We start from the raw sequence: 57671 nt of genomic DNA, 5'->3' as shown, positions 1-57671 counted from the left end.
CATTGGGCTTATCTGTGTTGATTCCTATTTGAGCGGAAATCAGGGATGCAGTAAGCACTCCTAAAGTGGTCAATAATTTTTTCATGCCTTAATGTTAGTTTTATGTATACTTATTTTTGTAATTGTTTTATTACCTGAAATAAAAAAGGGTAAATAAAATGCATGATTACAAAACGGTTTTGTTGATTATTTAAAATTGCTGAGTATGCAGATAAAATAAAATATGGACAAAAGTAGAAAAGTATAGGGCTGGTAAAAAGATAATATCTTGTCTTTTTCGGGAATAAGTTAAAATACAATAAATACATAAGTATTTGTATTGTAATGTGTTATATTAAAAAATAACTTTTGTAACAAAAGCTTTTTACAAAGTTACTTTAAGATAAATTTAATGATTAACTAAGACAAAACATTCCTGAAAACAGAATTTTGAAATTACTTCTTTGTTGCGAGGATCTTTCCAACCATTTACGGAACTAATTCAGAAGAATTATAAGTGCAATCTATTGCAAATCAATATTATTATAGCAAAAAAATAAATGGTCATTTTCCTGAAAATGACCATTTGTTATATTTCTGCATAACATAATGAAAACTACTTTTGTGATCTTTAGTAGGAAATCTTTCAAATGAAATTACAATTTATTTCATTCTGATTTTTTAAGAGGAATGCTATCTATAGCGCAAGTAGATATTCATAATATTAATCAGTAAAATAAGTAAAATATCATGTTTAATACAGTGAAATCAGATGTTTTCGCAGCAAATAAGAAATTCAACTTCATATAAATAGTATAATTATTAGTTTTTAGGTTATTATGAAAAACAACATTCTCCTTTTAATGTTTCTGGTTGCATGCAATCCGTTTGTAACAGCTCAGGTCGGTATTCTGACCTCAAACCCACAAGGCCCTTTACATGTTGATGGTGCAAAAGATAATCCTGCTACAGGAACTCCGACTACCATTCAGCAGGTAAATGATGTAATAATAACTCCGGAAGGAAGTCTAGGTGTGGGTACCATTGCTCCAGATTCCTCCTCCTCTGTGGAAGTTAACACAACCAGTAAGGGGTTTCTTCCTCCACGGATGACTAATACTCAAAGAGATGCCATCGCTTTACCGGCAACGGGATTAATGATCTATTCAACTACCAGCAAATGTCTGCAGACAAATATTGGTACCCCTGCTTCTCCCAATTGGGGATGTGTAGCGGTACAAGGCAGTACAGGTGCCCCGGTTGTACAAGTAAATTCTTATACTCCTAATACACCGGCTGGATCTGCGGCAAGTGAAACCTGTCTTGGAAGTCTCTGTGTGAGACACAATGGTAACGCAAGTGAAGGAAGTATTTTGTTAAGAAGTAATACGGGTGCATCAATTCCTAATTCAAGTATAGCAGGATTTCAGGTTGCTACCAGCGGGATTAACATGGGAGATACTGAAATTGTAAGTTTAACTACATCTTATACCCAATTCTACAGGGGAGGCGCCAGTGGTGGCGAATTTATCAACTATCAGGTATGCACAGGTACTGGTGAGAATTATAGAATTTTTTTGACAATGGTGGCACCGGTACTTAATCCAGGTGCAGGAAACGGAATGTATCTTCTCAATCTTGAAAAAGTAAGATAATACCACATAAAGCATTCTTAAAGTCGGTCTTTACGATAATTGGCAGATGTGAAACCAATATGATAAAACGCACCTGCTTATCAGGTGCTTTTTTAGCAAAGTAATTCTTGGTGGCATCTAAAATTTTTTTTATTCTCAATAGAGAGTAGTTTATAGCTAGCTGTTATGATATGATAAAATGCATAAGATAAGCCTTATGGTGTGTTAATTTTGTCACACCAATATTACTATAAAGATAATCTTGATTTTTTGATTAGACGATGATTATGTAGTCATTAGTTTTGTATTTGTCCTAGTGAATTAATATTGGATATAATCAGTTCTTAACTTTATTTAAAAAGAGAATCAAGTTACATGTGATAGCAGAACTCTGCATATTTATTCACACTTTCTACATATCCAACGACATACCACCTGTAATATCAAAGTTTATATATTCTCTTCCATCGTGTAAGAGTATTCCTGCTGAGCTTAAAGTGCCGGGCTACCTGGCTGTTGTTGAGGCTGTTTTTATCCTGATACTCTAATATTTCCAGAATTACTTTTTCATTGTATGATCTGTGTGCCTGATTAAAATGATCAAACTCTTTTTCTATACTTTTAAAAAGAATTTTTTCAAGGTTAATAACATCCAATGGCGAAAGACTGTCCTTTGACAGTATTGTTTGGCATTTCCATTTCTTTTCAGGATATTTTAGTTCAATAAGATCTGTATATATTTTTATATAGTCTGGGTTACCTTGTTTTTCCAATAAAAATAATTTTAAGTATTATCAATTTTTTTGTATTTGCTGATCCATTTATAAAGGGTAGTTTTTGGGATTTTATATTCGTCAATGACCTGCCGTATTGTTTTTTGTTCTGTACTGATAAGTTCCAGAATAAAATCAATCATTACTTTGGTATAAATATTTTTGCGGAATTGAGGGAGTTCAGATTTTCGGTCCGGCTCTTCCTTATCAGGTGAAACAGGAGGTGAAAAAAGCACCAGATGTTGGGTATAGATGCGGAAAAAATCATATTTCAGCAATTTGCTCCATTTTAGAAGAATACCTGTATTCATATCTTTTTGTTTATACATTTCTTCGATATCTTTCTCAATACAATCAAAAAAATTGCATATGCGGGATACTTTTATATTGCATTCCGATACTCTTTTTTCAATAAGGTTACCGATGTGTATGTTTTTATAAATGATTGACATAGAACTCTCTTTTTAAAGGATCATTTTTTATTGATAGAATTATGCTGAGATATTATTTAAGTAATGTCAATGTAAAGCTATTCTGAGAAAAAGAACCTCTTGAGGTGTTTGTAGTACAGCCTGGAGAAGAAGACCCTCTTACTTGCATATAATATGTTCCGGCTGTCAGGTAAGCGATATTCGAAGTATAAATAAAGTCATAACTACTAGAACCGGTAGGTACATGGATATCCTGCGCAGGAAATGCAACATTTACTGCTGCCGTTGAGCTTTTGCTCAAATTATAGGCAAGAAAAGCTCCACAACCCGCTGGGCTTTTATCGGTAATAAGACGCGGTGAAACAATATAATACCCTGGAGTAGTAACAACGGCGTTTGCTCCAAGGTAGGTCATAGCCGCAGGGATATTTACACTGGTACCTGTTGTAGAGTTAATAACAAGTGCAGAACCCGTAGTGTCACGCCAAGTGGCTACACCACTCGCATCAGAAACCAGAACTTTACCTTCAGCCTGTGTTCCATCTACAATTTTTATTGCTCCCGGAGTACTTCCGTTGTCAATATCTAATCTTGTAGCAGGAGCTGTCGTTCCCAATCCTACTCTGTTATTTAGGGCATCGATATTGAAAGTAGTATTGTCTACCTGAAAATGACTGGTTCCTGTAGTGGCAGAAGAAGTAAAAGAAAGAGTTTTGTCGCTCATCGTTACCACTCTGTTTGATTCAAGAGTTCCATTGTTTTTGTAAATATTGGTGTCCTGATTTATTTTTTGCCAAATATTTCCATCGAAAAAGTAATATCCCTCTTCTGTAATGTTTATTGTCTTTGATGATACTATACTTACGGCCGAGGTAGCATAGATGATGTTCCCTTTTTGATCCATCGTATATTGTGCATCTCCGGCTTTGATCTGATCTCCAGCAAGTCTTGGTGCAAGAAGTCCTTCCGGTCTGCTGCCATCAGTTGTTTTTGCCGTTACATCGAAGGTTGATTTTGAATTGCTTGTGTTGATCCCTATTTGGGAGAATAACAATTGAGTACATAGGAAACATAATAGTAGATTGATTTTTTTCATTCTATAAAATTTAAATATGATGTATGAATCTGATAACGACCTGGATATGCTTATTAAAAACGATGTAAAAGTAGATGAATAGTGTATTATCGAAAAAACAATATCTTATTGTTTTCAGGAAAATGACAAGACATAAAAATGGTATAAATGTAAATATATCAATACTTTGTAATTCATTTTTAAATTTATCATAAGCGCTGTTTCTACAAAAAAGAGAAAATGATTTAAGATGAATTTTAATGAGTAACAAGAACATAAACATGGCCGGTTCTTCGGCCATGTGAGTAACCTGCAGATAAAATTGAGGGATGTTCTGCATCGTTAAAAATCATATGTGCTTTCAGAATCATCAAAGAAGTTAATCCGTTAGTTCATAGATAGGAATTTTCAAAAATTTATGAGCTTATTGTTTTGATGTCTTGCTTAACGCCTAACAATAATCAGTTGTTGTGTTGTTAATCCTAATAAGAATAATATATTATCTTTGAAATTCTACAAAAATATATCCTAGTGCTCCAAAGCCAAGTCCATCTCCATCTGCTATATGAAAACTTACTCTATAGAAGGTTTTATCTACATAAGAAAAGAATGTAAACTCTGCGTGGCCATCCTGCGTACAATTGATAGGAATCAAAGCTGGATTAGGATTGCTTGGTATTCCGGCTCCTATATTCGCAAATGTCGGAGTTATGGTTAAGGGAACACTGTTAATAAATCCGGAACCATTTTGTGCAGTTCGAGATATTCCGTGGATAATCCCCGTATTATTGGTTCCTGTTGTTGTTCTTACCTGCATATAAGAATCAGTATTTGTACAGGTCGTAGATGGATATCGAAATTCTAAAGATCCTATAGCCACAGAAGAACTTGTGGGAGTCGTTGCATTAATATTAAACGACCTGAATGAGGTGGTTATGGAGCTATGTACCACAACATTACCATTAGCATCAATTCCCAGTGGTGACGTATTTGATAAAGGTGTAGTTGTATTGTTCATATTGGTAAATTTCAATCCTGAAGATCCGTCTACACCAGATTCAATTTCCATTTTTGCTGTTGGCGTGCTGGTTCCTATTCCTACCCTGTTATTGGCAGCATCCACAGAGAAAGTGGCGCCGTTTACAGAGAAGGCATTGGTAGATGTCCCGTTAAAAGCCAGGGTGTGATCCGCTTGTGTCACTGTTCTGTTTCCTGTAAGTGCTCCGTCTGAACTATAAATATTAGCATTGAGTTTCGTCCAAGTTGTTCCATTGAAAAAGTAAAAGCCCGTATTATCAATATTAACGGCATTCCCGGTTTGTGTTCCGGTTGATATATCATTAACATAAATAAGGGTTGAGGTTGGGATGCCGGTCATACTCTGGGCTCTTTGCCTGTTGATCCTCGGAATCAGCATTCCGTCTACTGTTGTTATTGTTCCTGTTGCTTCTTTTGCTGCAACTTCAAAAGTTGCAGAAGGAGTTGATGTATTGATGCCGACCTGGGCAAAAATTCCGTAGGGAACTAAAAAAAGCAATAGTAGTTTTTTCATTTTTTTACTCTGGATTTAATTAAAAATGTTTGGGAAATGAGATCAACTTAATTTATGCAATAGCTTTTATCTCAACCAGGATATTATAGAGTGATTGTTTTTCCTGATTGTGTGGCAAAAGTATCCCGTCAATTGTTAGGGAAAAAGAAAATACCTTGCTTTTTTCAGGAAAAAGACAAGGTATATTTGTGTAGTAAAATTCTGATTAATAATACTTAATCTTCTTTTTCTTGAGTTTCTTCCTGCAGGTATTTTATAAATAGCGAAGGAGATAAAGAAGTCACTTTCTTGAATATTTTGCTGAATTTGCTATGCGAAGAAAATCCCACTTCATCTGCTAATGAGGCCAATTTAAAGTTCCGGTATTGAGGATCATTTTTGAGTTTTTCAATAATGTAATTAATCCTCAGCTCATTAATATAATTATTAAAGTCTTTCTCTTTATGAGTATTGATAACATAAGAAAGATATTTGGTATTGGTTTCAAAACGGCCTGCTAAAAAGGGAAGGGAAATATTTTTATTATTAAAGAGATTTGTTTTTTCAAATTTATTCAATTTTGCAAGCAGTTTTTCTTCTGTTTCTGAACTCATTAATACAACGGCCTCATTATTTCCTGCTTGATGAACCGATATATCGATTTTTTCTGAGGCGATAGGACTATCAGTACTGTTTTTTATATTGGATTTTCGAAGTATCTGTTTAAATTTTTCAATATTTTTCCTTTGTTGTATTTTAGATCTTATATATAATGCAAGGATAAGAATAAGCAGAAGTCCGGTAATGAATATAAGATAGTTTTTCTGAATACTTTTTTTCTCTGTCTTTATTATTTTTTTGTCAAGCTTGGTATAGGATTCATCGATAAACTGACGAGTTTTTGACTCTATTTTCTTCTCTAACGTGTCTTTTCGTTGGTCTGTAACCTTTAGTTTTTCAATATTTTCAGTCTGTAAATAATATTGTTTCTCCGTAGTGTAAATCTCTTTTTTTTGTTCAAGGTTTTCTGTTTTTTCAGATACTTTTTTGGCGAGATCCAGATATTGTTTAGCTTTTGACAGATTTTTTTTTTCTAAATATACATTAGCAAGGCCAATGTAAATATAGCTCGTAGTTTCATTTTCGGGAAAATCTTTAACTAAGTTTAGAGCCTTCTTATAATGATATAAAGAAGCATTAATATTTTTCAGATTGTAATAATTAGACCCAAGCATCTGTTCGTTATCAGTAGTAAAAAAATCTTTTTCTTTTATAACATTGAAATGAAGCTGAGATTGTTGAATATACTGATTGGATTTCTTGTATTTTTTTTGATCCATTTCGTAATAGGCCATTTCCTGCAGAATTAATCCCTGGATTTTATGTGCTATTAACGTATCCTTAATCATTTTAGCTGTTTTGAGGGTTTTTTGAGCGTATTTTTTTGACTGGCTGTAGAGTTCAACACCACGATATTGGCCAGCTAAAAAAAGAGAAATCCGTGCTTGCCAGTTTAAATTATCCGTATTATCAATAATTGTTTCAGCTTTTTCAGCATACGATAAGGCTCTGTTAAAATCTTTCGCATCTCTGCAAAGGTTAGCAGAAAGCATTAAACTTTTTGCCTGAAGGGTCGGTGTTCCAGAAATCTTATATAAAGAATCAGCAATATAGAGTGCTTTTTTGAAATCTTTGGAAGCGGTTTCTAAATAGGTTTTGTTATATAATTTATTATATGCATCTAAATCCTGGGCATTAACAAGCGCACACGCCACAAGATACAGAAGAACTAATTTTTTTTTCATTGATTATTTTTTCTTTAAGGAATTCCGATAGTATATAAAAGTGAATTATAAAGTTCTTTTTATCCAAAATAGCAAAGACATAGAATAGTTAGTTGACATACTTTAAAATATTAAAAAAATTAAAGATTAAAGAATATGGTTAAATTATATTTCAAAAATGAAGAATAAAATTCATATTTCAATATATAGATTAACAATAATTTTCGCGTCACAAAATTATAATTTTTGGAATCATGATAAAAGCTATTATTACTGATAGATCCAAGCAGGATTATAAACGGTAAATTTATTATGACCCAATTATTGGATATTGCCGAAATCTTCAAAATATTTAGCCAGACGATAAAATTTGCCACTATTGAGGTATATAATCTATGATTATAGTCACTAAGTTGTGAAAATTTATTTCTTAACTTGATTTTCTTTCAAATAGAAATCAACGCAGATAAACCAATGCAACCTTGGACAGTGTATGAGATAAAAACGGAATTCTAATTCCCAGAATGATGCTGCTCAAATAGAACATATAATTCCCATAACTGATCTGGCTATGGGGATATGTGTTCTAAAAGTATTTTTGGATAGTGGACAAGAAAAACGACGCATAAATCACAGAAATAAAGCAAAGCATTCATTGATATTGAGTAGAACAATCAGTAATGCCTGCCTTTTTTAAGCCGAAGGTTAATTAAAAAACAGGTCAGGATTCATTTTGTGATATTATAATCATTTCAAAAAAGTGAAATCGATCATTCTTTTTATAATTTCGCTGTTGATAAGTGAAATCAGAAAATCTCCATGACCAAAAGATTATAAATATCCAGCTCTACATGTCCGCTTAGCTTATACATTTTCGTTGGGTCATTAGATGCACTTATAAACATCATGGCATCCCAGTTATTGGTATACGTATAAACATTCTTCCAGCTACTCCAATCGGTTGTGGTCCATGATGTATTAACAGTATTAGCTGCAGAGTTATTAAACGTCCATAGCTTTACCGAGCCCCTTATCGTTACATTAGCTGCTGGAGCACTCCGAAGCCGTGCCTGTACAGAATAGGTCGTTGCTGTTGCTTTTACCATTCTCCACTCATAGTACTCCGTTACCAGAACTTTATCAGTGTTGGTGGTTAAACCTGTATAGATTAAATTGTTGACTTTTAAATCTGAAGACTCAGAAAAATAATCAAATTTGCTCCACTCAGGAGATGTTTTATCTCCCATATTTACATATAATCCGACCCCATTTACCGTAGCCAATGGATGGTATACAAGTAATCCGTTGGCAGGCTGTGGTACGGTAACAGCATCGGTGGAAGAAAGCAGGGAAACCCTCGGAAACAGTACGCCTTTGCTTGTGCTCTCTACATGTAACGCGGCAGATGGATCCGGATTCACTGCACCGATCCCAATTTGGCTCAACGCGATAGTGTAGGATACTATTGCAATTGTTGTTAGTATATTTTTCATCTTTGACATTGTATTTTTTAAAATTGTTCTACCATTAAGTAATTAATAGAATTGGTAACGGTGTAAACATTGACCCTAAATAATTTATCAGTTCCGACAACACCGAAATAGTAAAAAGTTTCAAAATTAGATTGATAGGTATAGGCAGGGTACCATATATTCCAGTTGGTTGGAGACCACGTAAAAGAAGGCATCGCTAAGGTCGCTTGCTCGGTACCTCTCCAGTTTAAAGTATAGGTACTGGTAGTAGTAACATTACCCGTTGGCGCAGCCTTTAATCTCATTTGTAATGAATAATTGCCGGAAGCATCAGAGACCATTCTCCACTGAAATGTATCTGTGTTTAAGATTTTTGCTGCATTAGTGGTAGCCCCATTATATACAAGAGTTGATACAATTCTTGATGATTCTTGGGATTGTAATATTTTCATTTTTTGCCAGGATGGTGATGATGCGTTTCCTTCATTAACATACATTCCCTCTCCTATAAAGCCATTGGTATTAAATACGGTTAATCCTTTAACAGGAGAGACTATTGTCGTTGCATCTGTTGCCGACGTAAGATTTACTTTTGGCAAAAGAACACCTTGTTTCCCGGATTTTCCAACGACATCAAGAACTGCAGAACTATTGGGTGTAGAGGTATTGATACCCACTTGCCCGAACCCTAAACTGCTAAAGAAAATTGATGATAAAAATAATAGTTTTCTCATAATACGTGTTTTTTAATAAATTTCTACAATCAATGAATTAAAACTATTTTGATTAACAAAATTACTAATCTTATAAAACTGGTTAGAATTGGAAACTCTTAAATAAAAGAAATGGCTTGCTCCATTAGCCATAAAATCCATCACTTTCCAGGTATTCCAGTCGGTTGAGTTCCATGTCTGTGAAACAAGCTTAAGTCCCGTAATAGTACTCACCCAACCAACCCTGTTACCAGATATGGTAATGGGATCAGTCGGCGCTTGAATTAATCTTGCATACAAATAGGTTTGAGCCCCTTCAATAGTGAACTTGAATTCGAAACCACCTTTTTTCAACGTTTTTGAAGCATTCATAGTAGTCCCAAAGTAAACCAGCTTGCCGATTTCTACTCCGTTTTCCGGGGTTAAAGACTGCCATAGCGGTGCAGCGGGTGTTCCTGTATTTAACGATATTCCTTCCCTTAGATTCGCTGCGTTAGGATTAGAATTATATACGATAAGTCCGGTTGCCGGATTTGTTATTGTTAATGCGTCAGTACGAGAAGTAAGATTAACCCGAGGTGGTAAAAATCCTGCCGGTTTATCTGGTTTTGCCTGTATATCCAATGCTGCTGAGGTGTCTGGATTGCTTGTATTTATACCTACTTGTGCTTCAGTATATATTATGCTACTGAATAATAGCATAAAAAAGATTTTAGCTTCCATTTTTTTAATTTTTTCTTATCAAAGTATTTGTTGAATGAGAGTAATGATATCTCTGTAATTTTTCAATACACAGCTGTTATAAAGTCCAAATGATATTGAATATCTTGTCCTTTATTTTTACCGCCGCAAGGTATATCGAAAATCAGGCGATGTAAAGCATTTGGCTGATCGTATTCAGGAATATGACAACACTGATTGACTGGAAAAAATGCATCAAACTAATGGTATATGTTTGGCCCTAATCAATGTAAATTAGTGAGTCCGGCTTGACAATTCTGAGCAAGTTAAATCTGTAGAAATTCTCATCTTTAATATTTGATAGAAATGTATTGTTCTTAAATTATGGGAAGATCCCTGTTATTGAGATTGAGTTGCTTCCATAAAAACATTAGTGTATATTTAAGAATCTCATTCATCGATCATAAAAAACTATCATGAAACACATTTTAGCCCTATTTATAATATTATCTATATTATCTTGCGAAAGCAAAGAACAAAAAAAAGAGAGAATTTTAAAGGAATTCGAGAAAGAAGCTAAAGAGTTACAAAAAAATCAGATTGATTTTTCACTCAATGCAAGGCCCAGATATTTTTCAGCTAAAACAACTAATGGTACTGTATTCAATTCACAGAATTATAAAGACAAAAATCTCGTGGTTTTCATATATGACAAGTCTTATTTAAAAAAGAGCGAATCTTATGATATGGCAGAAGAGTTCAATACTCTATATACGAAGTATAAAAATGACGCTTATTTTATTGGTATTGTAGAAGGTTTTATAGAAGATGAAAAAGAGCTAAAGGATTATCTAAGTCATTCACAAGTTCTGTTTGAGCAGATCGACAATACCAAATCTTACAGTAAATCAGAAAAATTGAATTACAATCTATTTTGTAGTCCTGCAAAGGTTCTTATTGGTACTAATGGAAAGGTTATACACTCTTCTTGTGGCGGTGGCAACAATATGATGATCGAACAGAAGCTCGACAGTATAAGGGCTATTGTAAAATAATTAAAGTATTGCCTATGTCATAATATGATTGCAATTGTAGGAAATTTGCTTTTCAAATAATTAAATTGGACCATAAAATCAAAACTGTCAGCAGAAATTCTGCTGACAGTTTTTTGAAAGTAAAAAATGTAAAATTAATATCCCTCGTTCTGAACCAGATATCCAGGAACACTTGATGCTCCGTCAATTGTCGATTGCGGAATCGGGAAAAGCCTTTTTCGTACATCAGTGTTTGTTTTAGATGTATAGGTGTCTTCATAATGACCAAAACGAATCATATCTGTTCTTCTGGAATATTCCCAGTAAAACTCAAAACCTCTTTCTCTGTATAAAAGATCCAGATTCATTGTTGTCAGTGCGGGAGGGGTAACGTTAGGTCTGGCTGTTCTAGATGCTCTAACGAGATTAACATCCGCTAAAGCTGCTCCTGCATTTCCTTTTCTTAACTGGGCTTCTGCTCTCATCAGATAAATATCCGCTAAACGTAAAAGGACAATGTCTGCATTTCCTCTGTTTCTTCCTGTATCTGAAGTTCTGCTGAACTGGTATTTTGAAACTCGATATCCATCGGTGTAATCTTTATTGTTGGGATTTTCTAAATCGATATCCAGCGTGTGATTTACATAGCTTACAAATCCATTTCTCTGCTCTATGATAGGATAAATTTTATATTGTCCGTTCAGAGTTTGGAAAGGCTGTCCATTTGATGCATTTCGCAACCCCCACTGAACTCCTCTCTGAATTCCTCTGTTAATTTCATAAGTAGCACCATTCACAAGGAAATAATGATTCCCATCATTTGCAGGAGTCACTCCGGTTAAATCCTGTAGATTTGCCGGAACACTAAAGTTTTCTTTATAAAATCTGGCATCTGCCTGAGCAGGATCAGTGCTTCCGTAAGCCTGAACCCATGTCTTATAAAAATCAGAAGTTATCGCTGGGCCATCTGTTCCGTTGGCTTTAGGAAATGCAGCTAAAGGATATTGACTTCCTGACAAAGACCAATAACCTAATCTGTTGTGTGATGTGTTAAGGTCCTGACGCTGGTCAATTGCAAAAATTAATTCTTTATTTGAATGGTTATTGTCGTCAAATATGGCAAAATATTCCGCAGATAAACTAAATAACCCGCTATTGATAACTTTGTTAGTATATTCAATTACCTTATCCATATCTCCCGCTGCAAAAGAAGGAGTTCCGTAAGGGTTTCTGTAAACCGCTGCATTAAGGTAAAGCTGTGCTAAAAATCCGTTTACGGCTGCTTGAGAAACTCTTCCCGGACCTTTCGTGTTGTCTAGGCTATTTACAACAGCTAAAAACTCACTTTCAATATAAGAAACAGCTTCCTGCCTTCTTAGAACTTCAGAATTTTGCCCCGTGTTATCTTTTTTGAATGCAATTCCCCAATAATCAAGTATCAACATATTGTAATAAGCTCTCAAAGCACGCATTTCGGCAACAGCTTTAGCTGCATTGGGATCTGTTGCAGCAATGGGTTGTAGCTTTTCGATTGCTGTTACAGTTCTTGAAAGCATTAATCTCATTGCATCCCAGGTTTGTTGTACAACAACGTTTGTAGTTGTAGTGGTGTGTTGATGAAGTTCGATGTATTTTCCGCCATCATACCAGTCGTTTCCACTTCCTCTTGGAGGAAGAATGGCTTGGTCTGAACTGATCAGCTGAAGCCCATAATTTTTGGTATGGGTAAATGCATCTGGAAGCGGACCGTAAGCCGGAGCGATGAAAGATTCAACAGGCGTTGTTGTTTGTGCATCAAGTGATTCGTCGATAACCGATTCTTCAAGATCTGTACATCCTACAAGTGCCAAAACACTTAGACTAAAAATAGAGGTTAAAAATTTATTTTTCATTTTTTTTCTTTTAAATATTAATTAAAATGCTACGTTTACACCAAATACAAAGCTTCTGGCTTTAGGATAAGTAACATAATCAATTCCGAAGGACTGAATTCCGCCCTGAGATAAACCGGTATTGATTTCAGGATCGAAACCTGAATATTTGGTAATCACGAATAAATTCTGAGCCGTTACTGAGAATCTGATGTTTCTGATATGCTCACCAATTCCAAGGATTTTCGGATTCAGATTGTAACCTAAAGTGGCATTATTCAATCTGAAAAAATCTCCCTTTTCAAGGTATCTTGTTGAAATTACATTGGTATTGTTTACACTTTCATTAGGAAATTGCGTTGCAGCATCTGTTGTGTTGTGAGATAATCCCAATCTTCCTCTCGAAAATAACGTGGAAGCAGTATTGTTATAAATCATATTACCTGAAACTCCGTTGAAATTTAATCCTAAATCGAAGTTTTTGTAAGCTGCCTTCAGGTAAAGATTATAAGTAAAATCCGGTAAAGCGCTTCCTGCAGCAACTCTGTCGTTGTCTGTAATAATTCCATCTCCGTTTACATCTCTGAAGATATTGGTGCCGTTTTCGCTTAATCCTAGAAATTCTCTTACGTAGAAAGTTCCGATTGGTTCATTATTAATGTACCCATTGATAACAGCATTAGTTGTTCCCGGTCCCTGTGCCTCTCCTGTGGAAATTACTTTATATGGAGAATTTTTTACTTCATTTTTAATAAAAGAAGCATTTCCTCCAATGCCGTATGTAAATGCTTTATTCGGATCGCTGTTGTAGTTTAATGAAATTTCCCAACCCGTATTGTTGATCTGCATATTCGGGATATTCTTCCACATTGTTGGAGCTGGTTCTATAGGATCCACAGTATTTATTACCGAAATAATGTTATCAGAAATTTTTCTGAAGAAATCGACAGTACCCGTTAATCTATTATTTAAAATTCCAAAGTCTAATCCAATATTGGTTTGTGTCGTTACTTCCCATTGTAGATCCGGATTGTCGGCTCTTACCAAATACACCCCTATAGGATAATTTCCACTGTCATTTAGAGGATAAGTGGCTTGTGCAGTTCCGCTAGCATCGGCTTGGTAGCTTTTTTTTGTTACCTTACCCGGGATTTCCTGATTTCCTGTTTTACCCCAGCTTGCTCTTAATTTCAGATTGTTGATCTGCTCTACATCCGAAAGAAATTTTTCTTTGCTGATGTTCCATCCTGCAGCGACTGACGGAAATATTCCGTATTTGTTATTTGCTCCGAACTTAGAAGATCCATCAGCTCTTAAAGTTGCTGTTAAAAGATATTTATCCTGAAAATCATAATTTACCCTTCCAAACCAGGACTGTAATTCATTCTTATTAGCAATAACAGACGTTGTTTGATTCGTTGCTCCTGCAGCAGGAATCTGATATTGCGGCTCGATTCCGTTGATTGGGAAGTTCTGATAATACCATCCTCTCGATGTCAACATTAACTTTTGATAAGAATGTCCTGCCATTACATTAAAATCGTGACTGTTGATTTTAAATTTATACGTTAAAGTATTTTCTAAAAGAGTATTGTTATTTGAATAATTGCTTAGGTTTAAAGTTCCGATCTCCAGAGGAATAGCATGCGGAATATTCTGGATAACTCTTTCCGCTGTAGAATAATCAACCCCTAAATTCAGCTTATAAGTCAATCCTTTAATAATTTCCACAGAAGGAGAAATGTTGGCTAAAATTCTGTTATTTGTTGTGAAATCCTTGTAAATCTCGCGACGAATTAATGGGTTAAAAGCCCCATTATTAAAGACAGTAGTTGGTACCCCATCGGTATATGCAGGATACGTCGGATTCCATGTAAGCATATTGGAAACTACATCTGTTGAATTCGGTCTCTTATTTTCGGTTCTTGTTCCGTTTAAATTGAAGTTTATACTTACTCTTCCGTTAAACGCTTTTTGTGAAGCATTGATACGACCGGAATACCTTTTTAGATTACTGTTGTGAAGAATTCCTTCCTGATCTTCATATCCTAAAGCAGCATAATAATTTGAAGTATCTGTCGCTCCTGCTGCTGAAAAATTTACATTTTTAGAAACAGCTGTCCTGGTCAACTCATCCTGCCAATCGGTATTTCCTCCCATATCATCCAATTTTCCTCCGGCTGCAGTTACCTGTCTTCTGAATTCGTCTGCTCCAAAAACATTCATTTTGTTCGCAAGATTGGAAATCGTAAGATTGGAAGAAAGACTCATCTGAGTTCTACCTTTTTTACCTTTTTTAGTCGTGATGATAATCACTCCATTGGCTCCTCTTGCCCCATAGATTGCAGCTGCAGAAGCATCTTTTAAAATATCCAATGATTCAATATCATCAGGATTAATGAAGTTCATGGGGTTGTTAGCTGTTCCGGTGTTGCTGTTATCAATTACAAATCCATCGATAACGTAAAGTGGTGTTGTGCCGGAACGTAAACTTCCGACTCCTCTGATGATAATATTTTGGTTAGCTCCCGGTTCACCACTTATATTCGAAACATTTACTCCGGCAACTTTTCCCTGAAGCAATTGACCAACATTAGTAACCATTCCTTTATTAAAATCTTCGCTTTTTACAGAACCTACAGCTCCGGTTACATCAGATTTTTTTTGACTCCCGTATCCTATCATTACCACTTCTTCAATGTCTGTCAATTTGTTCTCATCCTTGAGCGTGTCGGATTCTTTTTTTTGTGCAAATGTTAAGCTGACACAACTCATCAAAACTGTCGGCACGAGATAAATACGTTTCATTCCTTATTATTTTCGTGCAAAATTAGCTCGATAAAATGCCGAAAACTGTTAATTTAACATTAAGTAACCGGTTTTTAAAATTAATAAAACGTGAATATTTTTGTCAAAAATTAAATTTATAAAAACTTTATGTAAACAAACTTTTTTAAAGTTCTTAAATTCAATTATTTCCCTGTTAACATTGGACTTATAGTTTATTATTGAAATTTTTGAAATGATATTATATCTAATTTCGCATCTTATTTCATACTTAAAAAATTATTAAAAATCCAATCATTATGAACTATTGTTATAAAAATGTCAATTTCAAGGCAAGCGCAGTTTTTTCGTTGCTTCTTTTTGTAGCCATGTTATCAGCTCAAAAAAAACAAAAGCCTCTTAACGTTATTTTTATGATTGGTGATGGAATGGGCGTTTCACAGGTTACTTCTGCATTCTATTTTGGAAATTCAGAACCCAATTTTCAAAAATTTAAAATTGTAGGTCTGTCTGAAACATCTTCAACCAGCGATTGGGTTACAGATTCTGCTGCCGGAGCAACCGCTTTATCAACAGGTGAAAAAACTTACAAACGTGCGATTGGCGTAAATAAAGATTCGATAGCACTTCCAACGATATTAGAACAGCTGCAGAAAAAAAATTACCAAACCGGGTTGGTTAGTTTAACGAGTATTACTCATGCAACACCTGCTTCTTACTACGCTCATGTAAAAGACAGAGATCTTCATGAAGATATTGCGCTTGACCTTGTAAAAGCAAACGTCAATTTTTTAGCAGGCGGAGGTTTAAAATTCTTCACTAAAAGAAAAGATGGAAAAAATCTTCTGAATGAATTTAAAAAGCTCAATTATAATATAGACACGCTGAAACTTTCAAAACCCATTCAAAATAAAAACAACTTTTATCTTTTGGCGCAGGACGAGCTCCCGAATAAAGTTCAGGGAAGAGGAGATTTTCTTCCCGAAGCCACACAAACCGCTCTAGGTTACTTATCTAAAAACAAAAAGCCATTCTTTTTGATGGTGGAAGGTTCATTTATCGATTGGGGCGGTCATGCTAAAGATGGCGAAATGATGGTAAAAGAAGTTTTAGACTTTGACAAAACCATCGGCGTGGTAATGGAGTTCATCAAAGAAAACCCGAATACACTGTTGGTAGTCACAGCAGATCACGAGACAGGCGGTGCAAGCATCGGAAAATTCATGGAAAAAGATTCAACAGGAAAAGAGAAGAACATCAAAGACAAAGTACAGGTGAATTTCATCGACAATCAACACACTGCAGCTTTAGTTCCCGTTTTTGCAATGGGAAAAAACCAGGAGCTTTTCTCTGGCGTATACCCCAACAACACCATCTATCATAAGCTTGCTGAAGCTTTGAAAAAAAGCGGAATCACTATTAAATAATTTGAATTTTACTAAATCTTATGCGCTTACATTTAAAAAAAATTACAGGCTTTATCACTCTGCTTTTTGTTGCAACTGTTTTTGGTCAAACTACAAGAGTACACTCTCATAATGATTATGAACAGAAAATCCCATTTTGGTATGCCTTAGGTTCTGATGCAAATTCAATTGAAGTGGATGTTTTTCTTGAAAACAACGAACTTTTTGTAGCCCACAACAAAAAAGACATTACCCATGAACGAACATTTGAAAGTTTATATCTGAATCCTATTGATAAGGCATTAGGAATGAATATGATCAAACAGGAATCTCTACAGATTCTGATTGATATTAAAACAGATGCTAAAACAACTTTAAAGCAGATTGTAAAAACAATTCAGAAATATCCGGCCATTACAGCTCAAAAAAAAGTACGTTTTGTTATTTCAGGGAATCAGCCAAAACCGGAAGAATATACTTCTTATCCCGAATTTATTTTTTTTGATTATCAAAAACTGGATAATTTAACTACAGATCAATGGAATAAAGTTGCTTTGCTTAGCTTAAGCTTTCCGCAATATTCTAAATGGAACGGTAAAGGAGGCTTAACGGAAGAAGATTTACCTAAAGTAACCGAAGTCATCAAAAAAGCAAAATCATTTGGGAAACCATTCAGATTCTGGGCGATTCCCGACGGGAAAACTTCCTGGGAATTTTTTGCACACAACGGTGTTGATTTTATCAATACAGACCATCCGAAAGAATGTGGGGAATATGTAAATTCTTTGGAGAAAAGAACTTTTAAAAATAATCTGTTTTCAGAAGTTTATCAGCCTAAATTTTCCTATCTGAACAAAAATGTTCCCGTGAAAAATGTTATTTTATTAATCGGTGACGGAAATGGTCTTTCACAAATTTCTTCATCCGTTTTAGCCAATAAAGGACAATTAACGTTAACACAATTGAAAAATATTGGTTTAATTAAGACTTCTTCGACTGATAATTTCACCACAGATTCTGCAGCAGGAGCAACTGCTTTTGCAACAGGAAAAAAAACAAAAAACAGATTTATCGGAGTAAGTTCTGAGGGGCAAAAAACGGCAAATCTTACTGAAATTCTATCAGAAAAAGGCTTCAGCACCGGAATTATTACGACTGACGAAATTGTGGGAGCAACACCTTCTGCATTTTATGCTCATCAAAAAGACCGTGGTATGGAAAAGGAAATTGCTGAAGATTTGCCAAAATCAAAACTTAACTTTTTTGCAGCGGGTGGAAAATCTAAAGTTTCTGGCCTGCATGATTTTAAATTAGCAGAAAACCCAATGGAGGTTGCAGAAAGTAAAGCCAACCGTTTGGCGTACTATCTTTCCGATAACGGTGTTCCGCAAGTTTTGAAAGGTCGCGGGAATCTTTTGGCCGAAACTGTAGAAAGTGGACTGCAATTTTTAAAAAGCAAGAAAAAACCATTCTTCATCATGATTGAGGCAGCGCAAATTGACAGTGGCGGCCACAGCAATAATGTAGGAACCATCGTTACTGAAGGTATTGATTTTGACAGAGCAATTACAAAAGCAGTACAGTTTGCTGACCAGAACCCCGGGACTTTGGTGATAATTACTGCAGATCACGAGACAGGAGGTTTTAGTATTCCTCATGGCGATCTGGAAACAAGCACTATAGAAGGTGATTTTACGACAGACGATCACTCAGCTACATTAATTCCTGTGTTTTCCTACGGCTCAGGCTCAGAAATTTTTACGGGAGTATACGAGAATAATGAAATTTTCCATAAAATATTGAAAGCTTTGAAAGTAAATTAGTTTTACAATTATTTTTTCTAAAATACATACAGCTTTGAAAAAACATTTTTCTATTCATCTATTGATCGCTTTACTGCTTTCGTTAAACGTATTTGCGCAGCAGAAAGCCATTCAAATAGCATTTTTGGCAGATGTTCATTTTCAGGATCTTTACGGAGATTTTTCAGATAACGCATTCAGAGGAGTAGAAAATCCAAAAACCCAAAAGAAAACCTTATTGAGAACAATGGATTCACAGCTCCACTCGACAAGAATTTTTAATGAAAATTATTTTGCTTTTCTGGCAGCTTTGGATGATGTGGCAAAACGGGGGATTAAAATCGTCGCACTTCCCGGTGATTATACTGATGACGGACAAGCCTACAATTTGAGAGGATTGAAAAAGATTTTAGATGAATATCAAAAAAAACATGGGATAAGGTTTTTTATTACCACAGGAAATCATGATCCGGTAAGCCCGTTTCTGAAAGACGGCGGGAAATCTGATTTTTTAGGTGAAAATGGAAGCCCTGTTAACATTTTTAGTAATAAAATTTCAGTTGAAGATAATGGTCAGGAAACTTTCATTACCAAAGATATTGCGATGTCTGGCTATTTTGAAATTATGAAAGAATTTAAAGAATTTGGATTTTGCCCTTCTGAAAAAGATCTGTTTTGGGAGACTCCGTTTAATCACAGTTCTTATGAAAATTATAGTTTTAAAAAGGCTTTAAAAAGTTCAGAATATTCCAACAGAATGTATGAAGTCAGTCCGGGATTTACTGTTCCTGATTTGAGTTATCTGGTAGAACCCGTAAATGGAATTTGGCTTTTGGCAATTGACGGAAATACCTATTTGCCAAAAAATATTAATGGAAATCCAATAGATCCAGATAATTTTCATAGTGCTTCCGTTGGATACAATAATGTGCTTTCAAATAAAAAACATTTGATTGATTGGGTGAAAAACATTTCAAAAGAAGCAGAAAAAAAACACAAAGTTCTCATTGCATTTACGCATTATCCGATGCTTGATTACAATGACGGTGCTTCTGAAGATATTAAAAATTTATTAGGCAAAAATAAATGGCAGCTCGACAGAGTGCCAGATGATCACGTTGCTAAGGTTTTTGCAGATGCAGGAGTGAAACTACATTTTGCGGGCCATATGCACATCAACGACACCGGAATCAAAAAGTTTGAAAACGGAAAAATGCTCGTCAATATTCAGGTTCCTTCATTGGCAGCTTATCTTCCGGGATATAAAATTCTGACAGTGAATTCTCCCGCTGATTTTGAAGTCGAAACGGTTTCTATTACTGATGTGCCACGTTTTGATGAGCTATTCCCTTTGTATAAGAAAGAATTTGGAGTCTTAAAAAATCAGACCAGAAAAGATCTTTGGAACGTTGAAATTTTAAAAACAAAGAATTACCACGATTTTACATTATTTCATTTAAAAGAATTGGTAAGGCTAAGATTTGTTCCTTCAGATTGGCCTAAAGATTTTATAGAAAAAGCCAGCCAACTTTCAGGAGAAGATTTACTTTATTTAAGTATTGACATGGCCAATTCAACTACAATAAATGCAGGAGAATTTAAAACATGGAATTTTGAAGATGCTTTATTAAATCTTTATCAATTACAGTCTGCAGACGAATTAGCAAAAAAAGATATTCCTGAAAAACGACTTTTGCAATTCAAATTTTTGCATGAAAATTTCGAAAAATTAAATACAAAAGATGAATTTCTAAATCAGCTGAAATTATTTTTCAGAGTTTTAGTTAAGCTCTCTTCGGGAGATCCTGCAGACCATTTCAAAATTGATTTTGAGAAAGGGGAAATTTTGAAATTGAAATAATTGCTGCTTTATCAAAAAAAATAATATTGTTCAAACAGAAATCTTAACAAATTCCTCCATCAAGAATACCAAAGCAATACTATTCTCAAAGATACTTCTGAAATACAAATCATTGCAGCTTTTTATTTAACTTTCAAAATATTTCGAAAAATCAAAATGAATTTTGACATAAACTTGAGAATTTCCAGAAGAACAAAAACTAAAGCATTAATAAAACAGCAGGAATTGGATTGGTGACTGGAATTTACAATAGCAATCTTTGATACAATATCAAAATTTTAAGCAAAAAATCCCGGTTAATCCGGGATTTTAATTTCTCATATTACATTTATTTTATCTCTACAGGAACTGAGATTTTATCCCAATCCATTGTGAATCCATTATTGTTTATTTTATAAACTAAAGTTTCCTGTGTTGCTGGTAAAGCCTTGGTTTTTACATCAACACGTAAAGCATCTTTTGCTTGTTCATATTTATAAGCTCCCCACTGTTTTGGCTCTTTGTTAAAAATTGCAGTCCAGGTTCCAGACTCTTTTGGGATTAAGAAAAAGCTATATTTACCGGCAGGCAACGGTTTACCCTGAACAGTAATATTTTTATCGGTTTCGAAAGTAGTTGCTTCATTGGCACCCGCACGCCAAACTTTATCATAAGCTTCTAAACCACCCCAGATTGTACGCCCTTTTACAGAAGGACTGCTATAAGCTATCGTAATGGTTGCATCTTTAATTTTTCCCGTAGCAGTAGCCGGAGGGCTGGCAGGTTTTTTAGTGTCCTGTGCAAAGGCATTCATGGAGATTGTCATTGTCGCAACAAGTACGGCAGCAGATTTAATGATGGTTTTCATAATATTTTTGTTTGTATGTTTATTTTGTCTGTTTACGAATTTACTGCTTTCTGTTTATAAAACAGTAATCCGATTGCTGAAAATATAATAACTGCTGCTGCCCCAATGACGTTAAGCCAAAGGAAAGAAACAATATCAAAATTATAAACGGCAATAACCACAATTTCTGATAAAATGGCAGCAATAAATACATTGGAACCGGTGATTTTTTTATAGTAAAATGCAACAAGAAAAATCCCCAATATCGGACCGTAGAAGAGAGAACCTAATACATTAACCGCTTCAATAAGGGAACCCATTTGAGTGGCAAACATGGCTACACCAATTGAAAAAATACCCCAGGCTAAAGTATGCAGGCGACTGTACTTCAATTCGGTTGCATCATCAGGAATTTCTTTTTTAAATATCAAATGAATATCTTTTAATGAGCAGGCGGCAAGGGAATTCAGTGCTGCAGAAATTGAACCCCAGCTGGCCAGAAAAATGACGGCAAACAGTAAGCCGATCATCCCTACAGGCAAGGTATTTTTTACGAAATACAGAAAAATATAATTGGTATCCGTTTTTTCCGCATTATAGTTTGAATGATTGATCGCTTCCTCTACCCTTCCGTGCAGTGCTTTTACCTGAGTTTGCGTGTTTTTAAAATCCTGAATCGTTTTTTTGAGCTGAGGAGAATGAGTTTCTTTCAACCTTAAAATTTCTTTCGATTCTGTATTAAATTTTAGTTGTAAATCCTGATGTTCTTTTTCAAAAACCGCAGCCTGTTCAGGTTTTGTTTCCTTTAAATGTTGATAAGAACGTTCGTTAAAATAAATCGGAGCCGGTTTTAGAGAAAAGAAAGCGAAAAGCAAGGCACCGATCAGGAGAATAGCAAACTGCATCGGAATTTTAACCAATCCGTTCAACAGCAAGCCCATTTTTGCATTGGTATTGTCCTTCGCAGTAATATACCTCCCAACCTGGCTCTGGTCTGTACCAAAGTAAGAAAGGGCCAGAAAAAAACCGCCAATTAATCCGCTCCAAATATTGTATTTATCTTTCCAATCGAATTCTGTAGTGATTACATTGAGCTTTCCGGATTTCCCTGCCAGATAAAGCGCATCGTTAAAACCAATTCCATTCGGCATATTCTGAATAAGCAAATAACCTGCAAAAGCCATTGTTCCCAGAATAATAAGAAATTGTAATTTTTGGGTGTGAGCGATCGCTTTTGCTCCGCCAACATAGGTATAAATCAACAGAATGCCACCTGTTAAAACATTGGTTAAATAAATATTCCAGTTTAAAACGCTTGATAAGATGATACTAGGAGCGTAAATGCTGATTCCTGTTGATAAACCTCTGGAAAAAAGAAAAAGCAGTGAAGTGAGCACCCTTGTTTTTTTATCAAATCGGTTTTCCAAATATTCATAGGCCGTGTACACATTTAAGCGCTGAAAAATCGGGATGAAAGTGATACAGATCACAATCATCGCCAAAGGCAAACCAAAGTAATACTGAACGAAACGCATACCGTCTGTATAAGCCTGACCCGGTGCTGACAGAAATGTAATGGCACTTGCCTGCGTAGCCATAATACCTATCAGCACAATGTACCAGGGCATTTTATTATCCGCTTTCAGATATGATTCATTACTTTTTTGGCCACGACCGATCAATACGCCGTAAACAACCACTGCAACAAGGGTAAAAATGAGAACTGTCCAATCTATAATACTCATGCCCAGAATTTAGTAAACAAATAATAAAATGCGATCTGAAATACTAATGCAACGGCTAATAGTATGTACCAGGTATTCCAATTTTTAAGTGGTTTGTTCATCAGTTTTTCTGTGCAGATAAAAAGTTAAAAAATAAACGTGCCGCCCCCACATTTCCCGCAGGTAGCTGTCTGAAAAATGCCAACGGTGTGTAGATAAAATTACCCTTCCCATATTTGGCATATAAAGTTGATCCCTGCAGTGGCTCTTCATCTGTGTCGTGCATTTCAAAAAGCGGTTCATACGCTGCATCCCATTGAGCAGGGAAATAGGCGCCGCGCTCCTGCACCCAGCCTTTAAAATCATCCGCAGTAATTTTGTTCGGAAAGTTCAGTAATTTATGATTTGGATTTAAAAATGTAACCGCTGCATTTTCTTCGGTAACACGCTTATTGGCAATACTGAAATTGTACATCCCCAATTTGTCAACGGTTGTATCCTGGTTGGTGTTATACTGCATCACCAAATTACCTCCGGCTTTTGCATAAGACCATAAAAAAGGCATCCAGCGACTCAACTTTTTCTCTGTATTATTGGCACGAACGCCAAGTACGATGGCATCATATTGCGATAGCTTGTTTTGACTGCCGTTTCCAGCAAATTCACCTAAGTTGCCATAAAAATCTTCGTCTTTCAAAACATCTACCTGAATACCTGCAATGCGTAGGAACTCAGGAATGAAATCGCCCGCACCTTCTATGTAACCCACTTTTTGAACCTTAGCCTGAATATCGCCCTTCATTACGATGGCAGTTGCAGGTGAAAAATATTGTAAGGAAGGTAAATGCGGGTACTGAATTAATATTTGCTTTTTATTATAAGTGACTCCATCTGCAACAAAATTGGCATCTAATTGCAAACGAGATGAATGTATTGCGGCAAGCTTAGTTTTTGGAATAACGTAATCAATGGTAGCATCTTTTCCATTGAGCGAACTTACATCAGCACCGCCTAATCGTTCTCCGTTATACATCAGGTTTACTTTACCGTTACTGTACTGTCTGTTAGAATTAACCTTAACATTTAAACTCAAATGTAAATCTTCATTTTCCTTAACCTGATAAAGGGGTTGTGTAAATTTCAGTTCCAATGCAGGAACAATGCGCAATGCTTCGACTACATCACCACGCACCGGGTCTAATTTCTTGAAAGATAAAGGAAGTTTAACCTGAAACTTTTCCGAACCGATTCTTAAACCAAGCAAAACATTCAGTGGCGATTCTGCCTCTGGCAAACCGATTAAAGTATCATTCGGAACAGAGAAAGTTGCTGCGTTCGTGGGAGATTTTGCCAACCAGTAAGGTTCTGTGAGTGCTGCATCTGCAGGAATCTGTATGTCATGCTGAATGGTAATTAAAGAATCTTTTGATAGTTTTCTGTTGAAGCTTTCTGATTGACTTAACCATTTTACATTGTCTAAAATGACAGGATTTTCAGCTCTTGAAATCAAATTTAACCTGAAATTGTAATTGTCTCCGGCAACAGCTTCAGCCTGATTGGTCACTACCTCGCCCATAAATCCGGCACAGCTTAAAATGATATTGTCAAGAGATTTAATTTTATCCCTTTTTAGGTCTCCATCCTGAAGAGCCACAACCTTTTTTCGTAAAGCAAGCAAAGCAGATAAGCTGAGATCAGGTTGATTAAAATTAAAAGAGGAAATAATTTTATCTAATGATTGGTCAATATCAGCGCTTCCTTGTGAAGTCCAGGTTTTAGCCACTCCGTCAAAGAGTGTTGCTTTTGCAGGCTCGCCAATAACGTGGGCAAAATATTCAGTTCTGATACCGGCTACAGACTGTGTCCCCGCACCCTGGCTTTTATGTAAACTTCTGCTTAATCCTGCCAATTCACCATAGCCCATGCCCAGTTGCGCATCATATTGCCCAACGGTAACTTTCAATTGATTTTCAGCTGTCGTATTGACCCCACCAAAGCGGAAAGTATTCCACAATACGCGTTTTGGTTGCCATGCATTAACATATTTTAGTTGATCTGGGAAAGCCGTTTTATCGCCTGCCAGCTTAAAAGCTTTTTCCGCAACCACGGCCGAAGCTGCATGTTGTCCGTGGCCTGCCGCAGCATTAGGAGGAAAACGACAAATGATAACATCAGGACGGAATTTACGGATTACCCAAACTACATCCGCTGTAATGCTATCTGCATCCCATTGTTTAAAGGTGTCGGTCGTATTTTTAGAGAACCCGAAATCAATTGCCCGGGTAAAAAACTGTTGGGCACCGTCTAACTTTCTTGCCTCTAAAAGCTCATGCGTTCTGATTAAACCCAATGCAGCACCCTGCTCAGTGCCCAATAAATTCTGACCACCATCACCTCTGGTTAAAGACAAATAGCCCGTTTCTACATTTTGATCGTTGATTAGCCAGGAAAGTAATCCTGTGTTTTCATCATCAGGATGAGCCGCAAGATATAAAACTTTAGGCAGCTGTTTAAGGGTTTTGAGTTCACGGTAAATTTCAGATGATTTGGAAGGCCGAACCTGCTGGGCCGAACAAAAAACCGTATAAAAGCCAAGAATACATACAGTGCTTACTTTTTTGAACATTTAGATTTGCTTTGCGAGCAAATATAAGTAAATCGTTTCTTTCAACCTTAAAAGAATTATGCTCTGAATTTCACAAAAAAACTTTTTAAATTTTATTAAACCACAAAAGGCACAAAAGATTTTAGACACTTAAGTTTATTTTAGTGACAAACTAAATGTTGAGAAGAGCACTTAAGTTTTAAAAAATCAAAGATTTTTATTATTCCCGTTGATGTCGCAGATTGAGCAAATTTTTCACTCATAAGAATTCTGAGATCTTTTGGAAATGATCGGATCAAACCTTATAGGTTTTTAGAGCTTATGCATATTAAAAACCTATAAGGTTTAATCCCTTCATAAAATCAGCGTCATCTGCAAAATCAGCGAGAGAAAAACATCCACAAACATCCGTGAAATTTGTGGAATCTGTGGGGAATTCTTTTAATCAAGACTCCAAGGATCGACGAAGGTAAAAGGAACCAAAGGCTTGATAATCACGTATACATTTTTTTCAAATAAAATTTAAACAGGTATTTATGTTTTTCTAATCGTATTCCGAGTAAGATAGATATAATTAAACATGCAAAATGTGGCTACCGCCCCAAAAGTATGCCATAAAAAGTGTGTTCCGAAACTCAACCATTCCCGTTTATCAATGATGCGGAAAGTGAGTGCGAGCGCAAACGATAATAAAGCAAAGCCTACCCATTTGCCAGCTTTCCATTGGGTATAAATTAAATAACGTAACACCGAAAAAAGTACAAATGAAGCCATGATTGCATAATTTACGTTGATAAAAAGAGAAGTGTTATCTGTCAAAATCCAATTTCTCAAGCCCAACATAAGTACCAGATATGCAAGAACCATTACAACAGCATAGTACCATCTGGTGCTCTGAGCTACAAAATAAAATCCGGCAGACAGACAGAGCAGCATAATGGGCATCCAATCCATCATGATAAATACCGGCCATTGTCTGAATGCATGGTAAACAGTTCCCCCTATGGCACCAATATATAACAACATTAAGCAGTATGTTAAAAAAGGATATTCTTTAAAATTACCCTTCATTTTAAGGGTCCAAAAAATAGCTATGGCTAAAAATAACAGAGCAGTTATTGCATTGAATGGCTCAGGGAAAAACTGGGTCATATCTGTTTCTTTATATAACATGCCTCCGTCCGGAGGTATTGGGTTTATTGGCATTCTCTTTTTTTATATTATATTTATATACCTGTTCTAAATATAGAAAAATTATGGTATTAAATAGACTGGCAAAACTCTATACAATGGACGCTCAAAAAACAGGCACGAAAATCTCGTACCATACTTTTGGATTATAATATAAACTGAAATATGAGAATTGCAATAATCGGCGCTCACAAAGTCGGTAAAACTACATTGGCAGAAGAACTTCTGGAGAACCTTCCCGGGTATACCCTTGAAATAGAACCCTACTACCAGATGGAGTCTTCAGGGTATGAATTTTCAGAAGAACCTCATCCTGACGATTTTCTTGAACAGTTTAATTATTCAGCCAAACTGGTCTTCAAAAGCGGAGATGATGTCATATTTGACAGATGTGTCATTGATATCTTAGCTTATCTTCATGTTCTTGATTCAGGTCGAAATATCCAGTTTCTCTTTGAAAAAGTTCAAACCATCATCGATGAAATTGATGTTTTTGTTTTTGCCCCTATTGAAGAACCCGATCTGATATCCAAACATCAAATAGAGCTGCCAAAACTCAGGCATAAGGTTAATGAGTTACTTTATGACTGGATTGAGGATCTTGGAATAAAGGTCATTAAAGTAAGCGGAACTTCATCGAACCGAAAAGATCAGGTGCTGACCGGAATTTTATCCTAGGATCTGAGGTGGGTAACTTCTGTAAGGCTTTAAAAAGGTTACAGGTTTGAATTCTGGCATTATGCTCAACTTTCTTATCCTGAATTGGTATCAGCCATCTCCTTTTCTCTCCTTCTTTGAAGAATAAGGTGTGCGGCATCCAGCATTTTAACCGTATGGATGTAGGGCATAACGATATTCCTTTCCGGTAGATTTTCATAGACGCCCATGGAGAAATAAACGATTCCGGACATAAAATAATCATATTCTTTGATGCTGTACTCTCTGAATGCTTTTTTGAAAACCAGCAGAGGATTCCGGTATTCCTTCTCCGAAAGCAAACCAAGAACCCACGGGGAAATCTTCTCCGGCCGGGTATCAACAGTCCATGTCCTTTCCTTCAGCATGATGAGATACCCTGCCCGGATCAACGACCTCATCGACTGGTAAAACTCAAAGATGACCGCCGGATCTTCATTGATCCAACTATTCCTCTTTACCGCATAATTCATAATGTTGCTGAGCCTTTCTTTGGAAACATCCAGCTCATTAAACTGAAAGAAAGTTTCCATAAGCTGCAACCCTGAGTGTTTTTTATCTGCCCGAAACCGGGTATTGAATTTTGTTCTGCTCTTTTTCATTGTTTGTATTTTTTTATAAATGTAATAAAAAATTGCAAACATTCGGATTTGAGTCCGAGATTTTTATAAGAATATGTAATTTATTTGTTTCTATGACAGAAGCAAATAGAAAAATTGTTGAATTTATAAGGGATGAATGGGTTATCCCTATGAACAATAACAGCAAATTTGCAGTAGATCATAATATAGATGAAAAGACAGTTCGAAGAATAAAGGATGATAAAGATTATCAAATTGCTCTTCTTACAATAATGCGAATTTGCCATGCTAGAAATTTGACTCTTTCCAGCTTTTTCAAGATGATTGGAATATAGATTACGAAAACAATATAATTAATAAATCCTGACGAGAGTTGGGATTTTTTTGTGTCGAAATTTTCGAAATCTTTAAGAAAATCCGTAAAAATACTGATTGAAAATTTTAAGAGGGTTTTTATTTTTGGTGTTTACGGAAATCCGTAATTATTTTCAAGTTATTACATATATTTTAGACTTATTAAAATTTAACACATGTGGGCAGATAATGAAACATCCGAAGATTTATTAGGATTTAAGGTACATGCAGATTTATTAATAGACGTGATTAATGACAAAAACGTTTTACCAATTACAATAGGAGTTTTTGGAGATTGGGGAAGTGGAAAATCAAGTGTCTTACAAATAATTAAAAATGAATTCGAGAGTGATGAAAACAAGGAATCACTATGTATATATTTCAATGGTTGGACATTTGAAGGCTATGATGATGCAAAAGCAGCATTATTAAATTCTATTCTTAAAGAAATAGATGGTAATAAAAAATTGTCCGCCGAGGTCAAAGATATCGTTAAAAATAAAGCTAAAAAACTTTGGAAATCTATTGATTGGATGAGAGGAGCAGGTATGTTATTGAAAAATGTTGCTCTTCCTGCTGTTTCAGCTTATTTTACTGGGGGGATTAGTTTAATTCCTTATGCTATTCAAAAAATATCTGAATGGAGTGACGATCCACAGAAAATCATTGAAAAATTACAATCAGATGAAGGTAAAAAATTATATGAATCTTTTTTGAAAGAGAGTAAGGATGAAAGCGAAAAACAAATTAATGCAGTGGCAGAGTTCCGTAATGATTTTTCTGAATTACTAGAATCTACCAACTTCAAAAGACTTATAGTAATTGTTGATGATTTAGATAGATGTACCCCTGAAAGAATTATTGAAAACTTGGAAGCAATAAAGTTATTTTTAAATGTTCCCAAAACAGCGTTTATTATTGGTGCTGATCCACGAATAGTGAAACATGCAATAGAGCATAAATATAAAAATAATAAAGAAATAGAAGAAGATAATAATAGAATCGTTATTGATTATTTAGAAAAACTCATTCAATTGCCATACTCTTTACCTCGACTTTCTGATTCGGAAGTTGAGACATACATTTCAATGCTTGTTTGTAAAAAAGAATTAGAAGAAACTCAGTTTAACAAAGTTTTGGATGGATTCAAACAATTTAGAGAGAAAAACAAATATTCTTCTTTTGGATTATCAAATTTTGAAAGTATTTTAAGTCCAGATGACTTTCAAAAAATAAAATCAAACATTATAACAATTCCATCTCTAGTACCTTTAATAACTAGTAGTTTGTATGGCAATCCACGTCAAATTAAGCGATTTTTAAATACCTACACAATTAGAAAGAGATTGGCAAAAGTTGCGTCTATTGAGAACTTTCAGGATGCAATTCTAGCAAAACTCATGATTTTAGAATACTCTGAGCCCAAACTTTTTAAGCAACTTTTTATTTGGCAGGCAGATAAAGAGGGAACTCCTGAAGAGATCAGCGAAATTGAAGGCATCTGCAAGGATAAGGATTTAAACAAACTACTGATCGAACTAGCAGACTCAAAATTTAAAGATTGGAATAGACCCAAAATAATAAATTGGCTTCAAGTAGAACCTTCATTACAAAGTGTTGATTTAAGGGACTATTTCTGGATAGCACGGGATAAATTGAATGATTCAATATCAGCTTCAAGTCTGATTCCTCCAATTGTAAAGGCACTCTTCAATGAGCTTCAACCCGATCAGATGACATCAACAGTAACAAGGAAAATAATAGAAGATAAGTTTAAGGAATTAAATGATGCTGAAAAAGAAACATTCTTCAATTTATTATCCGCCACTTTAAAGCGTAATCCTATTTCTAAAAGGAATTATGAAATATTCAATGAGTTAATAGAATTAAAAATAGAAAATGCGCCTTATCATTACATAGAATCACTAAAAGTTATAAATGATTTAGATATAGATGCATCTATAGGATTAAGACTAAAAAATTATAAATCACATCCAAATATGGGTGACTTTTTATCTGATTATTTTAAAGATAAGAAGTCTAAAGCAGCAAAAGCATTTAATTTAAAATAATATGGGAACATCTAAATCTTTTTCTGATGTTAAACACTCTATGGTTCCTAACTGGAAAAACTTGAGTTCTTCTTTAACATCAAATTGTAATGGATCAACATTATCTACCGAAAAAAAACAAACAATTATGAACAACTTTGTCTCTTCTTTAGGAGGATCCGCTATAGGAGGACGAGGAGGATCAAAGGTGGGAGGACAAAGTGGTATCAAAACAGTAAAGAAAATTGGAGGCTTTCTCTCAAAATTTGTTAGTTCAAATAATAATATTCGAGAGGCACTTACTTTTATAGGAATTACTAATCTTGATAACAAAAGTGTTAACGATATTATAAATCATCTAATTGAATATTGTTCAACTGATTCAAGTTCAATTGATGATATTGCAGCGAAAGAAGCTACTAGACTATTAATGGAAGAGTTAATAGGTCAAGCAAATTCCATAGATGAAGTAGAAACTCTTTTGTCAGAAAAATTTGAATCTAGTTCTTTAGAAGATATTATAATTGGATATTTTGGAAATTATATCAACGAACTTTTATCAAAATGGTTTTATGAGAATTTAATTAAAAATAAAAATGAAAATGATTGTAACAGTCTTTTTTCACAAATTAAGAGTTTCATCAAGGAAAGAGTTTTAGATATGCATAGAACAAATCCATTACAAAATGTTGATTGGGCATCAAATGATGCCGATACACTAATAAAAAATATTCAACAAGATGTATTAACTGTTTTTGAATAATTATTATGAAAGTAACAATACAATTCGACCCAGCGCAAGAAGGAAAATTTTCTAATATAAAACTTTGTTTCATAGAAAATGGCATAGAAAGAAAGGTTCCTTTAACTTTTCTTAAATCTGAAAATGTTTTCGATTTTAATGTAGATTTTACTACACTACGTTTCGACTTTTTTCTAATTTCTACATTAGTATATGGTGTGGATAATTTATTTAATAGAGAAAAATATTCTAATGATGGTTGGACAAGAGATTTAGAGGTTGATTTTCCTGTCCATAATCTTAGTACTTGGCAAGGAAAGGAAATAAAACTAAAGAAAATCTTAGATTTTTTAACTGGGGATTATTGGACTATAAATTTTGTCCAAAACTCACATGAGGAATATTATTTCCCACGCCAAAGAAGAAGAAAAATTCCAGTTTACGAGAAAAATTCCATAAAATCAGCAAGTCTTTTTTCAGGAGGTTTAGACTCTTTAATAGGAGTAATTGACGAACTTGAGAAATTAAATCCAAATGAAAGAATTTTATTGGTTTCCCATTTTGATTATAAATCTTCAGGTCCAAATGGAGACCAGAAAAGGTTATTAAATTATCTACAACGAAATTATCCAAATAAATTTTATTGGGTACAATCCAAATTAGCTCTTAGTAGAAAAGATGATAATGGCAATAATATATTTATTGAAAATAATTACAGAAGTCGATCTTTATTTTTTATTGGTTTAGGAATATACTTATCACCAATTAACACTTTAATAATTCCTGAAAATGGAACAATTTCTATTAACTATCCCTTAACCCCTTCTAGGGTTAGCTCTTTGAGTACTAGAACAACGCATCCATTTGTTTTAAAGAACTTACAAGAATTATTATTGGAAATAGGATTACCAATACAGTTAGAAAATCCATATTCATTCTCTACAAAAGGAGAAATGATTGAAAACTGTTCAAACCCAAGAGCTCTGCAGTCAAGTTTTAGTTTATCCGTTTCCTGTGGTAAAAGAGGAAGAAAGCAACATTGGGCTATAAAAACAGGAACTGAGCAATGTGGAAAATGTATGCCTTGTATATACAGAAGGGCTGCTTTAAATAAAATAAATCTAGATAATGAAATCTTTGGGAATGATATCTTACAACAATCTTCATTAACTAATGATTTACCGGCATTATTTAGTTATTTAAATCGAGACATTTCATTAGAAAAAATGAAAAGAGACATATTAATTAACGGCAATATAGATATTGATAATCTGGAAAATTATGCACAAATGGTTTTAAGGTCAAAAGACGAAGTTCTACAATTATTTAGAGATAAAGGTAATAACTTTACCAAATCTAAATTAGGACTTTTATGATTATAGACACCCATTGTCATATTGATTTATACCAAACCCCAGAAAAGGTATTACAAGAATGTATAGATACTAATATGATGGTAATTTCAATGACAAATCTGCCTAGCCATTTTGAAATGGGATATCCACATTTTAGAAACTTAAAAAAGATTAGATTAGCTTTAGGAATGCATCCATTATATGCAGAGGTCCATAAAAAAGAATTTGGATTATTCTTAAAAAATCTTTCTATGACATCCTATATAGGAGAAGTTGGGCTAGATTTTTCAAAAGAGGGATATGCCACGAAGAATATACAAATTGAATCTTTTACTAAAATATTGGAAAACATTTCAGGAAAGAAGAAAATTTTAAGTATACATTCAAGAGGTGCAGAAAAAGAAGTTCTTGAACTTTTAAAAAAGCACAATATAAAGTTTGCTATATTTCACTGGTACTCTGGGTCTTTAAAGCTTATTGATGAGATTGTTAATGAAGGATATTATTTCTCAATTAATCCAGCAATGATTAAATCTGAAAAAGGAAGGAAAATTATCGAAAAAATACCTATTACTAATCTATTAACAGAAACAGATGGTCCATTCACTAATATCAATGGAAATATATTAAGGCCTATAGATGTCATTAATGTAAATAAGTATTTTTCAAACGTATGGGGTAAAACCATTTTTGAAGTTGAAAAGATAATTTCATTAAACTTTCGAGAACTATTAAAGAGCATAAAATAATAGAATTTTAATCCCAATTAATTCGATAGTAGGGGTTAAAATCTATTATCCTGCTCCCTGCTCTCCAAAGTCTCCTGACTTTGGAGCAAGTTTAAAGGAAAGGATTTTATTTACTAGCTCAAAGTTGGGAAACTTTGTACAGCAGAGATAGTCCAATATTCTATATTATGCCTTTTAAATCAGAAACAGATGCTAAATAACAATTATATTAACTCGGATTTTGCTGAATATATCAATAGATATTGTGAAGGTATTATTCATTTTAAAGATCAATTAAAAAAAGTTTCTCTTTTTTTTGAATTATCCGAAGCATTCTCAAATCATGCCTGTAGACTTCATATAGATGTGGAATTTTTTGATTTTGAAGCCTTGACTGATAAAGATAAAAGAAGTGCACATAAATTTTTCTATAATTATGGAAATGCTACAGGTCATAAATTTGTGTCATTCATTTACAAATCTCAACGCGAATATCATACAGATATTGAGGAAATAAAGTCCTTTATCTATCATTATGAAATGTCCCAAAATCTTTTTAAAGGGTTTATAAAAAATATTCTACCTGAAAATTGCGGCTTGGAAGTAGCTCCTTTAGAAAAAGAACCTTTCTTTAATTATTTCGATAGCTTCTTGATGAAATCAAAATATTCAAAAGAAAATAATGAATATTCTTTTTGGAAAGATTATTTAAATATTACAAAAAGAGAGTTTGAGTTTGATTGTTATTATCACGAAAGTTTAATTCAAGCATCAACCAAAGAATTAACCAATATAGACAATACCATATCTGATAAAGAATTATTTGATGAAAATGCTTGTAACATTGTAGATATTAGAAGATTTATTGTGGAAAATAAAGTTCCATTTTCTATTGGTTACTCAACAAGCGTAATAGACAATATTAAAATTGACACTTCCATATTGAAAGAAAAAATGAAGATGTATACTCCTAATTCTTATTCAAGTATAAACCCCACTACCATAATTAATTTGATTGAAAACAAAGAGCAAAAATTATTACTAAGAAAACAGTTACTTCAGACAAAATGTAATGCTTTAGGGATTCAAATAGGAGATTATGTTTATTTCGAAGATGAATATCAAAATGAAAAATTCTTTACAGGAATAATAAAAGAAATTGATTTGTCATACAATAATGAACTCGAAATCAAATCTAATATGCTCAAAAAAGATTTATCAGAAAGCAAATTACCCCTTAAAACAACAAGAGAAAAAAACATTGTTTATTTTTTAAAGACAGAAATATTCGAAGAAGAGAAAGGCAAAATTTCACTTACTAAAGAATCTTTGATTCGGTTATTTCAAACTAAAGGAGTAAAAAATGTATTATCCAAAATGAAAAAGAAGAAATGATTAAAGTTCCCCGCTCTCTGAAGTCTCCTGACTCTCAAACAAGTTTAAAGGAAATACTCTTATTTACCAGCTCAAAGTCGGGAGACCTTCCACAGCAGAGCCCAATATTTTAAAAATGATGATTGACAATCATTTACGGAATGCAGAATTGGTTTGTGATTTATCCTAAACAAAATATAGGGATATCCATATTGACAAACACCGGTTTTAATGAAACAGGAGAAATTTTAGAAAAAGTAGTTGATCACTTGTATGATGACATCAAAGCAAACTAAAGATCAACTATGTTAACTTCGATTGTCTCGAATGCTTAAAATTAAATTGCAAGAAGTTCACCTACAAGAAAATTATCTGATAAGAAACAGGTTTATAATTCTTGTTTAATTTGACTCAGACGGATTAAATCATCTATAAAATGTTTGAAGATACGCTCGTCGAGATCACTAAAAGCCAAATGGGGCTACTTATTAAGACAAGTGGCCCCATTTTTATTTGTTTCGATAGCACTATTTACCGGATTAATGTCTTTTTACAGTCTTTAAGAAATCACCCCTTTGCAGCCAGATTCTTTTTAATTTTCATCATTAAAAAATCCGGAGTTACGCGTGGAATATTAGACAGGAACCAATTCATAAAACCGACAATTTTCTTACCTTTTCCATGTAAAAGAAGTTTTACACCTTCTTTTGCAACTACCTCGGGTTTAACGGGTTTATTGCTTTTCATCATATTGGCTTGTAACATTTCTTCATTGTAGAAGCCTGTATCAATCGGCCCGGGACATAATGCTGTTACAACTACGCCCGTTCCTTCCAGTTCGGAAGCGAGGGTTTCGGTAAAAGCCAGAACAAAAGTTTTCGTTGCAGAATACACCGAATAATAAGGGAATGGCAAGAATGCCATCAGAGATGAGATATTCATAATCCTGCCTGATTTTCTGGCCACCATATCTTTGACAAACAATTTGTTAAGTGCCACGAGACTGGAAATATTCAAATCGATCATTTTTAATTCTTCTTCCAATGATGTTTTTGTAAATTCTCCGTAAGTTCCTACGCCAGCATTATTAACCAATCCGGTTACAAACAGATTTCTGTCCTGAACTTCACGGTATAGTGCAACGGCATTTTCAACAACAGACAAATCTTTGACGATATATTCCACGGAAATTCCATATGTAGCGGTGAGTTCTGATGCAAGTTTCTTGAGCTTATCTTCGCTTCGGGCTACCAAAATCAGATCTTTCTTTAATTCAGCTAACTGAACGGCCATATGGTAACCTATTCCGGATGATGCGCCTGTTATTAAAATATATTCTTTCATTTTTATTCAATTTTAATATTCTTCTTTGTTTTCAATGTCCAGACTTGGAGGAATCAGTTTGTACATTACCGGCGTAACAATTCTGGAGAGAATCGTTGAGCTGATAAGTCCGCCAATCAATACGATGGCTAATGGAGCGATCAAAGGATTGGAGTTTAAAGCCAAAGGAATTAAACCGCAAATCGCCGTGATGGAAGTTAAAACTACAGGAAGAAAACGCGTTTCACCCGCAATAGCAATGGCCTCATCAATCGAATGGCCTTCCAATCTCAACTGGTTGGTAAAATCTACCAGCAACAGAGAATTTTTAACCTGAATTCCGGACAGTCCGATAAATCCAATGATTGCCACTAATGACATCGGGCTTCCATCAATCAGTAACAAAATGACACCGCCCAAAATCCCCAATGGAATAATCGACAATACAATGATAATTCCTTTAAAAGTTTTGAACTGAAGCAACAGCACCGCAATGAAAAGAAAAGTGCTTAAGATAATGACAGAAATGAAGTTTCCTCCTAACGCATCACCTTCTGATTCTTTTTCTCCTGACAGTTTATAATAGTAGCCTTTTGGCATTTTCAGCTGATCCAATTGAGGAATAATGTCAACCAATAAATCATTGGCATAATATCCTTTTCCAGACATCGCCGAAACTTTTGCAAATCTTGATTTATTGAAATGGTTGATTGCCGTAGGAGATGTTTCAAATGAAACGGCAGCAATCTCATTGAGCGCAATTGGTACCCCTTGCACATTATTGACATACAGATTTTTCAGGGCGTCCAGATTAGAAAATTTTTCTCTCGGTAAAGTCAGCGTTACTGTTCTTGCATCGCCGCGGTCGTCGATGTAGTCTCCCACCGGCAATCCGGCTACGGCAAGACGAATGACTTTATCCACCTCACTCGTCATCACTCCTAGAGTTCTCGCTTTTTCCTTGTTGATTTTTACTTTAACATCGGTTTTGTAGGTGTTTAGTTCATTGTTGATGTACACCGTTCCTTCTTGTTTTCTCAAAATATTTTCTACCTGAGAAGAAAGTTGTCTCAAAACAGCAGGATCTTCTCCAAATAAGCGCACGACAATATTGGCTTCAATCGGGGTTCCCTGTTCAAAATCTTTTACCTCAACTTTGGCGTAAGGCATTGTTTTGAATTTTTCCCTTAAAGTTTCAATCAAAGCAGTCTTCGTTTCAGGTTTTGCTTCGTCATCCAGCTGCACAAAGATCTGCGCAAAATCAGGCTTTCTGTCCTGTGGATGCACATTGTAGTAAATCTGTGGATTTCCTTTTCCTACATTGGAAGTGTAAAAGGTTATTTCTTGATGCTTTTTTAATTCTGATTCAACGATCCTGGCAACACGGTCACTCTCTGAAATATTAGACTGAAGCGGTGTTTTGATATTGATCAGAAACATCGGTTTTTCTGAAGTCGGGAACAATTTAAAACCTGTTAAACTGAATAATCCAAATGCCAAAACACTTAATGCCATTGAAATCCCGATTGTTATTTTGGGATATTTCAATGCTTTCGGCATAATTCCTTTGTAACTGTTGGTCAGAAATTTCTGAAGATACTGTAGGAAAATATTTCCACCTTCGTGGTCGTGGGTCTTCAGGAATCGACTGCCTAAAAATGGAACAAGGGTTAGCGCAACCAGCATGGACGCCAAAACACTGGTAATTACCGCCACGGGTAGACTTCGTATAAATTCCCCTGCGATATCAGGAAGGAATGCCAATGGTAAAAATGCAATGATCAATGTTGCCGTACATCCTACAACCGCCAAACCGATCTGTTTGGTTCCTTTAAGAACCGCATCTTTTTTAGAATGCCCTTCACGTAACCAGCGCTCTATATTTTCCACAACCACAATACTGTCATCAACCAATAATCCCAATGCTACAACCAATCCCACGATGCTCAACTGATTCAGTGAAAATCCTAATGCATTCATCGCAATTAAACCTAATGCCAACGAAAGCGGAATTGAAATCATTACAATAACAGATGCTCTTGAACCTAAAGGCAGCAATGTAATGATAACCAAAACAATGGCCAATCCGAAGTCAAAACCTAAATGCCCCAGACGCTGGGAAACCATATCAGCCTGGTCGAAGTTTTTGATCAACTTAATATTTTCAGGAAGATCTTTTGAGAATTCTTCCAAAATAGGAGCAAATTGTTTCTGAACATCGGTAATATTCACATTATCCTTCATTCCGGCACTTACAAGAATGCAACGATGGCCGTTGATTCGGGTGATATGGTCAACGGTCTGCGATTTGTAACCAACCTCGGCAACGTCTTTCATATAGACAATCTTACCATTGGCATTATAAATGACGGTGTTGGCAACATCCTGCTCATTTTTGAATTTACCGCTGGTTTTAACATTGAACACCTTGGTTCCCATATTGATACTTCCTCCGGGGATATCGGCTGCCTCACTCTGCAAACTTCCCATCACAACATTTAAGGGTATTCTCAGTTGTGCAAGCTTATCCAGTTTAAGATCAACCCTAATCTCCTGCTCTGGCATTCCTGAATAGATGACATTTTTAAGATTCGTGATCTTTTCAAGTTTTGTTTTAAGCTTATCTGCCTCATCTCGAAGTTTTTTCTCGGAAGCACTCTCAGAAACCAGGGCAACCTGCAGAATTTTCACATCAGAAGATGATATTTTTTCTGTTTTGATCTGATAAATATCTTTCGGAAGCTCACTGTTTTTTAAGGCATTAATCTCAGTTGAAATTTCCTGATACTTATTATCGACATCGACACCATATTTAAATTTAACCTGAAAAGCGGCAACGCCGTCTTCTACAGTCGTCAGTATTTTATCAATATTTTCCAGCCCGTAGATTTTATTTTCGATGGGCTTTACCACCTGCTCTTCCATATCTTTCGGGCTTGTTCCGGGATAAATCACGGTGATCAGATATTGTGGCGGATGCGTGGATGGATCTTCGGATCTTGGCATTGTGAAGAGCGTTAAGAAACCGACCACCGCAACAAGAAGAAATATGATCAGCGTAAACTGATAATTTTTAACGGCAAAATTTGTAATCTTCATCGTTTCTTAATTAATAATTTTAATGATTGATTGCTCATTCAGATAAGCACTGTTGGAGATCACAATTTTATTGTTCTTTTGAAGTCCGTCCTTTACAAAAACTTTATCATTTTCAAATCTGGCAATCGTAATAGGTCTTTTCTTCACTTTGTTATTTTCAACCACAAAAACGAAAGCTTTATTCCCGTCAGCTTCAATTAAGGAATTGTAGGGAACCATTATAAAATCTTCCGAATGCTCAGTTTTAATCTCGGCTTTCCCAAACATTCCTACTGCGGGCTTGCTGTCATTCATCGTCAGTTTAAGCTCCACCTGAAAAGAGCCAAGCGCCATATCAGCTGCCTGCGACTTCCTGAAAATAAAGGCATCGAAACTTTTACCGGGATAGCCATCCAATGTAACCACTGCTTTTTGGCCGATCTTTACAGAAGCCCATTCAGTATCGGTAAGTCCTACTTTCAATAGATAATTATTATTGTTGGAAGTCTCATTAATCATGAGAACCGGTGAGCCTGGCCCTACAATCTCACCTTTACCGGCCACTTTTTGGGAAACGAAACCGTCCGCAGCTGCATAAATTTTTGCATATCTGGCATTGAATGCAACCGCATCTTTCTGTTTACGGGCGATATCCAGTCCGGTCTTGGTGTTCTGAACCTGCTCCAAGGTATACACGCTGTCTTTATATAAGTTGGTGGCGCGTCTGTAATCACGTTCGTATTTCTGCACATTTAAATCCGACTGATTGAGGCCTGAACGGATCTCTGTCTCGTCCAAAGTGGCCAGTAGCTGACCTTTTCTGAAAAACTGTCCTTCCTCCACAAAAACTCCATTCACGACTCCTCCTATTTTAAAGGAATAGGTGGTTTCATTTTCTGTGGTTACCAAACCGGAGGCATTAATGTTTGAAGCAAGAGCCAATGATCCTACAGACGCTATTTTTACGGCAATTATATCAGCTGTTTCAAATGGTTTTGACTCTTTTTTTTCTTCTTTGCAGGAAACTGTCAGCAAGATTGAAAGCAGGGATATGGTTATGGTTTTATTCATAATAACTGTGTTGATTTTATTGATTAAGATTGAAAGTGGCATTGGCTCTTTCCAGTTCTGCGAAGGCAATCCATGAATTGTAAAGGGCAATGTTGGTATTGAGCTGTGTGTTGACGACCTGATTTTGGGCATCCAGTAATTCGATATAGATCGCTAAGCCTTCTTTGTATAATTTGGTGACATCATCATTGTATTTTGTAGCGGTCTCTTTCTGTCTACTTTCAGATTCATATTGTTCCAAAGCGGATTTTAAATTATTTTGAGAAACCTGAAACTGGAGTAGCAACTGCTGTTTGGCATTATTGATCTGAGAATCTAATTTTTTACTTTCTTCATCTACCTGTTTCAGTTTGTATTTGTTTTTATTACCGGAAAAAATATTCCATTCCAGGCTCAGACCTGCAAAATAATAGCGTGAAGTCTTATCAACCCTGAAATCAAAATCCTGAAAACCGAGATCTGCGAAGCCGCTTAGTTTTGGAAACCAACTGGATCTTGTCAGCTGATACACATTTCCGTTGATCTCTTTAGCCTGATTCAGCTTCTGCAATTCTTCCCTGTTTCCTGTATTTTCCGAGAGCAATTCTGTCGGAATTTCTATAATTTCATCGGTTTCAATCTCAGTATCCAGCTTCTGATTCAACAGAAAATTAAAGTAAGCCTGGGCATTTTTGCTTGTATTGATGGCGGTTTCGAGATTAGCCTGAATTCTTGTTACTTCATTATCACTTCTCAGTACTGCTGTACGATTGATTTTGTCATTCTTAAAAAGCGCTCTGTTCACTCTCTGATTTTCCTTCACCATCGATAAAGCATTCTGATAAATTCTGATACCTTCTAAAGATTGCAAGTATTTATAGTATGCAATCTTGATATCCTTTACCAATTCGCGCCGGTAAATTTCCAGTTCAATTTTTTGTAAACCCGCTTGCTGTGTTTTAATCTTTTTGTTGTAAATAATCTCATAATTCAAAAGCGGCATTGTCGTATGAAGCTTTATGTCATAGAAATTATTAGGATTAATCAGCACCGACTGATTCTCCAGCGTTGGAAAAGTGTTGGAATTGGTGATCTGATTCAAGGTGCTGTACACAGGATTCATCATATCTCCGATGGGAATATCAATCGTTCTTCCGCCGTCAGCAATCGTGTAATTGGCTACTACTGCAACCGAAGGTGAAAACAGTGACTTAGCTTCCTGTAATGCATACAGGCTTTTATTGACATCAAAATTTCTTTGTTTGATAACTTCATTATTTTCAAGACCGATTTCGATGTATCGATCAAGGTTAGTTTGGGAATATGTGATGCATCCTAAACAAATCAGTAATAACATTGACAGTTTTTTCATTTAAATACATTGTTTATAATTTGAACATTGTTCATTTTTTAGACAAAAAAATTTATAGCTTTTCCAGCATTTTCAAAAATTCGTTATACCCTTCAGCCATAATGGTGTCCGGACTGCTGAACTTCACTCCTTTTGTTCTCTGACGAATTTCCAGACAGCACATACCGTGCACAAGACTCCAGATCAAAAAAGATAATGCTTCTGAGTTATGCTCCTTAAAATAACCTTCATGCATACAATCTTCCACGGTCTTTTTAACATACCCAAAAGTCTCATTTCCTTCTGACCACAGCTGATTTTTCTGCGTTTCAAGATAATCCATTGGTGCTCTCAGGTTGAACATAAGATCATACATCTCAGAATTTTCCATCGCAAACTTCATGTAGACAAATCCCATTTTTCGAAGCCTCAATAAAGGATCTTCTTCACTAACTAAATCTCTGAAATATCCACCCAATTCCTGAAATCCTATGGAATGCAGATCATGAAAAATAGCATTCTTATCTTTAAAATAAACATAAACAGTACCTACACTATAATTTATTTCATCAGCAATATTTCTAATGGTGGTATATTCTATTCCTTTTTCCACAAAAAGTCTTTTTGCACCATTAAGAATGAGTAATCTTAAAGCTTCCTTTTCTTTTTGTTTTCTTTCACTTATGCTCATAAAATAATTTTACTATGCAAAGATATAATTATTTTTTGAACGTTGTTCATTTTTAATTATACTTATCGGTATTTTTGTTTGTCTTATTAAATTTAAATATCTAAAAAGTGTGTCAAAATAAAGCTCTATATTCCCTGTAAATAACTATTTACTTGAATTGAGTTAAATAGAAATTACTGGATAAAAAAAGCTTTGTAATTCTTGTTTTATTTGGATCAAACGAACCAAATCATGAATAAAAGTGTTTGAAGATACGCTCGTATTGGTCACTAAAAGCCAAATGGCGCTACTTATTAAGACAAGTGGCGCCATTTTTATTTATTTTGATAACACTATTTGCTATGCAATAACATACCCATATCTTCAGTTCTTTCAATATTTTTAAAAACCAAACATACCACCGGAAACGCTTATTTGCTCTCCTGTAATCCAGGCTGCATCATCAGAAGCCAAAAATACGGCAGCTTTCGCAATATCTTCCGGCTGACCTCTACGGCCAAGTGGTGTATTGGCAACAAACATTTTTTCATAATCACTGCCTTTGGTAACACCAGCACTAATGGCACCTTCTGTTTCTGTAGCGCCTGGCAAAATAGAATTAATACGAACGTTTTTTATACCCAGTTCTTTCGACAAAGAAATCGTTATCGCATCTAATGCTGCTTTTGTTGAAGAATATAACGATACTCCCGCCATTGGCGATTTGCTTGCACCCGAACTGATATTAATGATATTGCCACCTTTATCTCCAAACAGTTTTAAAGATGCTTGGATAGTCAATACAGAACCCAAAACATTGACGTTGAAATGCTTATGAAAAGCTTCTGCCGATACCTGTTCGATAGGTAAAAATTGTTGAAACACCGCGTTGTTTACCAAAATATCTAAGGTTCCGAAAGTTTTTTTAGTTTCTTCAAACAACCTGTTCACATCATCTTCATTAGATACATCGGCCTGTACTGCAATGGCTATGCCTCCATGATCTGTTATCTCCTTTACTACACTATCCGCTGCTTCTTTACTTGAAGCATAATTTACAACGACCTTTGCGCCTTCATGGGCAAAGTACTTTGCGATTGAAGCACCTATTCCTTTTGCTGCACCAGTTACTACTGCTACTTTATTTTTTAATTTACTCATTACTTTTTATTACTTTTTTGTCTGTTAATATTCTTCATATTCTCGTTTTGAAGCTTGTACAAAGATGCAACCCTGTGATGAAGCGTTGGTTGACATACATCATTAAATAAGCTTGATATGGGTCAAGTCAGGTTGATGATCCAAATCAAATTAAGCTCATAACCAATTGTAATACTGTAAATTAAAATATTATTAAAAACACCCGGGAAACAAAACCAGTCAAGATCAAAACGGCATAAAATCCTTTTTAGCCTTATTTTTTATTCGAGCAAAATATTTTTTAAAGTAGGGAATTTGCTGAGAAAACAAATTGAAAAACCAAGTAATAGGATTTGATCAATGATGAATTGAGAATTGCTATATTTTACAGGACTTCCTAGCTGATTATTATGAAAAGTTCTCCTTCAGGGAAAAAGCTGATGTATAATCTTTAATTTTATTAGCCGGCATTCGTCATGAATTATACAGTTAACATAAAAAGAAATTATTTTAAAAAGTTTTTCTTTATCCTGCTCAAAGTTTCTGGCGATAAACCCAGGTATGAAGCGATCATGTTCTGCGGAAACCGTTGCAGGAAATGAGGATAACTTCTGATCAGTTCTTCATAACGTTCTTCAGCCGTATAGCTATTTGAGGCCAGCATTCTTTTTTGAGCTGCAATAGCGTAATTTTGATTGATTACATTCGTCATCGCTGAAAAGGCGGGAATATGCTTTAGAAACTGTTCAATTTCAGCATGAGTTGACTGTAGTATCTCAAGTGGCTCCAGTGCTTCAATATTAAAACGGCTTGGAGTCAACAGAAAAAAGCTTTCAAAATCGGCCAGCCACCAATTTTCCACAGATAGTTTCAGTATGTGTTCATGCCCCTTATCATCTACCGCAAAGGTTCTGGCAGATCCTTTCACAATAAACCCAATGTATTTGCATACGTCTCCTTCCTGTAAAAAATACTGTCTTTTTCGAAGTTTTTTGGATTTGAAATGGGCCATCAACAAACGCTTATCGTCTTCTGAAAGCTGTTTGCCTGATGTTTTTTCTATGTAATCGAAAAACACTGGAAAATCAGACATCGTTTAAATAATTTATTGCAATTTACTTAAACTATCCGATAAACTAAAAGATAAGTATTCTAAAGTTTGAGGTACACTATCATAAATTTACAAGTAATAAATGTCATTTAATACCTTCAAAATCTTATCTATAGCTGTTAATAAAAGATTTGAATAGAGCCCGGTTATCAGCATGGAGAAATGCCTTGGTTTTGCGGACAAAAGCCTAAAAAACTTGGCGTAGAAAATTTAAATAAGGAAAATGCAGGAGATAGCCCACTTGCAGCCAATAAATTTGATAAAGTTTGTATAAAGGAACTTCTTGTCAATGAAAAATCAAAATTGAAGTACAGTTTGTAAAATTATTTTTCACAACGATGTATCAAAAGTCTATTGAATTAAATCCGGATCATGAAAATGGACAACAAATGCTGTTGAACATTGAAAAAGAATAAACAATAAAACAGAAGATACTAAAAAATCAGTCATTGATGTAATAAAACTTACTTGTGGATCGTCTTTATATTGAAATAGATAACCAGGAATAAAAATGAAAAAAATACATCTAGTCCTAATGCTGTCTTTAACCTTGAATATTTTTGCACAAAATGTAAAGGATAAAATAAAATCATTCGAAGACAATATGCTCAGTTGGGATAAATCGAAAACTAAGAAATGGACTTTAAAAGACAGGATGGCTTTCTATAATATGAATGCAGTAAGCATCGCAGTCATTAAAAATTACAAAGTAGAATGGGCTAAAGCTTATGGTTATGCAGATGTTGCTGAAAACAGACCAGCGAGCGTTCACACATTATTTCAGGCTGCATCTATCAGCAAATCCATTAATAGCTTAGGACAATTAAAGTTGGTTGAACAAGGAAAATTAAACTTGGATGATGACATCAATAATTATTTGAAAAGCTGGAAATTCCCATACGATTCGGTTTCAAAAGGAAAAAAAATTTCTATTGCAAACCTCTTAAGTCATAAAGCAGGTTTGTCTGTTCATGGTTTCGGAGGCTATCAAAGAGGAAAAGAACTCCCTACAATAATACAAATTCTTGATGGACTGAAACCATCAAATTCCATTGCGGTTCGGTCTGTGTTTGAGCCCAACCTTAAATTCCAGTATTCGGGTGGAGGAACAACCATTTCACAGTTAATCCTTGAAAATACAACAGGAGAAAAGTATGAAGATTATATGTTGAAAAATGTTTTGAAGCCATTAGGAATGAATGAAAGTTCTTATAATCAGCCTCCCTCTCCAGATAAAGAATTATTACTTGCAACAGCTTATAATAACGGAAAAGAGGTAAATGGAAAATATCATATTTATCCCGAAAAAGCCGCAGCCGGTTTATGGACCAATCCCAGTGATCTGGCAAAATATATCATCGAAACACAATTGTCATTATTAGGCAAATCAAATAATATTTTGTCCAAAGAAATGTCTGTAAGGAGAATTGAGAATAATTACGGTGTATTTCTAAGTGATTTCAAAGGCACAAAATATTTTGCACACAGCGGAGGGAATGAAGGGTTTGTATGCTACTATATTGGAAGTGTTGAAGATGGAAACGGTTTAGCAGTAATGACTAATGGTAATAATTTTAAGCTGATAGAAGAAATCCTTTTAAGCATTGCCAGTTTAAACCAATGGAAAAACTACCCTATCGAGCCACAAAAGGAATCTATTGGCTTAACCATCAGAAAAGAATGCTTGAAAAATATTGATAAAGGAATTGCATTATATAAAGACCTTAAGAAAAACAAACCAAATGACTACAATTTCTCCAACGAAAATGAATTGAATGAACTTGGTTATGAGTTTCTAAAAGATAATCAATTAGACGCAGCGCTTAAGATTTTTGATTTAAATGTCTATGAATTTCCAAAATCAGGAAATGTCTATGACAGTCGAGGCGAAGCTTATTTTAACAAAAAAGAATATGCATTATCAAAAAGCGATTATCAGAAATCATTAGAATTAGATCCCATCAATAATAATGCGAAGGAAATGATTTTGAAAATCAATCAAATTTTTTCCACCAAAAATTAAAATGAATCAATTATCGATAAAAGTTTGAAGATAATCTGTCTTGATCATATACAGCTAAACGGCACCACTTCTCTTAAAGTGGCGCCGTTTTTATTCTTTGGGATATCAGATTAATACTTTTTAAATATTCAGATAAGCATTCTGCTTAAGAAATATCTCTATTTCAGAATTTTCTATCTTAGGATTTGCACCGGAGTAACTCGCTACCAAGGCACCGACAGCGCTTGCAAAATTTAAAGCATCAACAGGATTTTGATCGGACAGCAATTTCGCAATAAGGCTTGCCAAAAAAGAATCACCTGCACCTACCGTATCTGCCACTTTTACAGGATAACCTTCGTGTCTATAAAACTGATCATTCCATAGTAAAATAGATCCGTGTTTTCCTAAAGTTACACATATCGCTTTAGTGTTTGTTTTTTCTGATATGAATTTTATATTGGATTCAAGATCATCGGATTCAAAGCCCATTCCGGCAGCAATTTCCAGTATTTCCTCATCATTAAATTTAATAAAGTCTGCCCTGTTCATAAGCTTTTCAAGAAGCTGAATATTGTAAAAGGGTTTTCTTAGATTCACATCGAAAACTTTAAACATTTTATCGTTGGAATCCAATATGGAGAAAAGTGTTTTTTGGGAAACCTCATTTCTGCAGGCAAGGCTTCCATAGAAAAAGACATCAGCTTCTTTTACGGTATTCATTATTTTTTCGTCAACACTGATAAAATCCCAGGCAGAAGGAAACTTGATCTCATACGTGGCAGAGCCGCGCTCATTTAAAGAGACCTGAACAATTCCTGTTTCATATTCCGGAGAAACAATAATTCCGGCGGTTTCAAGAGTATTTTCCTTGCCATAATCCAGAATTACTTTTCCGTCTTCATCATTTCCTACTGCACTGATCATTGTTACCGGAAATCCATACGAAGCTGTTCTGAGAGCCAGATTAAGAGGAGCTCCCCCGATTTTTTTCTCTTCTCCAAAAACGTCGAAAAGTACTTCTCCAAAACTTATTACATTAATTTTCTTATTGATAAACATTAATTGGATTTTTGATATTGATATTACTGAATGAACTCTCTGAAGAGCTAAAAATACTCCATTTTTTATTAATAGATAAGATACTCCGAACCGGAATTCATTCCATAATCCGCAATTCTGTTTTTGAATATCGTTTTCATTAGCATTTTGTTTTAGTATCCGTTATTTTGTTTGTACAGTCCCTGGCTGAAATTGATCTGCGCCAAAGGAATCGGACAGTATTCTTCAATTCCATGGTCAAACCCCGCCTGCGAATAGTAAGATCTTTTAGTTTTTTCGACAGAATAATAGCTGTTCATCGTTCCTGCTGTAACGCCCCATCTTACGAGGTCAAAGAAACGGCTTCCTTCCATGGCAAACTCCATTCTTCTCTCCCATCGCAACGCTTTTCTTGCAAAATCCTGATTCCACGTACAGTTCACTCCCGGCTCATATTTGCTGATCAGGTTGTTGGTGGTATAACTTCCTGTAAGCACTGTACTATTGGCAGCCCGCTGCCTCACCTGATTGATCAGTGGTAAAGCATCGTTATATTGTCCAAGCTCTATCAGCGCTTCGGCTTTCATCAGCAAAACATCAGAATATCTTATGATGATTCTGTTTTTGGAATTTCCGTAGAAAGGGTCTACATTCACGGTACAGCCACATCCTACAGGTACATTTTCCTTTAATGAAGAATAATACCCGTAAGTCCCGGGACTTCTGCTCCAGCTTTCCTGAAAGATTTTATTTTCGTCGTATTTCCAAGGCAGTCCGGGCAAGGCAACGGTGTGGTATAATCTGGGATCTACCTTGTAACTGTTCAGCTGGTTGTAATTCAGATCAACATCGTTAAAAGTATCAAACATCGGTAGCCCCTGCGGTGTCGTTTTGAATGCGTTCACCAGATTCTGGCTTGGCTTATGAAAATCACAGCATCCCAAACCTTGTGGTACAGAAAGCATATCTCCGAAATTGAGCCTTCCGAAAAGCGTACCGTCATTATCAGAATATTGAATGGAAAAGATTGCCTCCGGGCCGTTTTCGTGTGTTCCCGGCAGGAAATTGTACCCGAAATCCGGTTCCAATATATAATTTCCGATCACCTGATTGGCAGCATCAATAGATTTCTGAAGGGTGATAGGATTTACCTGCGTTACTGTATAGTTATCATCCTGCTCATACGCCTGATACAGCCTTACTTTAGCAAGATAAGCATAGGCAGCGCTTTTCTTTGGTCTTCCCACTTCCGACTGTGTTGCAGGCAGATTAGCGGCTGCAAATTCAAAATTAGAAGCAATAGCTTCCCATAACTGCTGGTCTGTCTTTGCCCTGTTTGAGATTTTCGGATACTCATCAAGCGGTGTATTTTCATCTACATAAGGCACATATTTAAATAATGTTTTCAGTAAAAAGTAGTAATGTCCTCTTACGAAGCTCATTTCGGCAATCCGCTTTTGCTTGTTCGGATATTCGGAATCTGAAAGTTGCTTAAGTGCGGCAATTGCTTTGTTACATCTGGAAATCCCTACATAATTGAGATACCATAATCTGTCTAACTCACCAAAATCCGAACGGACGTTATTTGAAATTTCAAAAAAGTGGAATGTCTGGATATCATTGGTTCCGCTTCCTCCCTTGTACGCATCATCAGAACGAACGTTCCCATAGGGCCAAAGGCTGAAAGGGGTATCATAATGGTCGTTTCCAAGAGATGCATAGGCTGCAACCACAAAACCATCCACATTCTGAGGCGTTACCACGTCGGCTTCCGACAGGACACCTCTCGGCTCATTGTCCAGAAAATCGTTGCAGGAAGTAGTTCCCAGCAAAAAAGCAAAAGCTATTGTTAAAAGTATATTCTTTTTCATTTTTTATTATTTAAAAATTATAGGGAAAAATTAACTCCAAAATTGAACGTCAGCGGTAACGGATAACCGAATGCTGGTGTTTCGGGATCTACTCCTGTAAAGCTTTTCGATTTTATCGTCCAAAGATTCTGAACACTTGCATACATCCTGAAATTGACAATATTATAATGCTCCATTAAAGATTTCGGGAACGTATAGCCCAACTGTAAAACCCTCAGCTTCAGATAACTTCCGCTTTCTACATAATATGATGAGAATCTGGATTCTGCATTGCTGTCCACTGTCGTAAGCGCAGGAATATCCGAATTGGGATTTTGCGGCGACCACGCATTCAGAAGCCTTGTCCCTTTATTGGAACCGACATCATCCACACTCCAGAAATCAGTCTGGTATTTTTTTGAGTTAATGACATCCACATCACCGATGCCCTGCCAGAATGTTGAAAGATCAAAGTTTTTATATGAAAAGTTAAGGTTGATACCATACATAAATCCCGGATTCGGATTGCCAATCCACGTTCTGTCTTTGTCGTCAATCATTCCATCACCATTTAGATCTGCATAGCGGATTCTTCCCAAACCTTTACCTGACTGATTGGCAGAATTATCCACCTCTGCCTGCGTCCTGAAAAGTCCGTCGGCAACATAACCGTACATTGAGTTAATGGGGCGTCCCAGAATATTATCCGTTGTTCCGTTTCCACCATAATTATTGATAACCGATTGCGGAAGTTCGGTAATTTTGTTACGGTTCATCGAGATGTTCCCTGAAACTTCGTAACGGAAACCGCCTGCTGTTTCATTCTGATAGGACAATGCAACCTCGATCCCTTTGTTTTCCATAGATGCCCCATTGATCCATCGATCTCCTCCTTCTCCGATCACCCCAAGATAAGGTGGTAATACCAAAATGTCTTTTGTTGCTTTTTTATATACATCGATACTCCCTGTCAGTTTTTGATTAAAGAATCCGAAATCCAGACCGAGATTAGTCTGTGTAGTGGTTTCCCATCTCAGGTCATCATTTTTTGTCTGCGTTGCGATAAATCCTGATGGTAATAACCCACTTCCGACACCGGAAATATCGTAAGCCGTACCATAAGATGTTGCCCACGTTGGATTTCCTCCCGCATAATTTGCTATATAAAGGGAATAAACCGCCGAATTGCTGATTTCCTGGTTTCCGGTCTGTCCCCAACCTGCTCTTAATCTCAAATCTGAGAAAAACGGAATAAGATGTTCCGCAAAATGTTCTTTATTGATTCTCCATCCTGCCGAAAATGCAGGGAATGTTCCGAAACGGTTGTTTTTACCGAATCTTGAAGAGCCGTCGTAACGCATTGTTGCAGAAAAAAGGTATCGGTTGTCATAATCGTAAGAGAATTTTCCGAAGTAGGACAACAGGCTGTAATACGTGGAGCTTCCACCGTTGAAAGCATCTCCTGTACCCGCATCTGGATACATATAGTCGGGTGTTTCTATCAGGAATCCTTCTTTTCTAAGCCACGTATTTTTAAATGTATCCTTGTACATTTCCATTCCGCCCAACACATCAAAATGGTGTTTTCCAGTTTTTGCCGTGTACTGTGCGGTATTGGACCACGTCCATTTTTCCGTGTCTGACTGGTCGATGTTTACTGCATTGGTTTTGTTTTGCAGATAACCCGAAACATAGCTTCTTTGCAGCATTCTTTTGTAATAATTGGAAAGATCTATTCCGAAGCTGGATTTTAAGGTCAGATTTTTCACAGGCTGCAATTCTGCATAAACATTTCCGAAGAATCTTTGGTATTGGTAACTGTTGTCTTTATTATATTCCAAAAGTCTGACAGGATTTTGCCGGTCATTCATTCCGCCAACCGGACCGCCCCACCCGATTCCGTCTAAAGTATGAACGGGAATGATGGGCAAAGCACGTAATGCGGGATCCAAAACGCCCGGATCCATAAGCTCATTGGTTTTATTAAAGGTGAAATTTTCTCCGATTTTCAGTTTTCCTTCAAAAAAGTTATAAGAGGTATTGACACGGGCAGACAATCTTTTGAAATTGGTAAGCTTCACGATTCCATCATTGTTATAATATCCCAAAGAGAAAAAGTAAGAACCTTTGTCCGAAGCGCTAGAAGCAGAAACATCCAGCGAATTGGCAACACCTGTCTGCGAAACCTCATCATACCAGTTGGTATCGGCTGACTTTATGGTTTTTGCGGCATCCAGATATTCCGGAACATTGCTGTTGTATAAGGTCGGAACACCATTCTGAACACCCCAGTCGAAATTGTAGCTCAAATTGTTGCTATTAGGGTTCAGTCCGTCATTGATGTTGGCCTGCCAAAGCACCTGTCCGAATTGTTTGGCATTCAGAACCTCTGTTTTTTTAGTATACTGTGAATACGCCGTATAATAATTAAGGTCGATTCTCATCTTCCCTTTTTTACCTTTTTTGGTAGTGATAATGATAACACCATTAGCAGCCCTGGAACCGTAGATACTTGCTGAGGATGCATCTTTCAGCACCTGCATCGTTTCGATATCGCTTGGGTTGAGTTCGTTCATTCCGGCTTTTGTGGGAACACCGTCAATCACATAAAGTGGATCCGTATTATTTAACGTTCCCACACCACGAATCAGCACTTTGGTATTACTGCCGGAAGGAGATCCGTCGGCTGTGATATTAACACCTGCTACTCGTCCCTGCAAAGATTTAATTGGATTCGGTTCGGTCTGCTTGTTCAGGTCTTTCATATCCACCACGGAAACCGCACCGGTAATGTCTGCCTTTTTCTGCTTGGTATATCCGGTTACGATGACCTCATCTATACTTTTTATTTTCTCTGCAGCTAAAACGATGTTAAGAATTGTCTTTTCATCTACAACCACTTCACGGGTGGAATAATCGGGATAAGTGAAAACTAAAGTGTTTCCTTTTTGCAGGTCATTGATCTGAAATGCACCGCTGCTGTCTGTTGTTGTATTGGCTCCTGTTTCTGAAACGGTTACAATAACCCCGCTCAGCGGTTTCTGATTTGAGGAAACTACCTTACCTTTAATGACTTCCTGCGCAAATACATACGAAAAAGGCAGAAGACAAAAGGCGATGGCTATTTTGTATTTCTTCATAGTATAGTTTTTATTTGATATTAATCTGATGTGCATTGATGTTCAGAGTACTTCCTTTTGTATCTGTGGATAAGCTCAGTTCCGAAAAGCTTTCATTAGGGAAGAAGATTTCGGTCATTACCTTTTCGCCGTTATTGAAGAAAATTTCGATGGAAGTTTTATCCAGGACAATTTTGAACGCTGCAATTTGGTAGTTTTTTGCTAATGGAGCTTTTGAAACCCTGTCTGCAAAATTGCCCTTAAAATCGGTTTTCCCGGATTGGGTACGGTCAATAAACAGCTCTTGCTTGTTATTGTCAATTCCGAAAATCACCCTTTCTCCCAATGAATTTTTCAAAGCAAAAGTGTAAACTCCTTTGGTCATTTTTTTGAGATCAACATCTAACACTGCTTTGGAAAGATCTATTTCTCCTTTGCCGATGAGCTTTTTATCAGAAACAAGGCTAATTTCTTTTCTGATTGTTTTTCCTTCATAATTTTTGAGTTGGGAAACAGGATTATTTTTCAAAATATAACCTTCTTTGGTCCGTTTTAAAGTTACTTCACGAGGAATAGTAGAACTTCCTCTCCATTTTTCCGTAGGCACATTCGGTGAATAATCCCAGTTTGACATCCATCCGATAATCACTCTTTTGTTATCCGGAACATTATCAAAAGAAACACTTGCATAATTATCGCGTCCCCAATCCAGCCAGACTACTTTTTCTTTTTCGAGCTGTTTTGTAAAAACATCATCCATTTTGAAGGTTTTTCCGTCAAAATCACCTACAAAATACTGTGCAGCAGAGCCTCCGTTTGGGCCACCCGGATTGATGTTAACGATAAGCACCCATTTTTCTTCATTGGTTCCCTCTACCTTTATGGGGAAAAGGTCCGGACACTCCCAAACACCGCCGTGTCCGCCGACATCTTTACCAAATTCTGAAAGGAAGGTCCAGCCTTTCAGGTTTTTTGAGGCATAAAAATGCTGCCTGTCCTGTACCGCCAATCCCATTACCCATTGTTTTCTTTTGGCATCCCAGAAAACTTTCGGATCCCTGAAATCTTTTATTCCGGGATTTTTCAATACAGGATTATTACTGTATTTGGTCCAGGTTTTTCCATTATCCAAAGAATAAGCGATTGCCTGAGACTGTGCGTCAATTTCTCCGGCTTGCTCTTTCTTCATATCGTGATAGGTAAAAATTGCCACCAACGGAACATTCTTCCCATCACCAAAACCTGATGTATTATCCTTATCCACAACTGCACTTCCTGAGAATATCGCACCTTTTTCATCATAGGCAATGGCAGGAGCCAATTCTTCCCATTTTATAAGATCTTTGCTGATGGCGTGTCCCCAATGCATCTTACCAAAATCCGGCACGCTCTGAAACGGCGTATATTGGAAAAATAAATGATAAGTTCCGTTGAGATAAAACAGACCGTTTGGATCATTCATCCAGCCCTTTTGAGGCGTGAAGTGATAATTAGGTCTGTAAAGCTGCTCTTCAGACGTTTTCGAGCCTGACTGTGCGTTGAGCCCGGAATAAAACGTTGCAGCAATGATTAAAGTTGATATGATTCTCTTCATTATGATTATTTAATAGGAATTTTTTGAATTATTTTAAAAACACTTTATTCAATTTATAGAGGTGTTCTTTCTGATGATTATATTGATTTGTAGATCTATTTCGTCAGTGTTTTGCTTAATTTTTCCAGAGATATACCCTTTGTTTCCGGCATCATAAACATCACGAATAATAATTGGAATACCATTGCAATGGTAAAGACTAAAAACACGGTTCCAGCTCCAATGGTGGAAAATAATGTAGGAATCAAGGATGGGATGATTGCTGCCAAAAGCCAGTGTGTGGAACTTCCGAAAGCCTGCCCCGATGCCCTAAGATGATTCGGAAAAATCTCCGAGATAAATACCCAAATCACCGTTCCCTGACCAATAGCGTGAGAAGCAATGAAGAGGAACAGGAAAATAGGAATCGCCAATCCCGACCAATGGAAATAAAACGCCATAGAAACCAATCCCAGAGAAATGATATATCCTACGGAACCTAAATACATCAGTGTTCTTCTCCCGACTTTATCAATGAGATTAACCCCAACCAGAGTGAAAACCATATTCACAACACCGATCCCAATACTGCTGAGCAGTGCTGTTTTCTCGCCCAAACCTGCTTCGCCAAAAATCCTTGGTGCATAATACAGGAATGCGTTGATACCCGACATCTGATTAAAAAAGGCTACTAGAAAAGCCAACATCAGCGGAAAACGGTATTTTTTCATAAAGATATTTTCCTTTGGTGATTCTGCGTGGTCATCTTCCATCTGGGTGATCAAAGTTTCAGAATCCTGATCCGGACTCAGGATTTTCATCACTTTTTTCGCTTCTTCTATTCTGGAATGGGAAACCAGCCATCTCGGACTTTCCGGAATGGTGAATACACATAATGTATAAATGGCTGCAGGAATTGCCTGTACACCAAGCATCCATCTCCAGTCGTTATCGCCGATACCGCTTAATAAATAATTTGATAAAAATGCGATTAAAATCCCCAGAACAATATTAAACTGATACAGTGAAACCATCCTTCCGCGGTCTTTTGCAGGTGCAATCTCTGAAATATAAGCCGGTGCAGCAATCGTAGAAGCACCTACTCCTAAACCACCCATAAACCTGAAAAATGCAAACAGATAAGGATCATTGGAAAGCGCAGTTCCTATGGCAGAAAACGCATATAAGACACCAATGATCAAGAGCGTTTTTTTCCGTCCTAATGTATTGGTCGGGATTCCGCCGAAAATAGCCCCTATCACTGTACCCCATAATGCCATCCCCATCACGACCGCTCCGTGAAATGCATCTGAGCTGTTCCACAACGTCTGCAATTTTTTGTCTGCGCCGGAAATCACTACCACGTCAAATCCAAAAAGAAATCCTGCCAAAGCTGCCGTAATAGACCACATAAGAATTTTATTCATCCTTTAAAATATTTATTTGTTTGTGGCTAATATATCCCGGGGCGGTAATCCGAAGGTCTAATTATGTAACTAAATATTTCGGCAAGGTTAATTATTTGTTAAGTAATTTCAACAAACTGAAATTCAATAATTTACTGAAAAATAAATTTATTAAAGTTTAATCAGGTTTCAAAAATGTAACATCGTTTTATAAAAATGTTACGTGACTTTTGGTGTTTATAAGATTTATAACCATTTACTATTATGAAAATTTCATCCAAAAAATGAGTCAAGGCATGTGGTTTTTGGGTCAGGAACTTTTAGAAATTATAATTCGTATGGAAAGCTGGTTATTCGTCCGGATGAAGGTGTGTTATTCAGAACGTATAATAAAAAAGCAGCAGTTTGATTTTCTGCTGCTGGATATGATAAAAATAGTATATGTGAAAATTGATATTAAATATAAGTTAAGCTTTAGGTTTTGTTATTACAATGTTACATTCAAATAGGTGATCATTTGATTTTACAAACTTTTTTATCACTCCTTCCCTGCAGACTTTCTAAAGGCATTAGGGGATATGCCAAACTTATTTTTAAAAACAGTAGAGAAATAATTCGGAGAAGAAAAACCGGTTTTGTATGCAATCTCAGAAATAGTCAGTTCAGGATTTTGAAGCATCGATTTGGCCTGTTCCAGGCGAAAATTGTTGATATAATCGCTTACGTTTACATCAAACATCGCTTTTATCTTTCTATAAAGCTGAATTCTGGAAATATTGAGCAGGTCTGCAAGATTTTCTACTGAGAAATCGGGATTATCGATATTGGTTTTGATAAGTTGGTTCAGATTATTCACAAATGTTTGCTCCATGCTTCCGAACGATTTGCTGTCCACAATTCTGCCGATATTGTTTGTATAGTAATAACGCAGTTTTTCGCGGTTGTAAAGCAGCGCACGCAGTGACTGTATCAGAATAGGGTAACTGAAAGGTTTTGTAAGGTAAAGGTCAACGCCGGATTTCAGTCCCTGCAGGTAGGATTCTTTATTATCCAAAGCTGTCAGAAGAATGACAGGAATATGTGATGTACGAAGGTCATTTTTTAGAATTTCACAGATTTCAAAACCGTTTTTGTCCGGAAGATTGACATCACAAACGATAATATCCGGAATTTCACTCAATGCCTTATCAATTGCATCCGTACCGTCAGACACCATTACTTCAAACTCATTCTGAAGCTTTTTACTTAAAAAGAAGGATAAATCCAAATTATCCTCTACCAAAAACAGCGAATAACGTTCGCCCTGAAACTCCTGATTTTGGGTAATCGTCTCGTCTTCCAATCCTGTAAAAACAGTATCTTTTGCTAGACTTTCAGCATCTGCGAGACTGGGTTCTTTCACCATTTGGTCTTCGTTGAAATGCTTGTTTCCCTTGTAAAGGCTGATGACAAACTCCGTTCCCTGAAAAGAGCTCACTTCTATCTTCCCAAGATGAAGCTCTATGAACTGCCTGCTAAGATGAAGCCCGATTCCTGAACTGTTTTTTCTGTTATTGGAACCTTTGAAATAAGCTTCAAAGACATTGCTGACCTCTTTTTCGGGGATTCCGATTCCGTTATCTTTAAAGCTGATGACCGCCTGATTGCCTTTTTCCTGAATTGTAATTTCAATCTTTCCATTGTCCGGCGTAAATTTGAAAGCATTCGATAAAAGGTTGAAATAAACTTTATCCATCAGGTTTCTGTCAATATAAAGCTCAAGGTTTTTATTTTGTGAATGAATTTCGAATTTGATATTTCTTTTCTTAGCTTCATTCTCAAAATCACGAAAAATCGCATACGTAAAATCATAGATATTCGTTTTGGAAACTCTCAGATTAAAAGTCTGATTTTCTA

Annotated in this window: 42 protein-coding genes (2 of these 42 cut by a window edge); 13 read left to right on the top strand and 29 right to left on the bottom strand. The window is 35.8% G+C overall.

Annotated elements, in window-relative coordinates; all coding sequences use genetic code 11:
* A protein-coding gene (locus V6R96_RS06525) for a hypothetical protein (RefSeq protein WP_336378396.1) crosses the window boundary here: on the bottom strand, positions 1-85 show its 5' end (the start). Its footprint begins 968 nt before the window's first position; the window shows 85 of its 1053 coding nt (coding positions 1-85); its start codon is at positions 83-85; the stop codon falls past the left edge of the window.
* A 733-nt stretch (positions 86-818) separates the two neighbouring features.
* On the opposite strand from V6R96_RS06525, the gene V6R96_RS06520 reads away from it, so the two are divergent.
* The gene (locus V6R96_RS06520; protein ID WP_111954719.1) at positions 819-1634 is read left to right on the top strand and encodes a hypothetical protein; all 816 of its coding nucleotides are present in this window, start codon (positions 819-821) and stop codon (positions 1632-1634) included.
* 422 nt (positions 1635-2056) lie between these two features.
* On the opposite strand, the gene V6R96_RS06515 is transcribed toward V6R96_RS06520, so the two are convergent.
* The 8 genes from V6R96_RS06515 to V6R96_RS06480 form a co-directional block, all read right to left on the bottom strand.
* On the bottom strand, positions 2057-2386 hold the full coding sequence (locus V6R96_RS06515) for a helix-turn-helix domain-containing protein (RefSeq protein ID WP_336378395.1): 330 nt from the start codon (positions 2384-2386) through the stop codon (positions 2057-2059).
* A gap of 11 nt (positions 2387-2397) precedes the next feature.
* The gene (locus V6R96_RS06510; RefSeq protein WP_336389745.1) at positions 2398-2697 is read right to left on the bottom strand and encodes a hypothetical protein; all 300 of its coding nucleotides are present in this window, start codon (positions 2695-2697) and stop codon (positions 2398-2400) included.
* Positions 2698-2890: 193 nt separating this feature from the next.
* The gene (locus V6R96_RS06505) at positions 2891-3913 is read right to left on the bottom strand and encodes a hypothetical protein (protein WP_336378393.1); all 1023 of its coding nucleotides are present in this window, start codon (positions 3911-3913) and stop codon (positions 2891-2893) included.
* A 478-nt stretch (positions 3914-4391) separates the two neighbouring features.
* Positions 4392-5444: a hypothetical protein gene (locus V6R96_RS06500; protein WP_336378392.1), complete on the bottom strand. Its 1053-nt coding sequence runs from the start codon at positions 5442-5444 to the stop codon at positions 4392-4394.
* Positions 5445-5659: 215 nt separating this feature from the next.
* Positions 5660-7228, bottom strand: a complete 1569-nt coding sequence (locus tag V6R96_RS06495) for an AraC family transcriptional regulator (protein WP_336378391.1) — start codon at positions 7226-7228, stop codon at positions 5660-5662.
* Between the two features lie 785 nt (positions 7229-8013).
* Complete coding sequence (locus tag V6R96_RS06490) at positions 8014-8700, bottom strand: hypothetical protein (protein WP_336378390.1); 687 nt, start codon at positions 8698-8700, stop codon at positions 8014-8016.
* A 17-nt stretch (positions 8701-8717) separates the two neighbouring features.
* Positions 8718-9413, bottom strand: coding sequence for a hypothetical protein (locus V6R96_RS06485; protein ID WP_336378389.1), 696 nt, complete (start codon positions 9411-9413; stop codon positions 8718-8720).
* A gap of 12 nt (positions 9414-9425) precedes the next feature.
* A complete protein-coding gene (locus V6R96_RS06480; protein WP_336378388.1) occupies positions 9426-10115 on the bottom strand; it encodes a hypothetical protein in 690 nt (229 codons plus the stop codon).
* A gap of 434 nt (positions 10116-10549) precedes the next feature.
* Between V6R96_RS06480 and V6R96_RS06475 the strand changes: the two genes are divergently transcribed.
* On the top strand, positions 10550-11128 hold the full coding sequence (locus V6R96_RS06475; protein ID WP_336378387.1) for an AhpC/TSA family protein: 579 nt from the start codon (positions 10550-10552) through the stop codon (positions 11126-11128).
* 134 nt (positions 11129-11262) lie between these two features.
* On the opposite strand, the gene V6R96_RS06470 is transcribed toward V6R96_RS06475, so the two are convergent.
* Positions 11263-12999: a RagB/SusD family nutrient uptake outer membrane protein gene (locus V6R96_RS06470; RefSeq protein ID WP_223559134.1), complete on the bottom strand. Its 1737-nt coding sequence runs from the start codon at positions 12997-12999 to the stop codon at positions 11263-11265.
* 21 nt (positions 13000-13020) lie between these two features.
* The gene (locus tag V6R96_RS06465) at positions 13021-15786 is read right to left on the bottom strand and encodes a SusC/RagA family TonB-linked outer membrane protein (RefSeq protein ID WP_336378386.1); all 2766 of its coding nucleotides are present in this window, start codon (positions 15784-15786) and stop codon (positions 13021-13023) included.
* A 278-nt stretch (positions 15787-16064) separates the two neighbouring features.
* Here V6R96_RS06465 and V6R96_RS06460 point away from each other — a divergent pair, with 278 nt between their 5' ends.
* The 3 genes from V6R96_RS06460 to V6R96_RS06450 are packed head-to-tail and all read left to right on the top strand — an operon-like array spanning position 16065 to position 20834.
* A complete protein-coding gene (locus V6R96_RS06460; RefSeq protein WP_336378385.1) occupies positions 16065-17192 on the top strand; it encodes an alkaline phosphatase in 1128 nt (375 codons plus the stop codon).
* Positions 17193-17212: 20 nt separating this feature from the next.
* The gene (locus V6R96_RS06455) at positions 17213-18994 is read left to right on the top strand and encodes an alkaline phosphatase (RefSeq protein ID WP_336378384.1); all 1782 of its coding nucleotides are present in this window, start codon (positions 17213-17215) and stop codon (positions 18992-18994) included.
* Positions 18995-19028: 34 nt separating this feature from the next.
* Positions 19029-20834 (top strand): metallophosphoesterase, encoded by a 1806-nt coding sequence (locus V6R96_RS06450; RefSeq protein ID WP_336378383.1) that lies wholly within the window; start codon positions 19029-19031, stop codon positions 20832-20834.
* Positions 20835-21162: 328 nt separating this feature from the next.
* Here the strand turns inward: V6R96_RS06450 and V6R96_RS06445 are convergent, their stop codons facing one another.
* From V6R96_RS06445 to V6R96_RS06430, 4 genes are all read right to left on the bottom strand, one after another.
* Positions 21163-21681 carry a DUF2911 domain-containing protein gene (locus V6R96_RS06445; protein ID WP_336378382.1) on the bottom strand — a complete coding sequence of 173 codons (519 nt, stop codon included), beginning with the start codon at positions 21679-21681 and terminating at the stop codon, positions 21163-21165.
* Between the two features lie 32 nt (positions 21682-21713).
* A complete protein-coding gene (locus V6R96_RS06440) occupies positions 21714-23405 on the bottom strand; it encodes a sodium:solute symporter (RefSeq protein WP_336378381.1) in 1692 nt (563 codons plus the stop codon).
* A gap of 100 nt (positions 23406-23505) precedes the next feature.
* A complete protein-coding gene (locus V6R96_RS06435; protein ID WP_336378380.1) occupies positions 23506-26010 on the bottom strand; it encodes a PIG-L family deacetylase in 2505 nt (834 codons plus the stop codon).
* A 513-nt stretch (positions 26011-26523) separates the two neighbouring features.
* Positions 26524-27195 (bottom strand): hypothetical protein, encoded by a 672-nt coding sequence (locus V6R96_RS06430; protein WP_336378379.1) that lies wholly within the window; start codon positions 27193-27195, stop codon positions 26524-26526.
* A 150-nt stretch (positions 27196-27345) separates the two neighbouring features.
* On the opposite strand from V6R96_RS06430, the gene V6R96_RS06425 reads away from it, so the two are divergent.
* A complete protein-coding gene (locus V6R96_RS06425; RefSeq protein WP_336378378.1) occupies positions 27346-27858 on the top strand; it encodes an AAA family ATPase in 513 nt (170 codons plus the stop codon).
* Between the two features lie 74 nt (positions 27859-27932).
* Here V6R96_RS06425 and V6R96_RS06420 read toward each other — a convergent pair whose 3' ends face one another.
* Positions 27933-28478 (bottom strand): hypothetical protein, encoded by a 546-nt coding sequence (locus V6R96_RS06420; RefSeq protein ID WP_336378377.1) that lies wholly within the window; start codon positions 28476-28478, stop codon positions 27933-27935.
* A 92-nt stretch (positions 28479-28570) separates the two neighbouring features.
* Between V6R96_RS06420 and V6R96_RS06415 the strand changes: the two genes are divergently transcribed.
* The 6 genes from V6R96_RS06415 (at position 28571) to V6R96_RS06390 (ending at position 35082) form a co-directional block, all read left to right on the top strand.
* Positions 28571-28792, top strand: a complete 222-nt coding sequence (locus V6R96_RS06415; protein ID WP_336378376.1) for a hypothetical protein — start codon at positions 28571-28573, stop codon at positions 28790-28792.
* 195 nt (positions 28793-28987) lie between these two features.
* Positions 28988-30883, top strand: coding sequence for a P-loop NTPase fold protein (locus V6R96_RS06410; protein ID WP_336378375.1), 1896 nt, complete (start codon positions 28988-28990; stop codon positions 30881-30883).
* 1 nt (position 30884) lies between these two features.
* Positions 30885-31625 (top strand): hypothetical protein, encoded by a 741-nt coding sequence (locus tag V6R96_RS06405; protein ID WP_336378374.1) that lies wholly within the window; start codon positions 30885-30887, stop codon positions 31623-31625.
* A gap of 5 nt (positions 31626-31630) precedes the next feature.
* Positions 31631-32980, top strand: coding sequence for a Qat anti-phage system QueC-like protein QatC (gene qatC, locus V6R96_RS06400; protein WP_336378373.1), 1350 nt, complete (start codon positions 31631-31633; stop codon positions 32978-32980).
* Entirely contained in the window at positions 32977-33708 is a 732-nt protein-coding gene (qatD, locus tag V6R96_RS06395) for a Qat anti-phage system TatD family nuclease QatD (protein WP_336378372.1), read from the top strand. Before qatC ends, qatD begins: the two co-directional genes overlap by 4 nt.
* Before the next feature lie 189 nt (positions 33709-33897).
* Complete coding sequence (locus V6R96_RS06390) at positions 33898-35082, top strand: hypothetical protein (protein ID WP_336378371.1); 1185 nt, start codon at positions 33898-33900, stop codon at positions 35080-35082.
* 546 nt (positions 35083-35628) lie between these two features.
* Here V6R96_RS06390 and V6R96_RS06385 read toward each other — a convergent pair.
* The 7 genes from V6R96_RS06385 to V6R96_RS06355 all read right to left on the bottom strand — a co-directional run bounded on the left by V6R96_RS06385 (position 35629) and on the right by V6R96_RS06355 (position 44766).
* The gene (locus V6R96_RS06385; protein WP_213279970.1) at positions 35629-36405 is read right to left on the bottom strand and encodes an SDR family oxidoreductase; all 777 of its coding nucleotides are present in this window, start codon (positions 36403-36405) and stop codon (positions 35629-35631) included.
* Between the two features lie 12 nt (positions 36406-36417).
* Complete coding sequence (locus tag V6R96_RS06380) at positions 36418-39483, bottom strand: efflux RND transporter permease subunit (RefSeq protein ID WP_336378370.1); 3066 nt, start codon at positions 39481-39483, stop codon at positions 36418-36420.
* A gap of 6 nt (positions 39484-39489) precedes the next feature.
* Positions 39490-40533: an efflux RND transporter periplasmic adaptor subunit gene (locus V6R96_RS06375; protein ID WP_336378369.1), complete on the bottom strand. Its 1044-nt coding sequence runs from the start codon at positions 40531-40533 to the stop codon at positions 39490-39492.
* A 16-nt stretch (positions 40534-40549) separates the two neighbouring features.
* On the bottom strand, positions 40550-41884 hold the full coding sequence (locus V6R96_RS06370) for a TolC family protein (RefSeq protein ID WP_336378368.1): 1335 nt from the start codon (positions 41882-41884) through the stop codon (positions 40550-40552).
* Between the two features lie 52 nt (positions 41885-41936).
* Positions 41937-42554, bottom strand: coding sequence for a TetR/AcrR family transcriptional regulator (locus V6R96_RS06365; RefSeq protein WP_336378367.1), 618 nt, complete (start codon positions 42552-42554; stop codon positions 41937-41939).
* A 381-nt stretch (positions 42555-42935) separates the two neighbouring features.
* Positions 42936-43694 (bottom strand): glucose 1-dehydrogenase, encoded by a 759-nt coding sequence (locus tag V6R96_RS06360; protein WP_336378366.1) that lies wholly within the window; start codon positions 43692-43694, stop codon positions 42936-42938.
* 484 nt (positions 43695-44178) lie between these two features.
* On the bottom strand, positions 44179-44766 hold the full coding sequence (locus V6R96_RS06355) for a Crp/Fnr family transcriptional regulator (RefSeq protein ID WP_336378365.1): 588 nt from the start codon (positions 44764-44766) through the stop codon (positions 44179-44181).
* 529 nt (positions 44767-45295) lie between these two features.
* Here V6R96_RS06355 and V6R96_RS06350 point away from each other — a divergent pair.
* The gene (locus V6R96_RS06350) at positions 45296-46807 is read left to right on the top strand and encodes a serine hydrolase (protein ID WP_336378364.1); all 1512 of its coding nucleotides are present in this window, start codon (positions 45296-45298) and stop codon (positions 46805-46807) included.
* Between the two features lie 120 nt (positions 46808-46927).
* Here the strand turns inward: V6R96_RS06350 and V6R96_RS06345 are convergent, their stop codons facing one another.
* The 6 genes from V6R96_RS06345 to V6R96_RS06320 form a co-directional block, all read right to left on the bottom strand.
* Positions 46928-47848, bottom strand: a complete 921-nt coding sequence (locus tag V6R96_RS06345; RefSeq protein ID WP_111954657.1) for a carbohydrate kinase — start codon at positions 47846-47848, stop codon at positions 46928-46930.
* 152 nt (positions 47849-48000) lie between these two features.
* Positions 48001-49698 (bottom strand): RagB/SusD family nutrient uptake outer membrane protein, encoded by a 1698-nt coding sequence (locus V6R96_RS06340; protein WP_336378363.1) that lies wholly within the window; start codon positions 49696-49698, stop codon positions 48001-48003.
* A 17-nt stretch (positions 49699-49715) separates the two neighbouring features.
* A complete protein-coding gene (locus V6R96_RS06335) occupies positions 49716-52817 on the bottom strand; it encodes a TonB-dependent receptor (RefSeq protein WP_336378362.1) in 3102 nt (1033 codons plus the stop codon).
* Between the two features lie 10 nt (positions 52818-52827).
* On the bottom strand, positions 52828-54390 hold the full coding sequence (locus V6R96_RS06330; RefSeq protein ID WP_336378361.1) for a glycoside hydrolase family 32 protein: 1563 nt from the start codon (positions 54388-54390) through the stop codon (positions 52828-52830).
* A 95-nt stretch (positions 54391-54485) separates the two neighbouring features.
* Complete coding sequence (locus tag V6R96_RS06325; RefSeq protein ID WP_111954651.1) at positions 54486-55796, bottom strand: sugar porter family MFS transporter; 1311 nt, start codon at positions 55794-55796, stop codon at positions 54486-54488.
* Between the two features lie 517 nt (positions 55797-56313).
* A protein-coding gene (locus V6R96_RS06320; protein ID WP_336378360.1) for a substrate-binding domain-containing protein crosses the window boundary here: on the bottom strand, positions 56314-57671 show its 3' end. The gene runs 1411 nt beyond the window's last position; only the last 1358 of its 2769 coding nucleotides appear in the window; the start codon falls outside the window, past its right edge — the gene reads right to left on this strand; the stop codon is at positions 56314-56316.

The sequence above is a fragment of the Chryseobacterium sp. CCNWLW53 genome, from assembly GCF_037083525.1.
Taxonomy (GTDB): domain Bacteria; phylum Bacteroidota; class Bacteroidia; order Flavobacteriales; family Weeksellaceae; genus Chryseobacterium; species Chryseobacterium lathyri.
The sequence above is the reverse complement of the archived record's forward strand: the minus strand, read 5'-3'. Positions and strand labels throughout refer to the sequence as shown.

Coding starts and splice junctions, on each gene's coding strand:
- V6R96_RS06520 (WP_111954719.1), top strand. CDS start 819: ATGAAAAACAACATTCTCCTTTTAATGTTTCTGGTTGCATGCAATCCG.
- V6R96_RS06510 (WP_336389745.1), bottom strand. CDS start 2,697: ATGAATACAGGTATTCTTCTAAAATGGAGCAAATTGCTGAAATATGAT.
- V6R96_RS06505 (WP_336378393.1), bottom strand. CDS start 3,913: ATGAAAAAAATCAATCTACTATTATGTTTCCTATGTACTCAATTGTTA.
- V6R96_RS06500 (WP_336378392.1), bottom strand. CDS start 5,444: ATGAAAAAACTACTATTGCTTTTTTTAGTTCCCTACGGAATTTTTGCC.
- V6R96_RS06495 (WP_336378391.1), bottom strand. CDS start 7,228: ATGAAAAAAAAATTAGTTCTTCTGTATCTTGTGGCGTGTGCGCTTGTT.
- V6R96_RS06490 (WP_336378390.1), bottom strand. CDS start 8,700: ATGAAAAATATACTAACAACAATTGCAATAGTATCCTACACTATCGCG.
- V6R96_RS06485 (WP_336378389.1), bottom strand. CDS start 9,413: ATGAGAAAACTATTATTTTTATCATCAATTTTCTTTAGCAGTTTAGGG.
- V6R96_RS06480 (WP_336378388.1), bottom strand. CDS start 10,115: ATGGAAGCTAAAATCTTTTTTATGCTATTATTCAGTAGCATAATATAT.
- V6R96_RS06475 (WP_336378387.1), top strand. CDS start 10,550: ATGAAACACATTTTAGCCCTATTTATAATATTATCTATATTATCTTGC.
- V6R96_RS06470 (WP_223559134.1), bottom strand. CDS start 12,999: ATGAAAAATAAATTTTTAACCTCTATTTTTAGTCTAAGTGTTTTGGCA.
- V6R96_RS06465 (WP_336378386.1), bottom strand. CDS start 15,786: ATGAAACGTATTTATCTCGTGCCGACAGTTTTGATGAGTTGTGTCAGC.
- V6R96_RS06460 (WP_336378385.1), top strand. CDS start 16,065: ATGAACTATTGTTATAAAAATGTCAATTTCAAGGCAAGCGCAGTTTTT.
- V6R96_RS06455 (WP_336378384.1), top strand. CDS start 17,213: ATGCGCTTACATTTAAAAAAAATTACAGGCTTTATCACTCTGCTTTTT.
- V6R96_RS06445 (WP_336378382.1), bottom strand. CDS start 21,681: ATGAAAACCATCATTAAATCTGCTGCCGTACTTGTTGCGACAATGACA.
- V6R96_RS06440 (WP_336378381.1), bottom strand. CDS start 23,405: ATGAGTATTATAGATTGGACAGTTCTCATTTTTACCCTTGTTGCAGTG.
- V6R96_RS06435 (WP_336378380.1), bottom strand. CDS start 26,010: ATGTTCAAAAAAGTAAGCACTGTATGTATTCTTGGCTTTTATACGGTT.
- V6R96_RS06430 (WP_336378379.1), bottom strand. CDS start 27,195: ATGCCAATAAACCCAATACCTCCGGACGGAGGCATGTTATATAAAGAA.
- V6R96_RS06425 (WP_336378378.1), top strand. CDS start 27,346: ATGAGAATTGCAATAATCGGCGCTCACAAAGTCGGTAAAACTACATTG.
- V6R96_RS06420 (WP_336378377.1), bottom strand. CDS start 28,478: ATGAAAAAGAGCAGAACAAAATTCAATACCCGGTTTCGGGCAGATAAA.
- V6R96_RS06415 (WP_336378376.1), top strand. CDS start 28,571: ATGACAGAAGCAAATAGAAAAATTGTTGAATTTATAAGGGATGAATGG.
- V6R96_RS06410 (WP_336378375.1), top strand. CDS start 28,988: ATGTGGGCAGATAATGAAACATCCGAAGATTTATTAGGATTTAAGGTA.
- V6R96_RS06405 (WP_336378374.1), top strand. CDS start 30,885: ATGGGAACATCTAAATCTTTTTCTGATGTTAAACACTCTATGGTTCCT.
- qatC (WP_336378373.1), top strand. CDS start 31,631: ATGAAAGTAACAATACAATTCGACCCAGCGCAAGAAGGAAAATTTTCT.
- qatD (WP_336378372.1), top strand. CDS start 32,977: ATGATTATAGACACCCATTGTCATATTGATTTATACCAAACCCCAGAA.
- V6R96_RS06390 (WP_336378371.1), top strand. CDS start 33,898: ATGCTAAATAACAATTATATTAACTCGGATTTTGCTGAATATATCAAT.
- V6R96_RS06385 (WP_213279970.1), bottom strand. CDS start 36,405: ATGAAAGAATATATTTTAATAACAGGCGCATCATCCGGAATAGGTTAC.
- V6R96_RS06380 (WP_336378370.1), bottom strand. CDS start 39,483: ATGAAGATTACAAATTTTGCCGTTAAAAATTATCAGTTTACGCTGATC.
- V6R96_RS06375 (WP_336378369.1), bottom strand. CDS start 40,533: ATGAATAAAACCATAACCATATCCCTGCTTTCAATCTTGCTGACAGTT.
- V6R96_RS06370 (WP_336378368.1), bottom strand. CDS start 41,884: ATGAAAAAACTGTCAATGTTATTACTGATTTGTTTAGGATGCATCACA.
- V6R96_RS06365 (WP_336378367.1), bottom strand. CDS start 42,554: ATGAGCATAAGTGAAAGAAAACAAAAAGAAAAGGAAGCTTTAAGATTA.
- V6R96_RS06360 (WP_336378366.1), bottom strand. CDS start 43,694: ATGAGTAAATTAAAAAATAAAGTAGCAGTAGTAACTGGTGCAGCAAAA.
- V6R96_RS06355 (WP_336378365.1), bottom strand. CDS start 44,766: ATGTCTGATTTTCCAGTGTTTTTCGATTACATAGAAAAAACATCAGGC.
- V6R96_RS06350 (WP_336378364.1), top strand. CDS start 45,296: ATGAAAAAAATACATCTAGTCCTAATGCTGTCTTTAACCTTGAATATT.
- V6R96_RS06345 (WP_111954657.1), bottom strand. CDS start 47,848: ATGTTTATCAATAAGAAAATTAATGTAATAAGTTTTGGAGAAGTACTT.
- V6R96_RS06340 (WP_336378363.1), bottom strand. CDS start 49,698: ATGAAAAAGAATATACTTTTAACAATAGCTTTTGCTTTTTTGCTGGGA.
- V6R96_RS06335 (WP_336378362.1), bottom strand. CDS start 52,817: ATGAAGAAATACAAAATAGCCATCGCCTTTTGTCTTCTGCCTTTTTCG.
- V6R96_RS06330 (WP_336378361.1), bottom strand. CDS start 54,390: ATGAAGAGAATCATATCAACTTTAATCATTGCTGCAACGTTTTATTCC.
- V6R96_RS06325 (WP_111954651.1), bottom strand. CDS start 55,796: ATGAATAAAATTCTTATGTGGTCTATTACGGCAGCTTTGGCAGGATTT.